Annotated in this window: 63 protein-coding genes and 1 pseudogene (2 of these 64 cut by a window edge); 46 read left to right on the top strand and 18 right to left on the bottom strand. The window is 40.6% G+C overall.

The genetic code is table 11. The features are described 5' to 3' along the window. From J2S07_RS05965 to J2S07_RS05890, 16 genes are all read left to right on the top strand, one after another. Positions 1-57, top strand: partial view of a hypothetical protein gene (locus tag J2S07_RS05965; RefSeq protein ID WP_307149494.1) — the 3' end only. Its footprint begins 387 nt before the window's first position; the window shows 57 of its 444 coding nt (coding positions 388-444); its start codon lies off the left edge, out of view; its stop codon occupies positions 55-57. Positions 58-74: 17 nt separating this feature from the next. Next, positions 75-1,124: a phage tail sheath subtilisin-like domain-containing protein gene (locus J2S07_RS05960; protein WP_307149493.1), complete on the top strand. Its 1,050-nt coding sequence runs from the start codon at positions 75-77 to the stop codon at positions 1,122-1,124. A 17-nt stretch (positions 1,125-1,141) separates the two neighbouring features. After that, positions 1,142-1,567 (top strand): phage tail tube protein, encoded by a 426-nt coding sequence (locus J2S07_RS05955; protein ID WP_307149492.1) that lies wholly within the window; start codon positions 1,142-1,144, stop codon positions 1,565-1,567. 60 nt (positions 1,568-1,627) lie between these two features. Then, on the top strand, positions 1,628-2,026 hold the full coding sequence (locus J2S07_RS05950; protein ID WP_307149491.1) for a phage tail assembly chaperone: 399 nt from the start codon (positions 1,628-1,630) through the stop codon (positions 2,024-2,026). 155 nt (positions 2,027-2,181) lie between these two features. Further along, positions 2,182-3,843: a hypothetical protein gene (locus J2S07_RS05945; protein WP_307149490.1), complete on the top strand. Its 1,662-nt coding sequence runs from the start codon at positions 2,182-2,184 to the stop codon at positions 3,841-3,843. Next, the gene (locus J2S07_RS05940) at positions 3,843-4,502 is read left to right on the top strand and encodes a LysM peptidoglycan-binding domain-containing protein (RefSeq protein ID WP_307149489.1); all 660 of its coding nucleotides are present in this window, start codon (positions 3,843-3,845) and stop codon (positions 4,500-4,502) included. Before J2S07_RS05945 ends, J2S07_RS05940 begins: the two co-directional genes overlap by 1 nt. Next, positions 4,495-5,511 carry an XkdQ/YqbQ family protein gene (locus tag J2S07_RS05935; protein ID WP_307149488.1) on the top strand — a complete coding sequence of 339 codons (1,017 nt, stop codon included), beginning with the start codon at positions 4,495-4,497 and terminating at the stop codon, positions 5,509-5,511. Before J2S07_RS05940 ends, J2S07_RS05935 begins: the two co-directional genes overlap by 8 nt. Next, positions 5,504-5,836 (top strand): DUF2577 domain-containing protein, encoded by a 333-nt coding sequence (locus J2S07_RS05930; RefSeq protein WP_307149487.1) that lies wholly within the window; start codon positions 5,504-5,506, stop codon positions 5,834-5,836. The genes J2S07_RS05935 and J2S07_RS05930 overlap by 8 nt, the downstream gene beginning before the upstream one ends. Further along, complete coding sequence (locus J2S07_RS05925) at positions 5,836-6,249, top strand: DUF2634 domain-containing protein (protein ID WP_307149486.1); 414 nt, start codon at positions 5,836-5,838, stop codon at positions 6,247-6,249. The genes J2S07_RS05930 and J2S07_RS05925 overlap by 1 nt, the downstream gene beginning before the upstream one ends. Before the next feature lie 206 nt (positions 6,250-6,455). After that, the gene (locus tag J2S07_RS05920) at positions 6,456-7,310 is read left to right on the top strand and encodes a baseplate J/gp47 family protein (protein WP_307149485.1); all 855 of its coding nucleotides are present in this window, start codon (positions 6,456-6,458) and stop codon (positions 7,308-7,310) included. Beyond that, complete coding sequence (locus tag J2S07_RS05915) at positions 7,307-7,900, top strand: putative phage tail protein (protein ID WP_307149484.1); 594 nt, start codon at positions 7,307-7,309, stop codon at positions 7,898-7,900. The genes J2S07_RS05920 and J2S07_RS05915 overlap by 4 nt, the downstream gene beginning before the upstream one ends. A 17-nt stretch (positions 7,901-7,917) precedes the next feature. Continuing rightward, entirely contained in the window at positions 7,918-9,717 is a 1,800-nt protein-coding gene (locus tag J2S07_RS05910) for a glycoside hydrolase family protein (protein ID WP_307149483.1), read from the top strand. A gap of 93 nt (positions 9,718-9,810) precedes the next feature. Further along, positions 9,811-10,011 (top strand): BhlA/UviB family holin-like peptide, encoded by a 201-nt coding sequence (locus J2S07_RS05905; RefSeq protein WP_307149482.1) that lies wholly within the window; start codon positions 9,811-9,813, stop codon positions 10,009-10,011. Beyond that, positions 10,011-10,703, top strand: coding sequence for an N-acetylmuramoyl-L-alanine amidase (locus tag J2S07_RS05900; RefSeq protein ID WP_307149481.1), 693 nt, complete (start codon positions 10,011-10,013; stop codon positions 10,701-10,703). Before J2S07_RS05905 ends, J2S07_RS05900 begins: the two co-directional genes overlap by 1 nt. Further along, positions 10,703-10,927: a phage holin gene (locus tag J2S07_RS05895; protein ID WP_307149480.1), complete on the top strand. Its 225-nt coding sequence runs from the start codon at positions 10,703-10,705 to the stop codon at positions 10,925-10,927. Before J2S07_RS05900 ends, J2S07_RS05895 begins: the two co-directional genes overlap by 1 nt. Positions 10,928-11,019: 92 nt before the next feature. Then, positions 11,020-11,424 carry a hypothetical protein gene (locus tag J2S07_RS05890; protein WP_307149479.1) on the top strand — a complete coding sequence of 135 codons (405 nt, stop codon included), beginning with the start codon at positions 11,020-11,022 and terminating at the stop codon, positions 11,422-11,424. Here the strand turns inward: J2S07_RS05890 and J2S07_RS05885 are convergent. Continuing rightward, complete coding sequence (locus tag J2S07_RS05885) at positions 11,401-11,643, bottom strand: hypothetical protein (RefSeq protein ID WP_307149478.1); 243 nt, start codon at positions 11,641-11,643, stop codon at positions 11,401-11,403. The genes J2S07_RS05890 and J2S07_RS05885 overlap by 24 nt on opposite strands. Positions 11,644-11,790: 147 nt before the next feature. Between J2S07_RS05885 and J2S07_RS05880 the strand changes: the two genes are divergently transcribed. The 10 genes from J2S07_RS05880 to J2S07_RS05835 all read left to right on the top strand — a co-directional run bounded on the left by J2S07_RS05880 (position 11,791) and on the right by J2S07_RS05835 (position 23,051). Further along, the gene (locus tag J2S07_RS05880; RefSeq protein WP_307149477.1) at positions 11,791-12,144 is read left to right on the top strand and encodes a YolD-like family protein; all 354 of its coding nucleotides are present in this window, start codon (positions 11,791-11,793) and stop codon (positions 12,142-12,144) included. A 582-nt stretch (positions 12,145-12,726) separates the two neighbouring features. Further along, positions 12,727-14,088: an acyclic terpene utilization AtuA family protein gene (locus tag J2S07_RS05875; RefSeq protein ID WP_307149476.1), complete on the top strand. Its 1,362-nt coding sequence runs from the start codon at positions 12,727-12,729 to the stop codon at positions 14,086-14,088. After that, positions 14,088-14,408 carry a DUF4387 domain-containing protein gene (locus J2S07_RS05870; protein ID WP_307149475.1) on the top strand — a complete coding sequence of 107 codons (321 nt, stop codon included), beginning with the start codon at positions 14,088-14,090 and terminating at the stop codon, positions 14,406-14,408. Before J2S07_RS05875 ends, J2S07_RS05870 begins: the two co-directional genes overlap by 1 nt. Before the next feature lie 2 nt (positions 14,409-14,410). Next, a complete protein-coding gene (gene rbsK, locus J2S07_RS05865; RefSeq protein WP_307149474.1) occupies positions 14,411-15,301 on the top strand; it encodes a ribokinase in 891 nt (296 codons plus the stop codon). A gap of 54 nt (positions 15,302-15,355) precedes the next feature. Further along, complete coding sequence (locus J2S07_RS05860; protein ID WP_307149585.1) at positions 15,356-16,201, top strand: ABC transporter permease; 846 nt, start codon at positions 15,356-15,358, stop codon at positions 16,199-16,201. Positions 16,202-16,213: 12 nt separating this feature from the next. Further along, positions 16,214-17,089 (top strand): carbohydrate ABC transporter permease, encoded by an 876-nt coding sequence (locus J2S07_RS05855; protein WP_307149473.1) that lies wholly within the window; start codon positions 16,214-16,216, stop codon positions 17,087-17,089. A gap of 155 nt (positions 17,090-17,244) precedes the next feature. Continuing rightward, on the top strand, positions 17,245-18,705 hold the full coding sequence (locus J2S07_RS05850; protein WP_307149472.1) for an extracellular solute-binding protein: 1,461 nt from the start codon (positions 17,245-17,247) through the stop codon (positions 18,703-18,705). Positions 18,706-18,717: 12 nt separating this feature from the next. After that, positions 18,718-19,869 (top strand): ADP-ribosylglycohydrolase family protein, encoded by a 1,152-nt coding sequence (locus J2S07_RS05845; protein ID WP_307149471.1) that lies wholly within the window; start codon positions 18,718-18,720, stop codon positions 19,867-19,869. A 17-nt stretch (positions 19,870-19,886) separates the two neighbouring features. Continuing rightward, positions 19,887-21,986, top strand: coding sequence for an ADP-ribosylglycohydrolase family protein (locus J2S07_RS05840; RefSeq protein WP_307149470.1), 2,100 nt, complete (start codon positions 19,887-19,889; stop codon positions 21,984-21,986). Positions 21,987-22,049: 63 nt separating this feature from the next. Then, positions 22,050-23,051, top strand: a complete 1,002-nt coding sequence (locus J2S07_RS05835; RefSeq protein ID WP_307149469.1) for a LacI family DNA-binding transcriptional regulator — start codon at positions 22,050-22,052, stop codon at positions 23,049-23,051. Between the two features lie 102 nt (positions 23,052-23,153). Here the strand turns inward: J2S07_RS05835 and msmX are convergent, their stop codons facing one another. The 3 genes from msmX to J2S07_RS05820 all read right to left on the bottom strand — a co-directional run bounded on the left by msmX (position 23,154) and on the right by J2S07_RS05820 (position 26,117). Next, a complete protein-coding gene (gene msmX, locus J2S07_RS05830; RefSeq protein ID WP_307149468.1) occupies positions 23,154-24,254 on the bottom strand; it encodes an oligosaccharide ABC transporter ATP-binding protein MsmX in 1,101 nt (366 codons plus the stop codon). A 117-nt stretch (positions 24,255-24,371) separates the two neighbouring features. Continuing rightward, on the bottom strand, positions 24,372-25,277 hold the full coding sequence (locus J2S07_RS05825) for a PucR family transcriptional regulator (RefSeq protein WP_307149467.1): 906 nt from the start codon (positions 25,275-25,277) through the stop codon (positions 24,372-24,374). 150 nt (positions 25,278-25,427) lie between these two features. After that, on the bottom strand, positions 25,428-26,117 hold the full coding sequence (locus tag J2S07_RS05820; protein WP_307149466.1) for a YetF domain-containing protein: 690 nt from the start codon (positions 26,115-26,117) through the stop codon (positions 25,428-25,430). 231 nt (positions 26,118-26,348) lie between these two features. On the opposite strand from J2S07_RS05820, the gene J2S07_RS05815 reads away from it, so the two are divergent. The 5 genes from J2S07_RS05815 (at position 26,349) to J2S07_RS05795 (ending at position 32,178) form a co-directional block, all read left to right on the top strand. Then, the gene (locus tag J2S07_RS05815; protein WP_307149465.1) at positions 26,349-26,897 is read left to right on the top strand and encodes an NADPH-dependent FMN reductase; all 549 of its coding nucleotides are present in this window, start codon (positions 26,349-26,351) and stop codon (positions 26,895-26,897) included. A gap of 425 nt (positions 26,898-27,322) precedes the next feature. After that, positions 27,323-28,507, top strand: coding sequence for an acyl-CoA dehydrogenase family protein (locus tag J2S07_RS05810; RefSeq protein ID WP_307149464.1), 1,185 nt, complete (start codon positions 27,323-27,325; stop codon positions 28,505-28,507). A gap of 11 nt (positions 28,508-28,518) precedes the next feature. Then, positions 28,519-29,676 carry an acyl-CoA dehydrogenase family protein gene (locus J2S07_RS05805; protein ID WP_307149463.1) on the top strand — a complete coding sequence of 386 codons (1,158 nt, stop codon included), beginning with the start codon at positions 28,519-28,521 and terminating at the stop codon, positions 29,674-29,676. 61 nt (positions 29,677-29,737) lie between these two features. Continuing rightward, positions 29,738-30,628 carry a R2-like ligand-binding oxidase gene (locus J2S07_RS05800; RefSeq protein WP_307149462.1) on the top strand — a complete coding sequence of 297 codons (891 nt, stop codon included), beginning with the start codon at positions 29,738-29,740 and terminating at the stop codon, positions 30,626-30,628. 179 nt (positions 30,629-30,807) lie between these two features. Then, entirely contained in the window at positions 30,808-32,178 is a 1,371-nt protein-coding gene (locus tag J2S07_RS05795; RefSeq protein WP_307149461.1) for an MFS transporter, read from the top strand. A 159-nt stretch (positions 32,179-32,337) separates the two neighbouring features. Here J2S07_RS05795 and J2S07_RS05790 read toward each other — a convergent pair whose 3' ends face one another. Further along, positions 32,338-33,099, bottom strand: coding sequence for an acyl-[acyl-carrier-protein] thioesterase (locus tag J2S07_RS05790; RefSeq protein WP_307149460.1), 762 nt, complete (start codon positions 33,097-33,099; stop codon positions 32,338-32,340). Between the two features lie 222 nt (positions 33,100-33,321). Here J2S07_RS05790 and J2S07_RS05785 point away from each other — a divergent pair, with 222 nt between their 5' ends. Beyond that, entirely contained in the window at positions 33,322-35,127 is a 1,806-nt protein-coding gene (locus tag J2S07_RS05785) for a M3 family oligoendopeptidase (protein WP_307149459.1), read from the top strand. Positions 35,128-35,215: 88 nt separating this feature from the next. On the opposite strand, the gene J2S07_RS05780 is transcribed toward J2S07_RS05785, so the two are convergent. Continuing rightward, positions 35,216-35,467, bottom strand: coding sequence for a hypothetical protein (locus J2S07_RS05780; protein ID WP_307149458.1), 252 nt, complete (start codon positions 35,465-35,467; stop codon positions 35,216-35,218). A 207-nt stretch (positions 35,468-35,674) separates the two neighbouring features. Between J2S07_RS05780 and J2S07_RS05775 the strand changes: the two genes are divergently transcribed. The 5 genes from J2S07_RS05775 (at position 35,675) to J2S07_RS05755 (ending at position 38,877) form a co-directional block, all read left to right on the top strand. Beyond that, complete coding sequence (locus J2S07_RS05775) at positions 35,675-35,830, top strand: hypothetical protein (protein WP_307149457.1); 156 nt, start codon at positions 35,675-35,677, stop codon at positions 35,828-35,830. A gap of 25 nt (positions 35,831-35,855) precedes the next feature. Beyond that, positions 35,856-36,122 carry a hypothetical protein gene (locus tag J2S07_RS05770; protein ID WP_307149456.1) on the top strand — a complete coding sequence of 89 codons (267 nt, stop codon included), beginning with the start codon at positions 35,856-35,858 and terminating at the stop codon, positions 36,120-36,122. Positions 36,123-36,129: 7 nt separating this feature from the next. Continuing rightward, the gene (locus J2S07_RS05765) at positions 36,130-37,158 is read left to right on the top strand and encodes an alpha/beta fold hydrolase (protein WP_307149455.1); all 1,029 of its coding nucleotides are present in this window, start codon (positions 36,130-36,132) and stop codon (positions 37,156-37,158) included. 238 nt (positions 37,159-37,396) lie between these two features. Further along, positions 37,397-38,626, top strand: a complete 1,230-nt coding sequence (yedE, locus tag J2S07_RS05760) for a selenium metabolism membrane protein YedE/FdhT (RefSeq protein ID WP_307149454.1) — start codon at positions 37,397-37,399, stop codon at positions 38,624-38,626. Between the two features lie 71 nt (positions 38,627-38,697). Continuing rightward, positions 38,698-38,877 carry a sulfurtransferase TusA family protein gene (locus tag J2S07_RS05755; protein ID WP_307149584.1) on the top strand — a complete coding sequence of 60 codons (180 nt, stop codon included), beginning with the start codon at positions 38,698-38,700 and terminating at the stop codon, positions 38,875-38,877. Between the two features lie 169 nt (positions 38,878-39,046). Here the strand turns inward: J2S07_RS05755 and J2S07_RS05750 are convergent, their stop codons facing one another. Beyond that, complete coding sequence (locus tag J2S07_RS05750; RefSeq protein ID WP_307149453.1) at positions 39,047-39,238, bottom strand: hypothetical protein; 192 nt, start codon at positions 39,236-39,238, stop codon at positions 39,047-39,049. Positions 39,239-39,359: 121 nt separating this feature from the next. Next, positions 39,360-39,845: a PaaI family thioesterase gene (locus J2S07_RS05745; RefSeq protein WP_307149452.1), complete on the bottom strand. Its 486-nt coding sequence runs from the start codon at positions 39,843-39,845 to the stop codon at positions 39,360-39,362. A 297-nt stretch (positions 39,846-40,142) separates the two neighbouring features. On the opposite strand from J2S07_RS05745, the gene J2S07_RS05740 reads away from it, so the two are divergent. Continuing rightward, the gene (locus tag J2S07_RS05740) at positions 40,143-40,766 is read left to right on the top strand and encodes a nitrous oxide reductase accessory protein NosL (RefSeq protein WP_307149451.1); all 624 of its coding nucleotides are present in this window, start codon (positions 40,143-40,145) and stop codon (positions 40,764-40,766) included. Positions 40,767-40,827: 61 nt separating this feature from the next. Here J2S07_RS05740 and J2S07_RS05735 read toward each other — a convergent pair whose 3' ends face one another. From J2S07_RS05735 to nosD, 4 genes are read right to left on the bottom strand one after another with little or no spacing between them, the layout of a single operon-like run. Further along, positions 40,828-41,577: an ABC transporter ATP-binding protein gene (locus J2S07_RS05735; protein ID WP_307149450.1), complete on the bottom strand. Its 750-nt coding sequence runs from the start codon at positions 41,575-41,577 to the stop codon at positions 40,828-40,830. Next, positions 41,567-42,394: an ABC transporter permease gene (locus J2S07_RS05730; protein WP_307149449.1), complete on the bottom strand. Its 828-nt coding sequence runs from the start codon at positions 42,392-42,394 to the stop codon at positions 41,567-41,569. Before J2S07_RS05730 ends, J2S07_RS05735 begins: the two co-directional genes overlap by 11 nt. Beyond that, on the bottom strand, positions 42,391-42,846 hold the full coding sequence (locus J2S07_RS05725) for a nitrous oxide reductase accessory protein NosL (RefSeq protein WP_307149448.1): 456 nt from the start codon (positions 42,844-42,846) through the stop codon (positions 42,391-42,393). Before J2S07_RS05725 ends, J2S07_RS05730 begins: the two co-directional genes overlap by 4 nt. Continuing rightward, on the bottom strand, positions 42,843-44,177 hold the full coding sequence (nosD, locus tag J2S07_RS05720) for a nitrous oxide reductase family maturation protein NosD (RefSeq protein WP_307149447.1): 1,335 nt from the start codon (positions 44,175-44,177) through the stop codon (positions 42,843-42,845). The genes J2S07_RS05725 and nosD overlap by 4 nt, the downstream gene beginning before the upstream one ends. 179 nt (positions 44,178-44,356) lie before the next feature. Between nosD and J2S07_RS21915 the strand changes: the two are divergent. Beyond that, a pseudogene (locus tag J2S07_RS21915) lies at positions 44,357-44,635 on the top strand (histidine kinase dimerization/phospho-acceptor domain-containing protein); the annotation flags it as partial. Here J2S07_RS21915 and J2S07_RS05705 read toward each other — a convergent pair. Continuing rightward, positions 44,609-45,628, bottom strand: coding sequence for a serine hydrolase domain-containing protein (locus J2S07_RS05705; RefSeq protein ID WP_307149445.1), 1,020 nt, complete (start codon positions 45,626-45,628; stop codon positions 44,609-44,611). The pseudogene J2S07_RS21915 and the gene J2S07_RS05705 sit on opposite strands and share 27 nt — an antisense overlap. A 451-nt stretch (positions 45,629-46,079) precedes the next feature. On the opposite strand from J2S07_RS05705, the gene J2S07_RS05700 reads away from it, so the two are divergent. Further along, a complete protein-coding gene (locus tag J2S07_RS05700; protein ID WP_307149444.1) occupies positions 46,080-47,012 on the top strand; it encodes an aldo/keto reductase in 933 nt (310 codons plus the stop codon). Positions 47,013-47,231: 219 nt separating this feature from the next. On the opposite strand, the gene J2S07_RS05695 is transcribed toward J2S07_RS05700, so the two are convergent. The 5 genes from J2S07_RS05695 to J2S07_RS05675 form a co-directional block, all read right to left on the bottom strand. After that, on the bottom strand, positions 47,232-49,181 hold the full coding sequence (locus J2S07_RS05695) for an ABC transporter permease (protein WP_307149443.1): 1,950 nt from the start codon (positions 49,179-49,181) through the stop codon (positions 47,232-47,234). Continuing rightward, the gene (locus J2S07_RS05690) at positions 49,171-49,932 is read right to left on the bottom strand and encodes an ABC transporter ATP-binding protein (RefSeq protein ID WP_307149442.1); all 762 of its coding nucleotides are present in this window, start codon (positions 49,930-49,932) and stop codon (positions 49,171-49,173) included. The genes J2S07_RS05695 and J2S07_RS05690 overlap by 11 nt, the downstream gene beginning before the upstream one ends. 116 nt (positions 49,933-50,048) lie before the next feature. Further along, entirely contained in the window at positions 50,049-51,053 is a 1,005-nt protein-coding gene (locus tag J2S07_RS05685; RefSeq protein WP_307149441.1) for a sensor histidine kinase, read from the bottom strand. After that, positions 51,046-51,741: a response regulator transcription factor gene (locus J2S07_RS05680; protein ID WP_307149440.1), complete on the bottom strand. Its 696-nt coding sequence runs from the start codon at positions 51,739-51,741 to the stop codon at positions 51,046-51,048. Before J2S07_RS05680 ends, J2S07_RS05685 begins: the two co-directional genes overlap by 8 nt. A 283-nt stretch (positions 51,742-52,024) precedes the next feature. Beyond that, the gene (locus J2S07_RS05675) at positions 52,025-52,438 is read right to left on the bottom strand and encodes an SRPBCC family protein (protein WP_307149439.1); all 414 of its coding nucleotides are present in this window, start codon (positions 52,436-52,438) and stop codon (positions 52,025-52,027) included. A gap of 279 nt (positions 52,439-52,717) precedes the next feature. Here J2S07_RS05675 and J2S07_RS05670 point away from each other — a divergent pair, with 279 nt between their 5' ends. From J2S07_RS05670 to J2S07_RS05645, 6 genes are all read left to right on the top strand, one after another. Then, positions 52,718-53,161 carry a MarR family winged helix-turn-helix transcriptional regulator gene (locus J2S07_RS05670; RefSeq protein WP_307149438.1) on the top strand — a complete coding sequence of 148 codons (444 nt, stop codon included), beginning with the start codon at positions 52,718-52,720 and terminating at the stop codon, positions 53,159-53,161. Then, a complete protein-coding gene (locus tag J2S07_RS05665) occupies positions 53,161-54,714 on the top strand; it encodes an ABC transporter substrate-binding protein (RefSeq protein WP_307149437.1) in 1,554 nt (517 codons plus the stop codon). The genes J2S07_RS05670 and J2S07_RS05665 overlap by 1 nt, the downstream gene beginning before the upstream one ends. Before the next feature lie 75 nt (positions 54,715-54,789). Next, complete coding sequence (locus J2S07_RS05660) at positions 54,790-55,707, top strand: ABC transporter permease (protein ID WP_307149436.1); 918 nt, start codon at positions 54,790-54,792, stop codon at positions 55,705-55,707. A gap of 8 nt (positions 55,708-55,715) precedes the next feature. After that, the gene (locus J2S07_RS05655) at positions 55,716-56,618 is read left to right on the top strand and encodes an ABC transporter permease (RefSeq protein WP_307149435.1); all 903 of its coding nucleotides are present in this window, start codon (positions 55,716-55,718) and stop codon (positions 56,616-56,618) included. A 16-nt stretch (positions 56,619-56,634) separates the two neighbouring features. Continuing rightward, complete coding sequence (locus J2S07_RS05650; protein WP_307149434.1) at positions 56,635-57,624, top strand: ABC transporter ATP-binding protein; 990 nt, start codon at positions 56,635-56,637, stop codon at positions 57,622-57,624. Beyond that, on the top strand, positions 57,621-57,671 hold the beginning of the coding sequence (locus J2S07_RS05645; RefSeq protein WP_307149433.1) for an ABC transporter ATP-binding protein. The gene runs 957 nt beyond the window's last position; 51 of the gene's 1,008 nt are visible here — the first part of the coding sequence; the start codon lies at positions 57,621-57,623; the stop codon falls past the right edge of the window. Before J2S07_RS05650 ends, J2S07_RS05645 begins: the two co-directional genes overlap by 4 nt.

The following is a 57,671-nucleotide window of genomic DNA, read 5'->3' as shown; positions in this document are numbered from 1 at the left end:
GCTCGGACGCAACAGCAATACGAAAAAATCGCGGTCGTAAATCCGCGAATTAACTAACGAAAGGGGACGAATAAATGGCGATTGAACAGTGGGACCCAACGGCGCTGCCGATACGGCCCGGAATATATACGAATTTTAAAGACGCAGCAATTGCGCAGATTACGGGCGGCGCACGAGGCACGGTGGCCATTCCGTTAAAGGCATTCGCCGGGCAGGCGAAAGAGAAATCGTTCTACACGATTGAGCGCGAAGGCGACGCACTTCTTTTATTCGGGCAAGAGAACATTCAATCGGTCAAATTTGCACTAGCCGGAGGCGCGAAAGAAGTGCTCGTTTACACGATGCCAGCCGACGCGACAGCACCGGACTACATCGAAATGCGTGAGGCTTTCGAGGCGCGTCCGTTTAACGTATTTGTATACGACGGCGAGGTAACCGCCGACGAGCAGGACGCAACGGTGGCGTGGCGTAAACGTAATGAGACGGAGAAAAAGCATTTCTTTTTCGTAACTGGCGGAGATTCGGCGGCTGACCAAGACGTAGCGGTAGGTAACGCTCGCTCAACGAAATTCGCCGATGATGCAACGGTCAATCTAATCACAGGCGTCACGATTAACGGAAAAGACTACACAAGCGCCGAATATGCGGCGTACATTGCTGGACTCATCGCAGGGACTCCGATTAATCGCTCGATTACTTATGCGACCGTGCCAGTAGACGATGTGACGAAACGATTACGTAATAGCGAAATCGTGACAGCGCTCGAAAAAGGCTCGCTCGTACTCGTACATGATGGCGATAAGGTAAAAGTCGAGCAAGGACTGACGACAAGTAAGGCTAAAATTCGCAAAGTGCGAGCACGTCAAGCGGTTGCGACCGATATTGAGAAAACGGCTCGTGATAACTATATCGGCAAAATCGACAACAACGAGGACGGTCAAATGGCTTTAATTAACGCCATAAAGGCGTACCTGGAAACGCTCGAAGTGAACAACGTGCTTACGGACATTTCTGTAACGCTTGACCCCGAGCGCGAATCAAAAGGCGACATGGTTTTCCTTGCGATTGCATTTACGGAAATCGACTCGATGGAACGTATATTCTTAACCATTACAACGCAATAAGGACGGTGAGATAAACGATGTTAGACGCTACAAAAACGATTAACGGGTCGTTTGGAAAAATGATTGATGCCGACGGCGACTGGCTGACAAACGTCACACAAGCCGAAGCAACTGGTGAAATCAACAAAGAAGAAGTACTCCGCGCGGGCACTCGTGTTGTCGGACATAAAGTCACAACGATTACGTATAGCGGAAATATGACGGGCTATAAAATTACGAACAAACTCGCAAAGAAAATCGCACAGGTTGCCGACGATAGTCAAGGCGCATTTGTGACTGAACTCGTTATGAAAATTGACGACCCCGAAAACCACGAAGGTAAGACGTGGGTACGCTTAAAAGGCGTGCAGTTCGATTCGATTCCGATTCTATCTTACGAGGTTGGAAGCCTCGTTACTGAGGAGACGCCTTTTACATTTACGGGCTTCGAATACCTCGAATAGTGCGGCGGGCATTCGCTCGCCCTTTTTAATCTCGAAAATAACCGAAAAGGATGATGATAGATGAGTAATTTACTAGATGCGTTTCTTAGCGCTGATATGAACGTTGAAAAGGACGTATACATTAAACGTTTCGACGATCACATACGAATTAAGGCGCTATTAGAAGAAGAAATCAACGAATTACGAGAGCAAGCAACCCATTATGTGGGAAAAGGAAAGAGCCGAAAGCAAGAGTTTGATGCGGATGTTTTTAACGGTCTATTAATCGCGAGGGCTTGCGTAAATATCGACTTTGGACATGCGAAAATGCTTGCGAAATATAAGGCGGTGGACGCGGGTGATTGTGTGCGAAAAGCGCTGTTTGCCGGCGAAATTATCATGCTTCAAGAAGCAGTTTTGCGCTTAAGCGGATTTGATGACACGGACGACGAGGAGCTTATCGAAGAAGCAAAAAACTAATTAAGGCGGGTGGTGAAGCGGGTTATTTACACCGCGTTTACCAAATGCACCATATCCCGCCGGACGAGGTACGGAAAAAGCCGAAAAAGGTGCGTATTCTTATGTATGCATCGGATGACATCGAAATGGAACTACGGGAGAAAGGAGGAAAATAGATGGCGTTTGATTTACGAGCGGTGTTGCGATTAGATGGGTCGCAGTTCACTCGAGCTCTAAACAGTATCACTCGCGCCACTCAAAACGCCAATAGACAAACGGATATTTGGCGAGACAATCAAGGGCGTTTACGAGATAGCATGGGCCGTTTTGTTAGACAAACGGGAAATGCATCAAACTCAGTATCACGTCTAGGTAGGGCGTTTACTTCTCCGATACGTGCGGTTGGCAGTCTTACGACTGGTTTAAACGGACTTGTTGGAGCATATGCGGCTGTCACCGGAGCAAAGAAGATTTTTGAGGAAACGATTGGCGCCGCGGCTAAGTACGAGCAAAGCTCCATTACTATCTCGGCGATTCTTGATGATAAAGTTCTCGGGAAGCAGTACATGGATATGGTCGACAGGTTTGCTGTGGATAGCCCGATTATGAACTCTCAAGACATGTTAGCGAATAGTAAATCGTTTTTAACCTCGATTGGCAAGGACATGAAGCAACTAGAAAAAGCTTGGTCGCTAGCGGAGAGGATGGCGGCGATTGACCCGTATCAAGGGGTTGAAGGAGCTGTTTTCGCCTTGCGTGAAATGTTTTCCGGAGATGCGATTTCAATGGTTCGTCGTTTCGAATTTCCGCGGAAGGTCATGAACGAAATTAAGAAACTAGACGTGCCCGACCAGTTGGATGCGTTAGATAAATACTTCAATAAAATCGGTATGACGCAAAAGTTAATCGACGATATGGGCGGAACGACCCTCGGTTTGTGGGCGCAAATTAAAGAATACGTTCAGGTTGCTTTGCGCGACATTGGGATGCCTGCTTTGCAACGCATTCGAACAGTCCTCAAGGATATCGTAGGTATACAGATGTCTAAAGATGAACTAGACAAATGGCGTCAGTTGTTGCCGAAAGACGATTTTGAGCAGACGTTCGCCAAGCAAATTCGCTTCGAAAACTTCAAAAAGACGGGCGCTAAGATACTCGAGAACATTGCGCAAGGATTTATTTCGGCGGCAAAAGGGATCGGAAAGTGGATTGAGTCCATCCAAAACAACCCGGAGTTCCAAGCGCAAACAACGCTCGCCGGAAAGGTCGAATGGGTAATCGGCGATGTCTACGCTAAATTCCTCGAATGGTTGGACGGAGGCGGACGTGAGAAAATCCAAAATACGGCGTCAGACCTAATCGAAATACTGATTGGCGCTATCGAAGCGTCGATAGAAGTGATCGTGCCTGTGGCAGTAAGCGTCGGGTCGGCTATCGGTAAAGGAATTATAAGCGGTGTAAAAAATTCGATTGAGAGTTCATGGCTTGCGCAGTTAATTAGTGACCCTGTCGGCTACGCGTTGAAGTGGGTATCGGGCGGAAAAATCGATTTGCCTGGGCATACGAAAGAAACGAAAAAGAAAATTAAAGAAAAAGGCAAAGGAAAGTCGTTCGCAAGCGGGCTATCAAACGTACCTTACAACGGATTTCAAGCGACACTACACAAGGGTGAGCGTGTGCTAACGCCGGAGGAAAATCGCGAGTACACGAAAGGTATGGGCGGTCTGCAAATCGCAAAACTAGCGGACACCATCATCGTGCGCGAGGACGCCGACATTGACGCAATCGGCGACGCATTGGTACGAAAATGGCAAGCGGCATGGGAGGCGGGTGCGTAATGTCAATCGAATTTTGGCTTTCGTTTAACAACGGCGCAGAGCGGTTACGCCTGCCTGTCAATCCCGAATCTATTAACGTCAGTAGTCCGTTTGGTCACTCCGACATAAACATCGCACAACTCGGAGAATACGCCATCGTTGGCGAACGAGGGCTTAAAGAGTATTCGTTCACATCTTTTTTTCCGCGTGATTATAATCCGGTCTATTGCGAGTATAACGGATTCCCTGCGCCGTGGACCTTCGTAGAAACGCTCGAGCGGTGGCGAGACACGCGTCGACCAATGCGCTTGACAATTACTGGCACGCCAATAAACGAGGCGGTAACGATTCGTGAGTTTACGTACACGCCCGACAAAGCAGGAGGGCCTGGCGATATATATTACGAGTTGCGGTTTAAAGAGTTTCGTTTTATCGAGCTGCCTAAGTCGGTTACTGTGTCGAATGCAAGCACACAGAAACAGCGCCCGTCGTCGCCAGCATCCCCGCCAAAAACTTATACCGTCGTTAAAGGCGATTCTCTGTGGAAGATTGCCGCAAAGCCCACTATCTACGGAAATGGAGCGAAATGGCCGACGATATACAACGCAAACAAAAGCGTCATCGGCAAGAATCCGAATCTAATTTATCCCGGGCAAAAGTTGGTGATACCGAATGCGTAACGTTGTTAAGTACCCGGGCTTTACGAATATCCAAGTCTATTACGATAATCGCGAGATTACCGATTTAGTAGAGTCGGTAACGTGGAGCGGCGATGTGGCGCAAGCTTATCGCACACTTAGCGTAAATATGTCGAATACGATTAACGGGCGGACACGGATGATTATCATCGAAAAAGGAAAGGAAATGCGTTTCTATCATAATGGTGAGTTTTTGTTTCGCGGGTTAGTTTACGCCGACACAATCGACTCTGACGGCAAGCAATCAATTACCGCCTATGATGAAAACGTCTATTTAACGAAGTCGAACGACGAGCGTAAGTTTACTAACGTTAAAGCATCCGATATTGCAAAGCGTTTGTGTAGCGATTTCGGTATTCCAGTCGGCGCCATTAGCGACACGGGCTACGTCATACCGAAGTTACACATGACAGGCGACACTCTATACGACTTTATTATTAAAGCGTTGACCCTAACGAAAAAGCAAAACGGGCGGCGCTTTTTTATTTACAATCATCTCGGAAAACTCTACTTGAAAGAGCGAAAGGAGCACATTATCGAAGGGCAGATTCTCGTCGGTAGTAACTTGATTTCGGCATCATACTCGCAATCAATCGAGGACTTGAAAACGCAAGTAAAGGTTGTCGGCGGAAATGAAAAATCGCCGATTATTATCACGGTTAAAGACGACACACTGCGTAAGAAATTCGGTGTCATGCAACACATCGAAAGTGTTGACGAAAAATTATCGAAGTCGCAGGTTGAGCAACGTGCGCGTGAATTACTAAAGCAACTCGGTACGATAAACGATGATGCACAGGTAACTTGTATCGGTAACACTAAGGCGGTCGCAGGGGCGTCGATGCGTGTGCGAGAACCAATGACAGGCATCATCGGAGATTACTATATAACGCAAGACACGCACACATTCGGCACGGATGGCTACCAAACCACGCTCACGTTGTCCGCAACGGATGATTTGCCGGAAATGGAGGCGAGCATTGATGATTGACGAACGACTAGAAGGCGGTCACGACAGTAAAGCCATTCAACTTTTTCGGAAAGTCGGCTACAACCAAGACGTCCAAATTAAACTCGGCACGGTTAAATCTGCGCCCCCAAATATGCGAATAAACGTGGACGGAATGAAATATGATTTAGACCCCGATGATTACGCAATCGCCGAGCACCTGACGGCACACACGCGTCAAGTCAAGATTAACGGCACAACTAGCACTATTGAGTACTCGCACGCACTCAAAGCGGGCGACCGTGTGATTATTGCGTCGGCAAACAAAGGACAACGATATTACGTATTAGACAAGGCGGTGACTTAATGGCGCTATCACCTTTGCATCCAATCGACGAGCGATCGGAGGAAGTCACAGTACGACCAGCGCCGTCGAAAACGTATCAACTAAACGCAAACACAAACGAAATCGGCAGTCTGATTGACGGCGAGCAGGCGATAAGGCAGTTCATCGTCAAAGCGGTCAAGACGGCGCGGTTTCGTTTTTTAATTTATGACGACCAGTACGGCTCGGAACTCGATGACTTAATCGGCGCCGACGTGTCGGACGCGTTATTACAAGTCGAGATTCCGCGCGTCATTCGTGAGGCGCTCATTTACGACGACCGTGTGGACGACGTTGTTAATTTCGATATTACTCGCGAGGGCGACCGGCTATACGTCGAATTTACCGTCGTACTCGCCGACGGCACAACATTAACGGAAGGGGTGACGATTTAATGGCGCAATTTGAAAACCAAACGGACGAGGCGATTCACGAGCGAATGCTTGCTACGGTCAGCGAAGACATCGACAAACGGCAAGGCTCTGTTGTTTGGGACTTAACACGGCCAGCAGCGATTGAAATAGCAGAAGTTTTTAGACAGTTAGACAATGTACTTACTTTCGGATTTGCTACAGCAGACACACCACGTGAATATCTCGAATTGCGATGCTCAGAATTAGGGGTAATACCAAAAGAGGCAGTAAAAGCAGTCGGGACACTGACATTTATGGGAGCGGATGGTACGGTTGTTCCAGTTGGCACACGTGTAAGCACTGACTCAGTTACGCCTATTTATTTTACTACTGTCACTGAAGGTGTTATTACAGACGGAGTTTGTGATGTCGAGGCAGAAGCAGAAAACGCAGGATTTATCGGGAATGTGGCAGCGAAAAAGATAACGTTAGTACTAGGTGATTTATCGGGGGTCGTTACTGTTATAAATAATGCGAATTTTGACGGCGGTACCGACGTTGAGTCTGACGAAAGTCTACTAGCTAGATATTATGAGAAAGCCCAAAAACCCGCAACAAGCGGAAATGCAAATCATTATTTACAGTGGGCTAAATCAGTCGCTGGAGTAGGAGACGCGCGTGTTCATCCACTGTGGAACGGGCCAGGAACAGTAAAAGTTGTTTTGCTTGATACGGACAAGACTGCGCCGCCACAAACGACAATAGACGATGTCGAGACTTTTATCGAAAACGTTCGTCCGATAGGAGCCACTGTCACTGTTGTCGGAGCGGAAGAGGTATCTATCAACGTGTCAGCCACACTGACTCTAGCAACGGACGTAACTCTCGAAGAGGTAACAGCTCAATTTACTGAGGCGTTGCGCCAATACCTAAAAAGTATTGCGTTTACAGGCGAACTAATTCGATACACTCGTATAGCGAATCTACTCCTTGATATACCGCCAATCATCGACTACCAAGACCTAACCGTTAATGGAGCGATTGCAAATATTGAATTAACTGGCGACCAAGTTGGAGTAATAGGAACGGTGGAATTCTCATGAAACTCCTAGGAACAGAGATTACGCGGAATATTCAACGTGATATGTTCGAATATATGCCTAAAGAATACGAGGATTATATTCAGTCAAGAGCTATTGTTGAAGTAGAATCTGAAGAATTTGAAAGATTAAATGAAATTGTTGCGGATGTTCTTGCGCAGTTTTTCGTCGACACAGCTACCTGGGGGTTAGCCTATTGGGAGCGGCTGGTCGGCATTATTACCGACGAAAATGTCCCGATAAATGAGCGAAGGTCAGTTGTGAAGGTGAAATTACGAGGATATAACACGATAAATGCCGTCGAACTAAAATCAATTATTAGTGCATACGAGTATGGCGAAATTGATGTAACTGAAATACCGGCCCAACACACAATTGAAATTGACTTTAAGAGTGAATACGGGGTCCCTGCAAATCTTGAAGAATTGGAGCGATTACTCTGCCAAATAATGCCTGCGCATTTACGTACTAAACTATTTGCTAAGCATAACTGGCACAGAAAACTGCGTAAGTACACACATGCAGAACTTTCGCTGCATTCACACATCGATATTAGAACCCAAAAGGCTCTTCGCGATGATTACAAACGATAAAATAGGACGGTGACATTATGCCAAATCAAACTACAAATTATGGGTTTAAAAAACCGTTAGAAAATGAGTATTACGACATTACAATTCAAAACGAAAATGCTGATAAAATTGATAGCGCAATTAAGGCACGTAAAGACGAGATTGACGCCCATAAAGTGTCAACAAGCGCCCATGCAGCTCAACATATTACGTATAACGGTAATGCCAGTAATAACACAAACAGCAGTGTAAAGAAAGCGCTAGATGATATAGATGACCGTATAGACAACTTGGTAGCAACAGTCGGAGATTCAAACACTGAAATTGTGGACGCTCGAGACAATCTACAGGGTCAGACATACCCGACTTTAAAAGACCGTTTGGACACTGAGTATAATCGCCTTAACGAACAGTTGGCAGAAACTGTTCAATTACAAAAGTTTCAGAGAAACGCTGAAAGATCATTAGTAATACCTACCTATGATGGTAGTGGTCAAACCGTCCATCCATCGGTTAAATATTTTGATTCATTAGCAACAGCACCTAGTGGTTATAAATATTGGATGGCTCACACACCTTATCCAAACTCAGATGATGATTATGAGAATCCATGTATAGCAGTTTCTAATGACGGTATACAATGGTCTGTGCCTAATGGTTTAACAAATCCCATAGATCAGCCGACAGCACAGGAAATTTCAGACGGTTACCATATGAGTGACACGCATTTAGTAGTGGTCAATGGGGTTTTAGAATGTTGGTATAGGTTTAATAAAAACGGTGTCGTAGATAAAATCTTTAGAAAAACATCTATAGATGGTATAAGTTGGAGTGCAAGGGAAGTTGTATTGGATGCAACTGACAAAGTGTTTTTATCCCCTGCTATACTCTTTGAAAACGGAAAATATAGATTATGGTATATGAACGGATATAACATTTATTATATAGAATCACAGACAGGACAATTAGGAACTTGGACTAATCCTGTTTTAGTTCCTATTAGTTATAGAACGGGAGAACCTTCAGTTAGACCATGGCATTTAGATGTTTTTAAGGACACCGACGGTAAGTATTATCTAATTTTAAATGCTATTACAAACTTCGGACTACCGAATCGAACTCAAGTTCTGATGTTTGGAAAATCAAATGATGGTATGAGTTTTAATGACACATATACTTTCTTATATCCTACCCCGAAAGACAGTGTTACTAATTGGGATAACAATGAATTGTATCGTGCTTCTATGGTTCGTGTTGGTTCCATGTATCGTTTATATTATTCAGCTATCAGTTCAAGAAATACGTGGGGTATTGGATTACTTGAAGGTGATTCTGTAGAAAATGTCAACAGGGTGGATATTACCAAGAACTCCAATGGAGATACCATAAATCTAAAAAATTTAATTTTAAAACAAGGTCAACAACTTAATTTGGATGAAGGTTTACGCTCATATTTAAAAAATGACCGGTTAAAATTGGTTAAGCCTGGTGTTGCAGGAGCTGGGTTACTAGTATTAGATAATAATACTTTAAAAGTAATAAGCGATAGCGGAGATTTACCAGCGATACTAGAAATAAAAGGGTTATCTTTTCAAGAGGGAATTGTATTATCTAACAAGGAAGGATACTTCTACTATAATCGGACTAAAAAAAGATACGAATATTATAACGGTTCTGCGTGGAAGTCGTTACAAATGATTGAAAAGGATATTACAAATAATAGACCAACTACAGGCACAGAAACAGGTCAAATGTTTTTTGATGCGACTCTAAACAAACCAATTTGGAGAAATAAAACAAATGATGGATGGGTAGACGCAACAGGCGCGACTGTCTAACACTGTAGGAAGATACTGTTCGGTAGCTACAACAAAATGTATCGGTCACGCCACGCGCGTGGCCTTTTATTTTTAAACGCGGAGGTGTAATCGGTGGATGCGGAAACAATTAAATATTTCTTAACGCAGGGGCCATTCGCGATTCTTTTCGTATGGCTCCTTATTTACGTCATGCGGGCGAACAAAGACCGCGAAGGTCGCCTACACGATTTACTCGATAAGTTTAGCGACAAATACGACGTGGTCATCGACGAGCTACGCGACATTAAAAATAAAATGGGAGGCGGTCAATAATGACGTATTCAGTCGTCACAGTCAACGCAGGCCACAGCGCAAAGGCACCGGGCGCAAGCGGTAACGGCTACCGCGAGCACGAAGTCGCCCGTACGCTCAAGGATAAGCTAATCAAGGCGCTCAACGCGGTTGGTCAAAAGACCGCCGACACGACGAGCGACGCAGGCGACAAAAACGCAGTCCTCGCCGAGCAAGTGCGCAAGTGTAACGCGGTCATCAAAAACGGTCGGCTCGACGTTGCGATTCATCTTAACGCGGGCGGGGGTACCGGCACGGAAGTCTTGCATTTCGGCGCTAGCACGAAGGCGCTCGCGGCAAAAGTATCGGCAGCCATCGCAAAGGCGGGCGGTTATCGCGACCGTGGCGCAAAGCAACGCCAAGACCTTTATTTTCTCCGTAACACTAACGCACCTTCAATCCTTATCGAAGTTTGCTTTATCGACAACGCAGATGACATGCGTAAGTTAATGGCGCAAATGGACGCTATCGTCAACGCAATTGTTAAGGCGATTACTGGCAAAGTGGCACCTGCGCCAGCCAAGCCGAAGTCTGCATACGAAATCGAACTAGAACAGGCGGTAGATTGGGCGAAGGCGGCTGGCGTATCGGACGGCACACGACTAAATGACGCTTGCACACGTGGGCAAGTGATTATGATGCTATATCGACTATCGAAAGGGGCGGTTAAATAATGAACGAAGTTAAACGAATCACAGCAGGCACAGTGACGCGGTTTGTATTACTATTACTTGCGTTAATCAACAGCGGGCTCGAAATGTCCGGCGTAAGCGTGTTGCCAGTCGACGAGGAAGGCGTTTCGACGTTTATATCGCTTGCCTTTTTAGGCGGGACGTCGCTATGGGCGTATTGGAAAAACAACGACGTAAGTCGGAAGGCGCGTAGCAAAGGCAAATAATTTTCGGCAGGGTGAGCGAAACCTTTACGCTTGCCCTTGCGTATACATAGTAATTTACGGTAAAATAGGAATAATTATACGGAGTTGGGAGCGTGGGCAATGTGAAGCGACAGAATATCGTATTAGTAGCCGTTATTATACTACTAGCGGGCGTTGGGCTTGCATCTATGTTTTTCGGCAATGCGGGCGAGGTCAAGCCGATAGCCGCAGAAAGCATGTCGGATCAAGAACGCGCTGAATTAGACGTCGCTGTGCTCACGGAAGAACTCTCCGCCTTTGACATATCGAAAATTAACGTTAACTACTCCGGCGACATTATCTCCGTTTACATCGACAAAAAGACGAGCGAGCAATACGTTGAGGACTACGCAAAAGACGTAGTGGATGCGGTTAAGTCTGCGCTTGTTACTCGCAAGTCCGATATGACCCTCGAAAAAGACCGCTACAACGTGACCGTTTACGGCACGGACGGACTAATTAAAATCGCCTCGACCTAATCCGCATGGGCCGGGGTTTTTTAGTCTAAAAATCGCCAGCTCCTTCGCTAGTTCCGGCGTTGTCGCATAGCAGTTCCAAACGTAATCAATTCCGTTTGTTGCGGTCGCCATATATCTACCATCGTGACAATCCCACACTCTGACGTATATTTTTCCGTGCCTAATACACTCCTGTTCACGCCTATTTTCGTATGCCTCACGTAAATGATATATCAACATTAGTATTCACCTCGCTTTCTACTCTATCAATTCGTTAATTACCTTTTGTTTCCTATCGGCAAATATGTCTAAATTCCGAAATACGGTTGCACAACGAACGTTTGTTCGTGTATAATAACGGTAAAACAACCGAGAGGACTGACGAGTATGCAGGACGAAAACAATCCGAAACTGCGTGACCGCGGGAAACTAAAATGGCAAGGGTTCTTTATGCCGGAGCAAGTCGCGCTATTACGCAGATTTAACGATGAATACTACCACTTCGAAAAGCCGGAGGTCGACGAGTATCAGCTCGCAGAATTTGACGAGCGCATTAACTACGCAATGGAATACCATTTGCCGGTAAAGTTTACGTTATGGGAGGCGGGTAGGTTTTCGGAGTTAATTGGCCGTGTGCATTACGTCGACCCGATAACGTCGCAACTTCGCGTAAAATCGGCGGAAGGCTTCGTTCGAATAAACCTGTCGGACATTACTGCGGTGGAAGTGGTCGAAGATTGACCGCCGCGCCACCTTTCGTTTATAATGAAACCGTAAGAGACGAACGGAAACAGTGCGGATGATTGACCGAAAACCGTACGGGTGATTGGACGGAAGTTGATTTTACGCTGATTGAGCGGATTGATTGGACGGATTCATGCCGAAGGGTCTTCAAAACCGTACGTGAGGCGCGTGCCGTCTCAGCTGGGTTCGATTCCCAGGCGGTCCCGCCATAGAATTAATAATAATATCGCTAAACCTCTTGAAGTATTGGTATATCAAGGTTTAGCGATTTTTTATTTTTTGTCGAATCTTAACGAACACTAATTTTCACAACAAGCGACAATATTTATTAATAAACAAGATAATGCAACTAAGAAATAATCAGTGAGGATATTGCTAAAGCTAAGTTGAGCGGGATATCCTCCCCAAAAAAATATTGACACAATCTAGACGGTTGATTATTCTATATGTAACCGATTTCATATTTTTTTGACAGTTTGCGTAACCGGTTACACATATGATTTTTTTATTTCATTAATGTGTAACCGGTTACCTAATAGATTGCTAGAAGCAAATAGTACATAAGTGGGGGAGACATACATGAAGTCAGCTATTAGAATTGTTTCACCTTGTGGAATGCTTGGTTATGGCTTTCCGAAAGAATCATTTGAACGAGCCTTTGATCAAGAAATTCATGGAATTGTTGTGGATGCAGGCTCAACAGATGCAGGCCCGCATAAGCTTGGTGCTGGCGTATCTATTGTCAGTAAGCATGCGGTGAAAAAGGATTTGAAGATCATGCTTGAAAAAGGCATTCCTCATAAAATTCCAATTATCATTGGCTCCGCTGGGGGGGCTGGTGCTAGGCCCCATGTCGAAAGCACATTAGAAATCATGAAAGAAATATTAACTGAAGAGGGCTACCAGGCCAAAATAGCTGTTATCTGGGCAGACTTTGAGCATGAATATATCGTAAAAATGCAGAAAAACGGGAAGATTAAGCCATTATCTGAAAACATCCCACAGCTTACAGAGCAAACCATTCGAGAGACAACCTCTATTGTTGCCCAGATGGGACATGAACCGATATTGGAAGCGCTAGAGGGAGGAGCGGATATTATCGTTTGTGGCCGAGCATATGACCCATCCCCATTTGCAGCTATTGGGATCTACCATGGAATGGACAAGGGCCTTTCTTATCATTTGGGGAAAATTCTGGAATGCGGTGCGTTATGTGCGGAGCCAGGAACGACAAAGGACAGTATTCTAGGTACGCTTTACGCTGATTCTTTTACGATTGAATCCTTAAACCCGAACAGAACATGTACAACGACAAGTGTGGCGGCGCATACTTTCTATGAAAAGGAACATCCTTATTTATTGCATGGACCTGGCTTTATGCTGGATTTATCAGAATGTACCTTTACGGAAATATCTGCTGGCGTAATCAAGGTTGAGAACAGCCAGTATGTTCCAAGTGAATCCTTTTGTCTAAAGCTAGAGGGTGCGAGAAAGAGGTCCTATCGTACATTTGTTATCGCTGGGATACGCGATCCACTTTTATTGGCACAACTAGAGGATGTAGAAAAGAAAGTACTGGAGCAGGTAACCGACTATTTTGCAGAGATTCCTCAAGAGGATTACGAGATTCATTTTTATCATTATGGAAAAAATGCAGTACTTGGTGAAAATGAACCAGAACCCTTTCGTGGACATGAAATAGGTGTCATGTTTGAAGTATTGGCAAAAAGCCAGGAACTAGCCGACACGATTTGTGCAAATCTCCGTTCGACATACCTTCATTATGGCTACGACGGAAGAAAATCAACGGCAGGGAATTTAGCTTTTCCTTTCGCTCCGAGTGATGTTTCTTTCGGGCCAGTCTATGAATTTTCGATTTATCATTTAATGGAAGTGGATGAAAATCCATTTAAAGTTGAATTTTTGGGGGCAGATGACTGATGGCAAAATTATTCGAGCTTGCAAAAGTGTTGCGAAGCAAAAATTCTGGTCCTTTTGAATTCACGATGGACATCTTATTTGACGAGAAGGAAGTATATGAACGAGTAAAACAGTCTCATGTCATGACAAAGGAAAAAGTGGCGGAGGCTTATAATATTTCCGTTTCGGATATACATCACTTTGTTTTTTTTGACCCAGCATTAGGGATTAAGATTACGATGGCGAGAACGGTTTCCTCTGGCACCGCTGGAGATCGGGATGTGTATGGGGCGCAGCAGCATGCACCATTAATGAACTTGGAAATCGACGGGAGTAGATAGAATTGAAAAAAATAGCAGTGGTAGGGAGCATTAATATTGATTATTTTGTAGAAAGTAAAACCCTTCCAAACTTTGGAGAAACGGTAATTGGAGATCATTTTTTTATGTCCTTCGGAGGTAAGGGAGCAAACCAGGCAGTTGCGGCTGCCCGCTTAGGCGGGGAAGTTACTTTATTTGGTTCGATTGGAAACGATGGGCAAAAGGATGTTTTGTTATCTCATTTTAAAAATGAAAAGATCAACATCGAACATATGAATCTAGTTGAAAATATTTCGACTGGGGCGGCGGTTATTGAGCTTCATAATTGTGAAAACCGAATCATTGTCGTTCCGGGAGCGAATCAATATACCAATGTAAAATATATTGAACAAAATCTCGATGCATTATTACAGCATGATGTGTTTCTATTGCAAATGGAAATCCCAATCGAGACGCTTGAATTTCTTATTCCAATCTTACATGAGAACAAGAAGACGATCATTCTTGACCCGGCACCAGCGCAAAAACTTTCCCGGGATTTATTAAAAAAGATCACCTACTTAACACCGAATGAACACGAATACGCAATTGTAACCGATGATGACCGAGCGATGAACGATGTCTTATTGGACTATGCGAACCAGCTTCTAATCACTTGTGGCGAAAAGGGAGTTGTCTATTTCGATGGGAAAGAGATAGTCAAAATTCCAGCAAGAAAAACGGACGCAGTTGATACGACAGGAGCAGGGGATACGTTTTCAGGTGCCTTTACAGTAGCTGTATCTGAGGGGAAGCCTTTGGAAGAATGTATTCGCTATGGGACATATGCTGCCAGTTTGGCTGTGACAAAAAAAGGAGCCCAATCAGGGATGCCCTATAAACAGGATATTTTAGACATCGAAATAAAGGGGTGATATCTTGTGAAGAAAATATGGAGAAAAATTTGCGAGGACTGGATCCTCTATTTAATGCTTTTACCAGGAATCATCTTCTTTGTCATTTTCCATGTTATTCCTATTATCGGGATGAAGCTCGCCTTCCAAGATTATCGCATCATTGGGGAAAACATATGGGTTGGATTAAAGCATTTTAAAATCTTATTTAGTTCACCTGCTTTTATTGATGTCCTAAAGAATACGGTCATTATCAGCTCGATGAAAATCATTTTTATTTTTCCCATACCTATTATTCTAGCATTAATGGTGAATGAAGTACGCAATGGACCATACCGGAAATATGTACAGTCTGTATCGTATTTGCCCCATTTCCTTTCATGGGTAGTGATTGCTGGGATATGGATCAGCTTTTTGAGCCCGAATGGTGGTATAAATATCATTCGAGAGTTTTTTCAGCTTCCATCGCTTGATTTTATGACGAGCAAGGAACATATCCGCTGGGTCCTTGTATTTTCTGAAATGTGGCGAAGTGCCGGTTGGGATAGCATTCTTTATATTGCAGCGATAATGAAAATAAGCCCGCAATTATATGAAGCTGCCAAGCTTGACGGAGCTAATACATTACAGCAAATGCGCTATATTACTTTGCCTGCAATGGCAAGTACAGTCATCACCGTCTTTATTTTAAATTTGGGCTTTTTTATGAATGCAGGGTTCGACCAAGTATTTAACCTTATGAATGATTCAGTGATTAGTAAGGTAGATATACTAGATACCTATGTATATCGAATCGGTTTATTGAATGGACAGTATGCTTATGCGACTGCTGCGAGTCTATTTAAGGGAGTTATCGGACTTGTTCTAATCCTAAGTACGCATTTCTTATCCAAGCGATTTACTGGAAAAGGTGTCTGGTAAGGGGGGATATAGATGAAAAGATTAAGTTGGACACGAAGTATTATTTATTTCGTTTTATTTATTATTACTTTAGCGGTATTAATACCCGTTCTAAACCTAGTAGCAATGTCATTGTCAGACCCATCTCGAGTTAAGGAATTGACGGGATTAGGTGTTATCCCAAAAGGATTCTCCTTTATCAATTATGAAATTATTTTATCCAACCCCTTAATTCTCAAAAGTATTGCTAATTCAGTATTTATTACGATTGTGGGTACCTTTATTAATCTATTTCTAACTTCATTAATGGCGTATGTGTTAGCTCGTACGAATTTTGTCGGAAAAAAGGTTGTGCTCCTCTTTCTGATCGCAATTATGGTATTTGAGCCATCGATGATTACAGAATATCTATTAATGAAGGATTTAAATTTGTTGAATACATATGCATCATTGATTCTGTACAAAGCAATTAATGTATATTATTTGTTTATTTTGATGAGATTCTTCCAGGAAATCCCGGAAAGCTTAATTGAAGCTGCACGAATCGATGGCGCCGGACATTTTCGCATCTTTACAAGCATTGTCCTACCTTTGTCGAAACCAGCATTGGCAACGCTAACCTTGTTCTACGGTGTGTATCACTGGAATGAATATTTCCGAGCAACGATTTATATTACAGATCCTAATAAGTGGCCGTTGCAGGTCGTACTACGCCAGTTCGTTGTGAAACAAGATAATACGACGATGTTGTCTGGAATGGATATGTCGGCAGAAATGCTTGCCAGCCTCGACTTTGGCTCCCTGCAGGCGAGTACAATTATCATTGCGATCATTCCTTTGTTGCTATTGTATCCGCTTATCCTAAAGTATTTCACAAAAGGAACAATGGATGGTGGAGTAAAAGATTGATATAGGTTATACATGGCTCCCTTCATGGCTCAGTCCTCTTTTGTATTTTGTAAGAGCCTATGATATAAGTTGTCATTTTAAAGGGGGTGACAAACCTTCAGCTAGAAAATGTGTTTTCAAAGACAAAAAAACAAATATTTGGAGGGTTCAATTTTATGAAGAAATTTAGCTTATGGCTCATCGCTTTATTAGTGATTGGATTGTTAGCCGCTTGTAGTTCAGATGATGATAAGAAAGAAAAAGTAACAAAGACCGAAGATGGGAAAACAGTTATTAAAGTAGCATACAAGGATGAGGGACCATCCAACCCAGTAGCTGTTCAATATTATGAAAAATTAGCGGAAAACCTGAAGAAAGACAAAGATATCAATGTAGAATTTGAACTAGTAGAAGTAGCGCAAGGGGATTATAAAGAAAAATTAAGCCTGCTACTAAACAGCGGAGAAATCCCTGATTTAATTTATTTCCAAGGAGGCGACGAGCAAATTGCGAACCAGGATTTGCTTGAGGATCTTCGCCCATATATTGAGAAGTCAGAGCATTTGAAAAATATTCTGCATCCTCATAATGTTTCAAGATTGGAGAATTATCCATACTTGCTTTGGGTGAAGCCGATTGATTACAAGGTTCCTGTGGTGAGAAAAGATTGGCTCAATGAAATGAGTTCTTCTCAAAGTTTACTAGCTGATCCGACGACTGAGAACTACAAAGCATTTTTCAAAGAGTTAGTTGAAAGTGGCAAGGTTAAATATGCAACAACGGTTGCAGGAGATATTAGTGAATTAAACTTCATTTTTGATATGGCATTTGGCATCAACAAAACATGGTTAAATACAGATGATGGCTATGTATTCAAGAAGGTTTCCGATCAGGAGAAACAAAAACTTTCATTCTATAGTGAATTGTATAAGGAAGGACTTCTAGATCCAGAATATTTAACAAAGCAATGGGATACAAAGGAAGATGCCTTCTATAATGGAGAAACAGGTGTGATTGTCGGTACCAATGGGAAAGTAGTAGATTTCTATAATAGCAGAGTACAAGAGGTAAATGGAGAGGAAGCAGAACTGGCGATTCTTCCTCCAGCAAAAGGAGAATACCAAGGATTTGGAGCAGCGAATGTGACAAAAGAGTCCAGAGGACTTGCTATTTCCGCCTTATCTAAAAACAAAGAGCTTGTGTTTGAAATTCTAGATTATCTTGCAAGCCCAGAAGGTCAGAAGTTCGACCGTCTCGGATTTGAAGGCGAGCATTATAATGTGGTAGACAACAAAATTGAACTGACTGATAAATATTATGCTGAATGGTATGCACGTTATTGGGAGCCAAGCGAAGTCAATTTTGACACACCAATCAGTGAAAAGACTCCAATGTTAAGTACACCTGCTGTTGAATCTCAAGAACTAGCTGGTAGCTTCTTTGCTGAAGATAATTCCTTCAATATTCCTGAGGAGTATGTCGCACAATGGGATGCGATGGAAAACCTATACAAAGAGTACTCCGCTGATATTATAACAGGTAAATTGCCTCTGGATGCCTTTGATGAATTCGTAGAAAAATGGTATAAAGCTGGCGGAGAAGACCTAACAAAATATGCCAATGAGAACATTAAATAGGGAGTTAGATGAATGGTTAATTTTAAAGAGAGAGTGAAGGGAGTTTTGATGGGGGCGGCACTAGGTGATGCACTTGGTGCCCCTGTAGAAAAACTAAGCTATCAAGAAATAAAGGAAAAGTATGGTCGAGTAGAATCTCTGAAAACAAGATGGTACAAGGAAGATCTTGGGTATGATGTGAATAGAGGCAAAAAGCGAGGGAATGGAATTATTACCGACGATACGCTGATGACATTAGCTCTTTGCAATGTCTACAATATCGAAAAAAGGCATTTAGATGCCTATGACATGGCGAATGAGTTTGTTAAAGAAATAGCATTTCGTAAACGATTTATTCCTGAATTTGGTCGGGAAGAGTTAATCATTGAGAGACTCTTTTACCCGGAAAAGCATATTTTTCTTCGCCATACATTGGCCAATTGTGAGCCGCGAGAAGGCGGCTACGGAAACATGATTAACTGTGGTGCTGCGATGTATATTGCGCCGGTTGGTGTGGTCAATGCTGGTAATCCAAAAGCTGCCTACGATGAGGCGATTCTTTTTGCGATGGGTCATCAAACGAGCTATGGCTTAGAAGCCGCAGGGGTGTTGGCGGCATGTGTGGCGAAGGCATTTGAAGAAAATGTAACCGTGGAAGCAATTGTTGATACTGCCATCGAATTTGCTAAGGATGGGACGAAAGAGGCGATTAAAGCGATCACGACTTTGGCAGTGGAGCTTCGAGAAAAGAATGCAGCCATTGATGAAGTGGTGGCTGCCTTTCATGAGGCGATAAAGCCATTTTCACCAATGGGTGATGATGTGTCCCGAAAAATGGAGAAGGTAGGAATTCCTTCAAACCATTATACTCCAAGTAGATTAGGTTCTATTGAAGAGTTACCTCTTGCATTAGGATTCATTGTCTATAACAATGGAGAATTCTATCCATCCATTTATGATGGAATCAATTCAGGCAGAGATACGGACTCCATTGGTGTCATGATTGGAGTTATTCTTGGCGCTATGTACGGGGCTCCCGTAATTAAATCGGAAGACATTCATCTCCTTGAATCTGCTAATCACTTAAACTTTGAAGAAATTACCGACGCTTTTGCTGGAAATGCGAAATTGATTATTGAAAAAGATTTAGAGGCATTGGAAAAAGTAAGGAAGATTCTTTCTTAAAATGGGAGGGTTTTATAGTGATACCTAACGTTTACTTACAGAAGGTTTATGCAGGCTTTATCGGGATGAACGCTGGTATCCGCTTAGGTGCTCCCGTTGAACCAACCGAATGGACGCCTGAGATGATCCGAGATGTATATGGTGAAGTTAATGGCTACCTGAAAGATTACAAAATTTTCTCCGCCGACGATGATGCGAACGGACCTGTCTTTTTTATTCGTGCATTGTTGGATGATGCAGTGAACCGGGAAATGGAGCCGCAGGATGTGGCAAGAGCGTGGCTGAACTATACGAGAGAAGGTATAGGGATGTTCTGGTGGGGCGGTGACGGCATCAGCACGGAGCATACAGCTTACCTCAATTTATTAAGAGGAATACCCGCTCCCCAATCTGGTTCAGCAGAAACAAATGGCTTAATCATGGCCGAGCAAATTGGCGGACAAATTTTCATTGATACATGGGGCTGGCTTTTCCCAGACAATCCTAACAAAGCGGCTGACTATGCGGAAATTGCTGCTAGTGTGGCCCATGATCAAAATGGACTTTATGGTGCGAGATTCATAGCAGCTTGTATCGCTAGTGCCTTCACCGCAAAAAATATCCAAGAAGTGATCGATGAGGGTCTTGCTGAAATTCCAGCGGATTCCACCTATGCAAAGGTGATCCGGGCTGTTCAAAAAGTGTATGAACAGTATCCGGATGATTTCTGGAAATGCCGTGAATATCTTGAAAATGAGTGGGGCTATGACAAATATACAGGAGTATGTCATATTATTCCAAATGCTGGTGTGTGTGCATTAGCCCTTTATTATGGGAGAGGGGATTTAGCCCGTACGATCGAAATTGCAACCGCCTGTGGCTGGGACACCGACTGCAATGCAGGCAATGTGGGGTCAATTGTTGGCACATTCGTAGGGATTGATGGCATCCCTGAAAAATATCGGAAGCCGATTAATGATACGATTGTCACCTCTAGTGTGTCAGGCTACTTAAATATTTTAGATATTCCAACCTTTGTGAAATCAGTCGCATTATTAGGATATCGCTTAGCTGACAAGCCTGCACCAAATGTCCTCGTGGATAGTTACAAAGAGGAAGAGGTATTCTTTGATTTTTCACTTCCTGGAGCCACACATGGGTTCAAAACTAGCCTCCCTTTTAAGACGATTTTAAAGGCTAACGATACAATTGGGTATCAATCTCCGGGCAGCCTAGAAATTTTTATTGATCGATTGTATGAGGGTGAGAAAAGCACGGTTTATTATCAAACCTTTTATCGAAGGGATGAGTTTAACGACGAAAAGTATAAGCCGACTTTTGCTCCAAAAGCGTATAGTGGGCAGACGGTATCGTTGAAATTATATCTTGATAAATTTCAAGGAGCTGAGCTCTATATCACCCCTTATGTCCGAAATACCTATACAAAAGAAGTAACGGAGCTACAAAAAGAAAAGCTCAAGGAAAAGGAATGGCAAGAAATCTCCTTTGTTATTCCTGATACAAATGGTTCCTTTGTCGAGGAGGTTGGATTTGCGATTGAGAGCCCTTCCTCCCTAACAGAGCGATTCTTTGGAAAATTGTTCATGGATGAATTCCATATTTATGGGGCTCAAAGTTATGATATTGATTTTGCAAAACAAGCGGTGGAATTTTTAAGTGTAACTCCTTTTGCCCACCATCGAGGGAATTGGAGTTTGCAGAACGGGAATATGGTGGTAGAAAGCGATACGAACTGCGCTTCATTTACGGGACATTACTATATGAAGGATGCCGTCATTCGTGGAACGATTACTCCAACAGCTGGAGCGCATCATGCGATCCTGTTCCGCGCCCAAGGAACGCAAAAGTATTATCAAGTAGGGTTTGCTGGTGAGGGTAAGGTGGCGCTTCATTTACAAAATTTTGGTTTGACATGTTTGAAATCGATCGATTATGACTGGGAAATCGGAACAACCTATCAACTTGAAGTGGAAGTACGAGGTCCTCATATTTCGGCAAGAATCAATGGAGAGAATGTCCTGTCTTATACAGATTCCACTTGGGAGCATGGCATGTTCGGCTTTGCTTTATCTGAAGCAGGTGGCTGTATCATTGAAAAAGTCGAAGTGAGACCGTAATATGAATAGTAGGCTTCAAAAAATATGATAAAATAGATGATATCATAGCTTAGGAGAATCGTCGTGGATAGAAAAAAGGTAACGATTAGGGACATTGCTCGTGAATCAGGGGTGTCGGTTGCAACCGTTTCGCGATATATCAATAAAGTTAGTTACACCAGTCCTGAAACGGAGAAAAAGATCCAACAGGTATTGGACCGATTTAACTATACACCGAATGCGATGGCTCGAAGTCTCGCAACGCAAAAATCGAATACAATCGCATTTGTAACACCTGATATTACGAATCCCTTTTTCCCAGAGCTAGTCAAATCGATTGAGAATGTTGCCAAGACAAATGGTTACCGGTTATTGCTTATGAATACAAATGAAGATGAGCTGCAAAATCCTGATTTTTGGAATCAATTTAAAAGCAACTATATTGATGGCTTTATTCTTGCGGCGTCAGAGTTAAGCAGTGACGCCCAAGGTTTCTTGCAGGGCCTATCGATTCCTTTTGTATGCATTGATAGAGCCGTGCATCCCGAGCAGCAAAATTCAGTCTCCGTCAATAATTTTGAAGGAGCCTGTCTGGCTGTTAATCATTTAATTGAAATTGGTTGCAGGAAAATTGCCCATATTAGCGGACCAAATAGCTTGTTCCCTGCCCTAGAGAGAATGAATGGCTATTTGAGGTCGATGGAGGAGCATCAGCTTAAGCCATTTATCCTTGAAGGAGACTTTACGTTAGCGAGCGGTACGGTACAAACGGAAAGGCTGCTAGAGGAATATCCAGATGTAGATGGTGTTTTTTATGCGAATGATTTAATGGCCATTGGTTCTTTGAAGGCCTTTAAGAAGCAGAACCGATCGATTCCAAAGGATGTAGCCATTATTGGATTTGATGGGATTCAATTGGCGGAAATCGTTCACCCTGAAATCAGCACAATTAAACAGCCAATTGATAAAATCGGGGAGATTGCTACGAGTCATTTAATAAAAGCGGTTGAAAACCGTGAAGAGACATTCGATGTAAATATTACTTTAGAAATAGAATTAGTTAGACGTGAATCTACAAGAAGATGATGAAATGATTAAACCTATTGATTGTTTTATGTGAATATAATCGTGAAAGGGCTGTCCCAAAAGTTAAGGATAACTTACCTTTGGGACAGCCCTTTTCCTAATCTACGGACGAATTCGTAATTCAGTCTCTTTATCAAAGAAGTGAACTTTATTCATATCCAGCGCAAGTTGCAAGGAGTCACCTGTATGAATATCACTGCGAGAGTCCACACGAGCGATGATATCTTGGCCTTCAAGGGTTGAATAGATCGTTGTTTCCGCCCCTGTCAGCTCCGCTACATCTACCTTGAGCTGAATAACCGTGCCTTGCGAAGCCTGGATGAATAGTTCTTCATCATGAATGTCCTCGGGCCTAACACCAAGGATAATGTCTTTGCCTTCATATCCTTGCTCACGTAGGGTTTTCATTTTTCCTTCAGGAATTTGAAGAGTAGTGTTTCCAATGACAAATTGGTCCTTAACAATTTTTCCATTAAAAAAATTCATAGCAGGAGAACCGATAAAACCACCGACAAAAATATTTTCAGGAGATTCATAGACTTCCTTCGGTGTACCTACCTGCTGAATAATCCCATCCTTCATGACAACTAAGCGGCTTGCCATCGTCATCGCTTCAGTTTGGTCATGGGTAACATAAATGGTTGTCGTTTCTAAACGACGGTGAAGCTTAACGATTTCTGCACGCATTTGCACACGGAGCTTAGCATCGAGGTTTGATAAAGGCTCATCCATCAAGAACACTTTCGCATCACGCACAATTGCACGGCCCAATGCAACACGCTGACGTTGTCCACCGGAAAGAGCTTTAGGTTTCCGCTTTAAATATTCTTCCAGTCCGAGAATCTTTGCGGCTTCTTTGACACGCTTGTCGATTTCCGCTTTCGAAAATTTACGAAGCTTTAAACCAAATGCCATATTATCATATACGGTCATATGTGGGTAAAGAGCGTAGTTTTGAAACACCATTGCGATATCTCGGTCCTTAGGTGGGACATCATTGACGCGTTTGTCATCGATGTAAAAATCACCCTTAGAAATTTCCTCTAAGCCAGCAATCATTCTTAGAGTTGTAGATTTTCCACAACCAGATGGCCCAACGAAAACAATAAACTCCTTATCCTTGATATGTAGATTGAAATCCTGTACGGCTGTAACCTTGTTATCGTAAACTTTGTAAATATGTTCTAATTTTAATTCTGCCATTGATAGTAAGCCCCATTTCCATGAAAGTGTTTACATTCATAGTTTATCTTGAAGAGGGTTCATAAACAATGACAGGGTGCACAAAAAAATGAATCATATTTTTGGGCAGATTGTCTATTAATCCTGTGTCGCAGCCATTTTGCAGGCTAAGTAAATAGTGATCGCATTTTCGATCCCTTTAAGGGGAATACCTGTTTTTTCAGTGAATTTATCTAAGCGATATTGTAATGTATTTCTATGAATATATAGTTTTTTGGCTGTAACAGATGCGTTGGAATTCTGTTCAAGAAAGACTTCTAGTGTTCGTAAGAGTTCGCGATCTTCCGTTAGAATTTTGACGACATCATTGCGAAGAAGTGTAAGGGTTGTCTCTGGTAGGTTTTTTGCAACGATGATCGGGAGGCTCTTTTCGAAGGTGAATATTCTTTCCTTCTTTAAAATCTCCTTGGCCTCATGAAAGAGCTGTTGTTCGTGAAAGAATGACTCACGAAGTTCAAGAGAGGGAGTTCTAAATTTTCCAATGAAAAGGGAAGACTTCATATAAAAATCATTTTCGAGCGTGATAGAAATGGAGTGAAAGTCTTCTTCAGCATAGACAATCTTGGATTTCTCTTCAATAATAAGGGCAGAGTAGTCATTTAACCACAAAAATGCGGAACAGTTATGGAAATACTCACGGACAGCATCCTTCATTTCAATATGATTTTGTTTCGTTTCGTCAAATTGAATTTGTATGAATCGGATAGGATTCGCTGATTCCGTTGGTGGCAGGGATGCTTCATGAAATAAATAGGAGTACCACAAGCTCCCGCTTCCATAATTTTGGTTTTGATCCGGGAGATAGCTTTCAAATAACGTGTTTAATAATCGAAGCTGCTCCCCGTTCACCTCTGTACTTGGGATTCCCAGCCACATGGGATCCGCTCTGTTTTCCTTTAACCAAATATATTCATTACCAGAATAAGTGGCCGGGTTTTCTGTCATAACCGTATTTTGAAAAAGAACTTGTAATTTCTTCAGCACCGTAAAATTTCTCCTTCTAATAAATATCCTAGTTATCATATCAAAATATGTTAATAAAGTCCTCTAATACAAATGTATTTCTCTTCTGTAATCGTGCATCTTTTTCTAAAAGGCAGTTAATGGATTAACTATTTTCTATTTCTAGTTCAATCATTTATCTTTACTATCTATAAAGAGGGAGCCATCCTCTTGAACTTCAGCATAGAACACATCTTCAACAGACTTTACACCTGCTTGAAGGAGTTGTTGATGAAGCCAATTTACATCAAGATTTAATTTTGTTAAATTTTCAGAGATGATTTTTCCATCGGAGACAACCTCGGTCGTAAGTGGAAACATATTTTTAGGCATATTTGAAAGCTCCAAGTCGCTTTTTGTGATGGGTTGCTTCTGCTCCTTTGGGAGGACAGAAAGCTTTCCATTCGTTTCAAAAATCGCATAATCGACATCGGAAAAATTAAAAATATTTTTGTCTCTAAGCAGTGCTTTTAATGTATCAACGTCTAGTCGATTTTTTCGAAGTGCCTTCTCAATGATTTTGCCTTCCTTGATAACAATAACTGGTTCTCCTGAAGTAATTTTCTTAATCAACATTGACTTAAAATCGATGATATCTATAAGTAGTGTGAATATGGTCCATCCGATTAGGGAAATTAATCCATGTTTAATAGAAATACTGGGGCCGAGGACAAAGTTTGCGGCAATAGAGCCAATGGCAATAGCAGAGACAAAATGAAAGGAGGTCATTTTACTAATCTCCTTTCTCCCCATGATCCTTGTCAATATAAGTAATCCAATAAACCCGATCACAATTCGAATGATTAATTCAGATGTTTGCATCCCGCTCACTTCCCTTCTGGAAAGATATATACATTATTTGCGAGTCTAGTTATTTTATGCGAATTACACGTTGCACCTTTTATTTGAGGAGGGGAGATTTCTGTCGGGAAATGATAACGAGGGCTGTTTTTTTCTAAATTTGAAAATGGTTGGTATAATTAGATGGTGGTTCTAATCAAGGAGATTTTTATCCAAAGCAAAATCACAAATACATAAAATGGAGTGATAACAATGAAAATAGTCGCATTAGTAGGTAGCATTAGGGATGAATCTTATAATTTGGCACTTATGAAGACACTTCAAAAAAGATATCGGGAAAAAATGGAAATTACGATAGCCAATATTAAAGAGCTTCCATTTTATAATGAAGATATGGAAAACAATCCAAATGAAATGGTGCAGCAATTCAAAAAAGAAATTGCAGAGGCTGATGGGATTATTATTGCCACTCCTGAATATAATTGGTCAATACCAGGGGTGTTAAAGAATGCATTGGATTGGCTATCACGTGTAGACAAAGTATTGCAGAAGAAACCAGCGATGATTGTTGGGGTTTCAACAGGTCAGGTGGGGACGCTACGGGCTCAATTACACTTACGTCAAATTTTAGCAAGTCCAGGTTTGTCTGCGCGTGTTCTTCCTCCAGCTGGCAATGAAGTACTAGTGAATCATGCAGGGGCTAAATTTGAAAATGGAATGCTTACAGATGAATCGACATTAAGTTTTATTGATGGGGTAATTGAGCGCTTCATCACTTGGGTGAATATTGGGAAAAAATAAGGCTGCTTAAAATCCACTTTTCTTTATGAGAAGTGGATTTTTTTAAAACTAAAGTGCCTCTTCAAAAATTGAAGAAATCACGACTGAATTTCCAAATGGAATACTAGAATTCATCATCGTAAAGCCAAATGTATGTGCTTTCGGACAAATTAATTATTAGGGGAATGATCTAGGAATTATCTGATAAAAAAGATAGTAAAATTATATTGAATAGTCAAAATTTTTGTAATATTATTATAATTAGCCGACAAAGCTTCCTATATGTTTCCCAAAAGCTTCTCCAGTTTTAATGTTTTAGCATTAGAAGGATAAAACTGAATAAGATTTATATGTACTGGAAACCTACATCATTGATTCTAACAGGCAAAAGATCTTTACCAAAATAATTTAGAACATGAAATGAATACGCAAAAGAGGTGGAATGAATGGATCTTTCTTTTAATGAAAAACAGGAAGAATATCGACAGCATGCCAGGGAATGGCTCATTAACAACATCCCGGAAGGCTGGGGAACACCGGAGTTCGAGTGGCCAGATGATGAAGTGGAACGAGGGAGGATATTAAGGGATTGGGACCGTAAGCTTTATGAGGGTGGCTTTGCAGGAATTGCCTGGCCGAAGGAATACGGAGGTCAAGGACTTACACATGTGGAAGATATCATTTTTAATGAAGAAGCAGGAAAGCTAAATGCACCCGGAGGAATTAATGTATTAGGGAAGCTTCTCCTTGGTCCAACCCTACTATTATTTGGGACAGAGGATCAGAAACAACGCTTTCTTCCTCCGCTATTGCGGGGAGATGAGGTGTGGTGCCAAGGCTTTTCGGAGCCAAATGCTGGGTCTGATTTAGCTGCGATCCAGACTCGGGCAGAGCTAGTTGATGACAAATGGGTGATTAACGGGCAAAAGGTTTGGACTAGTTTCGCCCATCATGCTGATTGGTGCTTTGTGTTAGCTAGGACGGATCAAGAACTCCCACCCCACAAGGGTATTACCTTCTTTCTCGTGCCGATGGACAGCGAAGGGATCACCGTACGACCATTGGTTCAAATTAATGGAAATAGAGATTTCAATGAAGTGTTTTTTGATCATGTCTCCATTCCGAAAGAAAATGTGGTCGGTGGTGTGAACAACGGTTGGAAGGTAGCGATGGGAACGCTCGGCTTCGAAAGGGGAACACTAGCTCTTGGACGACAAGTCCGCTTCCAAAATGAGTTCAATACGATGGTCAAAATCAGTGAATCATTGAAAAAGAACGGCGAAAGCATTAGTCAGAACAGCTATTATCGTCAAAAGATGGCAGAGTTATTTGCGGAAATCCGAATTCTACGGTATCACGGCTTAAAAACGATCAGTCAGCTTCTAAATGAAGGGAAATTAGGGCCTGAAGCGTCTTTACAAAAGTTATTTTGGTCAACGATGCATGTGAATATGGGAAAGATTGGGTTGGAAATATTAGGGGAAGAAGGCCCCTATATTGGAAAAGAAAGTGTAGGACGTGGAGTCCTACAGGAGATAGATTTTGGTTCTCGCGGGGAAACGATTTATGCTGGAACGACGCAGATTCAGAAAAATATCATAGCCGAGAGAGTTCTTGGCATGCCAAGGTAAGGGGTGATTGGATGTTTTTTGGATTTAATGATGAAGAGAAGATGCTGAGAAGAAGTGTAAGAGACATGTTCAAAAATAAGAATACTCCTGAACATGTTCGTGCATTTATGAAGGAGCAGACCATCCCACCAGGTCTGCATAAGCTCTTAGCTGATCAGGGCCTACTGGGAATCATCGATTTGAATGGATCACAGGATAGGAAGGGAATGGTCAATGCCATTCTAGTTGCCCAGGAAGCAGGGAGGTTTTTATTAACATACCCCCTCCTTGAATCGATGGTAGGATTAGCTGCATTAAAGACTTGTAGCAAACAGGCAGAAGTAGCTTCTGAGATTGAGAGTGGGGAAAAGGTCCTTACGGTTGCCTGGACCAGCGTCGATGCCAAGGCAAGAAGGTCAGAAAATGGCTATGTGATCGATGGAACACTGCGAGAAGTCCCATTTGCAAAGGATGCGGATGTTATCTTAGCCAATGTACGAATTCTAGGGATGGGCCAAACTCCAAACGAGGAAGAAACATTGGTATTAATTGACCCGAAAAATCCAAACCTAGTCATTCGAGACGCAAATTCGATGGATTTAACCTATCCACTCTATGAGGTCAGTCTACTAAACTATCCATTAAATGAAAGCGCTGTCGTAAATAGGATGGGAATGGGTGCTGGTCATCAATTAATGGAGCAGATGCTCAAAATTGGGGCGTTGCTGTTGTCAGCAGAGATCGTTGGCTGCGCAGAACGCACACTCTATGACACCGTTGAATATACGAAACAGCGAAAACAATTCGGGAAATTAATTGGTAGCTTCCAGGCTTTAAAGCATATGGCCGCTGATATGTATTTGAAGGTCGAAAGTGGAAAATCAGCCATCGAATATGCAGCCTGGGCAGTGGATACTGACAATGAGGATGCAGATCTTGCGATTTCGATTGCAAAATCTTATACCTCAAGTAACGGAGTTCAAGTCTGTGGAGATGCAATTCAAATGCATGGAGGAATTGGCTATACCTGGGAGAATGATATGCATTTATTTTTTAAACGGGCAAGGAGAAGTGCTGCGGTTCTAGGTGACAGTTATTATCACCGTGAAAATATTGCCAAAGTGGCTATTGATGGGATAGAGGGTAAAAGAGAGGTAGGCTCAAAGAAACCGATAGTTGTGGAAGTTTAATCGAGTAGCTTATTGTTTTGCCAATCCAAAATATAAAGAATTCATTTGAGGAGGATGTAAGATGAGTGAAAGAGTTATTTTGACGACGAGCAGTAGAGGTTTAAAGGAGGATTCCTTGCCATATCGTCTTTATCAAAAGGCAAAGAAGTTTGGTATATGGAATCCGATGGACATTGACTTTTCCCAGGATGTGGAGGACTGGAAGAAAATGAATGATGAGCAGCGGGAGGGGATCCTCCGTCTAATCTCGATGTTCCAGGCGGGGGAGGAAGCTGTTACCCTTGACTTACTGCCACTAATGATGGCCATCGCAAAGGAAGGCAGATTAGAGGAGGAAATGTTCCTAACAACCTTCTTATTTGAGGAGGCAAAACATACGGAATTCTTTAGATTAGTTCTTAACGCAATTGGTGAACGAGGGGATTTAGCTCATTTTCATTCTGACTCCTATAAAAAGGTATTTTATGAGATTTTACCAACCTCAATGGAGCGGATTACAACAGACCAATCACCTGAAGCCATTGCGGAAGCTTCGACTGTTTATAATATGTTTGTTGAGGGAGTCCTTGCCGAAACCGGTTATTATTCCTTTTATAATTCACTAGAAGATATTGGGTATATGCCTGGTCTTCTTAAAGGGATTGGCTATCTGAAGAAGGATGAGTCAAGACATATCGGATATGGCACCTTCCTTTTACAAAGATTAATTTGTGAGCATCCTCATATTTATGATGTGGTTATGAAAAAAATGGAAGAATTGACTCCCCTTGCAGTTCAAATTAATACCGAGGGGAATGATGGTCGAGAGGTATCGGCTTTTGGTAAGCCAATTGACTCATTGGAATTTTCGATGAAGCAGCTTCAAGTAAGGATGGAAGTGCTTGCTCGCGCAAGAGGCAAGAAGATTGAAGAGATTTACAAGATGTCTGAGAGTGAAGCAGGCGTTTTATAGAGAGAAATAGGGTACTGTCTTAAAGCAGTACCCTTCTATTGACTCGTTAAAGGGGGAATTATCCAAAATTAATACTATTTTTATAGTGGCTAAAATATTAATTATGCTCTGTGAGATGCTCTATTGATTCTGCAAGGTATTAGGTTCTATAGTTCCGCTTTATTGAAAGGGGAGTTTTTATGCTTGAATCAAAGCAAGATGATATTCTATTAAATGATTCAATTGAAATGGAACAGCCAAAGCGTAAAGAATTATGGTCCTATGGATTGGGCAGCTTTGGGGTTTATGCAGTATCAACGTGGATTGGAGCATTTTTGACCTTTTACTATACAGATAGTGTCGGTTTAGCTGCAGCGACCGTAGGGACGTTAATGCTTTTGGCTCGTTTATTTGATGGCATTACAGATGTTGGAATGGGATATGTTGTTGATCGAACGAAATCAAAACATGGGAAAGCGAAGCCCTGGCTGCTGTGGACGTCCGTACCTTTTGCCTTAACAACTGTTCTACTTTTCTCTGTACCAGATTTAAGCTACACCGGAAAACTAATCTATGTATATACCACATACTTTCTCTTCATTATATTCTTTACTATGATTGCTATTCCCTACAAAACATTAATGGGTGTCATGACTTTGCACCAGCATAGTCGCTCTCTAGCCAATATTTATTCAGCGATTTTTACGATGATCGGAAATTTAATGGTTATGACATTAACTCAACCATTAGTTGCTTCGATTGGGTGGACCAATCTCTCGATTCTATATGGAATTCTAACGATCATTACATTATTCTTGACATTCCGTGTTGTCAAAGAAAGGGTTGGGATAGAAAAAGAACAAAAGGAAAGCGTCCCGTTTAAAGTTGGGTTAAAAGGGTTATTTAATAATAAATATTGGGTCATTGTCACGATTTATAGTGTCAGCTTTAATATCACAATCGCGCTTACGCAAGGGGCCGTTCTATACCATTCACAGTATATTTTAGGGAATATTAACTACTACCCGTTAGTTGGTTTAGCTCTATCAGCACCGATGTTGATTGGACTCTTTTTTGTAGGTCCATTTGTTGAGAAATTTGGAAAAAGAAATGTGGTTCTGGCTGGCTGCTTTCTCTTTTTAACAGGTTTCTTTATTCGAATGATTGACCCAACAAGTTTAATCCCATTTCTAGTTGGGTCCGCGATTGGTGGGCTTGGGGCGATGCCAGGCTTAGCTCTTACTGTGGCCATGGTCAATGATACCGTCGAATACGGGGACTGGCGCTTCAAGACACGGACAGAAGGCCTGATTAATAGTGCCGCAAGCTTTGGGATGAAGGTCGGATCGGGTCTTGGCTTGGCCCTTATCGGTTGGCTCTTAGCTTTCGGTGGATATGTAGGAGGACTTTCGGAGCAAACACCACTTGCTAATCAAATGATCATCGCATTAAATATTTATGTACCAATGACCTTTGTGATCATCCAAATGATTCTCCTATTTTTCTTTAAGATTGACAAGCTATATCCTACCATTCTAGCCGAGCTTCAAGAGAGAAAGGATATGAGCTAAGGGGTTTCATCGCATTTAGGAAGAGAAAGACCTAATAAGCAACCCGTACAAAATGTGTGGGCTGCTTATTTACTTTGTGGCTATATAACAAATTCTTTCACATCAAGGACTAATCTCCAAAAAACAGTTATCCATTAGGACGAACGATTTCAAATCATGCTAGTTATCTCTCTTAATTGTCACCTGTGATTTAAAAACGACATTCCCATTGGTTTGATTGACGCCATCGATGTAGATCTCATGATCATTCAACTTGGTAGTGTCCTTGTTTAGTTTGATGGAATCACCAGGTAAAGCCTCTTGTAAAAAGTTGATATCAATCACTTGAATGGAATAGTTCTTGTGGTCTTCAACAGGAAAACAATCCATGATGTAGTCAACATATTTGGAATTATTCAAATGTCCGTTGAAGTCGATATCACTATAGCCAATGACTTTGTCATAAGCTGCTTCTAACTGTCCAAAATCCTTCAGCTTGCCCAATCGTCCTTCAATGGCTCGTTCAGTTCTGCTTTCTGGATATTGAATCCCGATCAGCTCACTTCGCTTAAGCTTTCTTTCTTTAATGTCCATGATTACCCATTTTGAGACTGCTCTAATGATGACATTCCCATTCGCATCTTTGACGAGATAATCACGATCAAATTCTACCTTCCCAGGGTCAAGTGGCCATGTTTCAATCGTGATTTCTTCATCCCAAACTGGAAGTCTAATAATTTCAACTCGAATTCGCGTTACGACCCAAGCAACTCCAAATTTTTCCTCCAATGTTTCAATACCATAGCCTAGCACTTCAGCGGCCTGACTTGCAATATCTTGAAAATAGCTGAACAAATTACTCAATTTCAGTTTTTTGGTAAAATCAACATCTCTTAAATCGATGTGATAGGTTTTTGAAAATAGGGATGTTAATGTATTCATTTCTCTTACTCCTTTTGAATCAAGTTCGATTATTTTGTTATTCATTTTTTTTTACAAAGCAGAATTATGCTTTAGAATTCTAACTATTATCATAAACCTCCCATCAACATCTTTCAATTCTCCCCTCTTTAACAACGTATTCAAAATAATTGTCGAATATTAAATTTTCCGATATATTTAATTAAGTAGAAATAAAAACTAACACAGAATGGGGATTATGTTATGAAGTATGTAGACACATGGGATTTAGATTCGATTTTTCCTGGGGGAACGAAATCTCCACAGCTACAAGAAAAGTTAACTAGTTTGAAAGCGGAAATCGAAGAATATCGTAGCCACATTCAAAATTGGCATTTTGAAGATAACAAGAGTGCTGAACCAGTGAAGGAAATCTTGAAAAAACAGGAAAAGATTTTAAATGGTTTAGGCCAAGCAGGGACTTTTGTACATATGTTTCATGATGCCTATACCAATGATGAATACGCGAATGTGGTGATGGGGCAGGTGATTGACTTATCCAGTGAGGTGGAAAATATCACGACCACATTAACCAAAAAGTACGTTGCCATCGCAGATACAGAGTGGCAAAGTCTATTAGCAGATCCAGAACTTGCGACTGTTTCATTCAGATTAAATGAAATTCGCGATCAGGGGAAGCGTCTTTTATCAGAGGAAGTTGAAAATATTATCACCGAGTTAAATAAGGATGGGCTTTCAGCATGGAACCGTTTGTATGGAACGACTGTTTCCATTATGACGATTCCATTTACAGACAACGAAGGAAAAACAACGGAGTATTCCGTAGGTCAGGCGATGAATCGGATGTATTCCGATCCAGATCCAAGCGTGAGAAAGCAGTTATTTGAAAACTGGGAAGCGGCATGGACGAAATTTGCGCCTGTGTTTGCAGAAAACCTAAATCACTTAGCAGGCTATCGTCTTACCTTGCAAAAGGTTCATAACCGCGACCACTTCCTTGATGAGCCATTAGAGTACAACCGTATGGAAAAGGAAACACTGGATGCGATGTGGACAGCGGTTGCCAATCAAAAACAGCCTTTCATCGATTTCTTGAATCAGAAAGCAAAAGTGTTAGGGATGGAAAAGCTAGGCTGGCAGGACGTGGATGCTCCGGTAGCTATCGGGGATGTAGAACCACCGCGATTTACATATGATGATGCATGCGATTTTATCATTGAGAATTTTGCTAGCTTTGGTCCAAAGCTTACAGAGTTTGCTAAGCACGCTCTCGAAAATCGCTGGATCGAAGCAGAGGACCGTCCGAACAAGCGTCCGGGTGGGTATTGTACGAGTCTCCCAGAATGGAAGGAATCCCGCATTTTTATGACCTTTACTGGATCTCCTTCCGATACGAGCACACTTGCTCACGAATTGGGCCATGCTTTCCATAGCTATGTCATGAAGGATCTCCCAGCTTTGAATCGCCGATATGCGATGAATGTTGCGGAGACAGCTAGTACTTTTGCGGAAACAATTATTAATAATGCCACAGTAGCAAATGCGAAATCGAAGGAAGAAAAAGTTACCCTGTTAAATACGAAAATGGAGAATGCAACAGCGATGTTCTTAAATATCCATGCTCGTTTCCTTTTCGAACAATCCTTCTACGAGGAGCGCAATCAAGGAATCGTGTCGGAGCAAAGATTAAATGAACTCATGCTGAATGCTCAGAAGGAGGCGTATGGAGATTGCCTATCCGAGTACCATCCTCATTTCTGGTGCAGTAAATTGCATTTCTTTATCGATGATGTACCGTTCTATAACTTCCCTTATACCTTTGGTTTCTTATTCAGTCTCGGAATTTATGCTGAATATTTGAAGAATCCAAATGGATTTGAGGACAAATATATCGCTTTATTGAGTGACACTGGTTCGATGAAGGTAGAAGAGTTAGCGATGAAGCATCTTGGTGTAGACTTAGGCAGCCCTGACTTCTGGGAGGCAGGAGTTCAATTAATGGCTAAGGATGCAGAGGAATTTATTCGCTTAACGAATGAATTGATGTAATCACCGCTTTTCACTGAGCTATCTAAGAAAAGGTCATCCAAAAGTTGATAATACGACTTTTGGATGACCCTTCTTAATATGATCTAGCCTATAGATAAATCAAAGCAGCACGTAAATCTTCATTTCGTACCACGACGCGGAAAATTTGTAGGTGGTACTGAAATTCATCCGCTAGCATCCCGCAATCATCACGTAAATCATAGGATAGGAGAAAGTCCTCTAGGCTCTGTTCATCGTACTCCTCTCCTATTCCCTTTATCCATAGTTTATAGGATAGTTTTTCTCCTAGTTTTCCGAGACCACATCTATTAAATACGTCCTGAATTTGTTCCTTGTTCATCCACTCATCCCTTTAATGATTTGTCTATCTAGGATTCCATTATATTCTCGACTCTATACTTCCGCTTAAGCTCTTCCATCAAAAGGGCAAAGGCGAATCTATCATTTTTTGCACTCTTTCTTGATGCTTGTCTATTATATAGTAAGCTCTGCTCAAGGAGCGGTTTCACTAATAATCAGATAAGTTTAAAGAAAGGAGCGGTATCGAGTGGAAAAGCAACTGCAAGAACTTTACAACATTTTAAAAAAGCTCGGTTTTCAAATGGAGTTCAAGCTAAATGAAAATATTCAAGACAGCTTGAATAAAAAAGAAATTCTAAAGTATCTGCACCGACATGCTCATTTGTTAGCCCCCCCTCATTAAAGGACTAAAAGAATGGGCTGAGACCATGTCTATTCCATTAAATATCCCTACAAAAAATGATGTTGCTAATGTAGCAAAGCTAACTAAACAAAATGAGGAAAAATTGGACTCCGTGGATGAACAGCTGAAAATTTTGAATGGGTACCTAAAAGAGTTGATTTCAGAAGATGTTCCTACCTACACACCACCTTCTAAAAAGGATTTGGACAAGGAGCTCAAAAAATATAAGAGACTTTTACTCCTCCAACTGCTCATGCAAAATAGGACCAACCCTGGAACCGGAAAGGATTGATTCCTCAATGGTTTTGGAAGATGAATTGGAAAGATGGCGAGGTTTTTTCAGTATATGGTGTACAGAAGAACCTGAGTTTGCACAAACTGAACGAATCCCAATTTGGAAAAAGAATAAAGCGACTCTTTGGTATTATCCAGCCAAAGAAAGACGCTATAAAACTCCATTATATCTTATTTACTCGCTCATTAATCAGCCATTTATTCTTGACCTCCTTCCAGGAAATAGTTTAATAGAAGCATTTGTTCATGAGGGCTTTGATGTATATTTAATCGATTTCGGTATTCCTGGCTTTGAAGATAAAGATTTAACCATGGATGATTACATTAAAGACTATATCCAAAAGGGAGCAAAAAAGGTACTAGATCATTCGAATGCCACTGAACTCTCAGTGATGGGATTTTGCCTTGGAGGAACACTTGCAGCAATGTATGCGAGCATTGCCACAGAACCTATTAAAAACCTAATCCTTGATGTAGCGCCGATTGATTTCTCGAATGCTCATATTTTTGATCAATGGGCAGAGGTTGTTAAAGAAGAGGAGCTAGACTTTGATGACTTTATTGATTCGATTGGGCTCATCCCTCCAAAATTCGTGGAAGCCGGTGTAAGACTCATTACTTCACCAATCTACTTTAGTCCTTATCTCTCACTATTAAATAAAGCGAATGATGAGGAATATGTTGAAAGGTGGAGGGTTTTCAATAAATGGACGAGAGGGCATATCCCTTTGCCTGGTGGTGTGTTGAAGCAGATGTTTCATGATTTTGGTAAGCATAACAAACTTGTAAAAGGAACACTCAAAGTCCGAGATGAAAAGATGGATTTATCGAATATTCATTCAAATCTTTTAGTCATAGCTTCAGAATTTGACCGACTTGTACCGAAGGAAACGACCTATAAAATTATGGACCTCGTTTCTAGCAACGACAAAAAGTATATTATGCTTCAAGGTGGACATACAGGTCTAACAAAGGATGGAAAACTTCCTCATCATTTCAGGGATTGGCTGCCAACTAGGTCGAATCCTATATAGCCTTGTGTGAAAATGGTTAAAGGGAGCTATGCTCTCTTTTTTTGTCTGGACTTTTCATATTGATTATATAGATGGATTTAAATCTAACTTATCGATAAAATGAATTGCTCGACTTACAAATATCCATTACATTAATAAACGTAGAATGCCTAGAGATCTTCTTGGCATTTTTTTCTTTGTTAATATTAACGGACTCTATATTAGAGTTGAAGTCGATATAAAGGGGAGAATAAGCTTCATGAATTTGTATCAAAAAATCTTCAAAGAATATTGGAATCCCTATATAGCTATAAGCATTGCTGGTGTTGTTAGTGCACTTTACTTTGGAATCACTGGTACAGTGTGGGCAGTGACCGGGGAATTTACAAGGTTAGGTGGGCATCTATTAGAATGGTTTGGAGTAGATGTATCAAATTGGGCATATTTTGGGCTGGTGGGCTTAGAAGGAACTCCAATGACCCGAACAGATGGCTGGATCGTTATAGGAATGCTCGTTGGTGCACTAATCACAATTTTATTAAGCAATAGTTTTAAAATTCGTATACCGAAACAAAAGCGACGTCTTGTTCAGGGATTTATCGGGGGCATTATTGCTGGATTTGGTGCGCGTCTTGCGTTAGGATGTAACTTAGCGGCATTTTTTACAGGGGTGCCACAATTCTCATTCCATTCCTGGATATTTATGGTGACCACTGCCATCGGAACGTACTTCGGTGTTAAACTCGTCAATACGAAATGGTGGCGGGGAAAACCTGCTTTGATTAAAGGTGGAGTAAACCCAGCTGTGAACCAAAAGGTTAAGAAAAAGAATATTCAACCAGTGCTTGGTCTCATTTTTGCATGTTTGTATTTAGCGCTTATTCTTTACTTTTTTGTAATAGGCAAAAACCTTCTTGCTGTTGCTTGTATTGCTGGAGCTTTATTTGGAATTTTAATTGAACGTGGACAGATTTGTTTCACATCTGCTTTCCGTGATTTATGGATTAGTGGTCGTGCGGTGATGTCCAAAGCCATTTCAGTTGGAATGATGATAAGCGTAATAATTACATTTTTCTATCTCCAGAATGGCTCTGTTGCGCTCATCAAAGTTGCTGCACCAAGTACGGCAATCGGTGGGCTTCTCTTCGGCTTTGGCATTGTGCTAGCCGGTGGTTGTGAAACAGGGATGATGTATCGTGCAATGGAAGGCCAATTGTTGTATTGGGTAGTAGGTGCAGGAAATATTATTGGTGCAACGGTCCTTGCTTATGGTTGGGATCATCTAGGGATTTATTATGCTCTTGTTGAGAATTGGCCGAAAGTTAATCTAATCGAACAATGGGGTCCGATGGGAGCGCTAATTGGAACTCTTGCTATGCTTACGATTTGGTTCTTATTATCGAATTGGTGGGAAAAGCGGTTCCGCTATGGAAAAGGAATCCAACACGGTGCTAAAAGAAGGATTTCACCAGTTACAGAGGAGGTATAATCGAAATGTCGCAAGTGATGGACGTTAACTACACATTAGACATTCGGGGTGAGCCTTGACCATACCCAGTCATTTATGCACTGGATGTGCTAAAAGATATGAGAATAGGGGAAGTTCTCCTCGTTATTGCAGACTGTCCGCAATCCTTTCGAAGTGTTCCTGAAGAAACAACCAAACATGGCTACCAGCTTCTAGGAGAACCAGAAAGAATCGGCCAGGATATATATTTTTACATCAAAGTCGTTCAATAGGAATGGAAAAGGAATTAATACCATTATGATAAAAATTAGAAGAGCAGGGTAACTCCGTTAAATCGGCGTTACCCTGCTCTTTTGCATAAAAATATGAACCGTTATCAGAAACGGGGTTCTTTACGTTCAATTTCTTTTGCTTTGAACCCTTCAAAAATAATCGTAGCTCTTACTTGTGTTTACCGAGGATGGCCATAATTCCCTTATAGATAAGGACTAGGGAGAAAATCAAAACGGCCAGAACTCCGATAAAGTGGATTATAGGATGCAGGCTTGCAAAGAAACTCCACGATAATGGAACTTTTATTAAGGCGAAACCAGCTAGAATACAAGCAAGCATAAGAAATATAAATCGATCCATAACATTCCCTCCTTTCCGTATATAATATGTACAAGAAGGGAATTTGTTGAATCTTTAGAATATACATGATTTTTGAACAAAAATGAGGCGATGCTCTTGATGTGAGCATCGCTTTGTGATTTTAATCCTCTTTTGATCCAAATGATTTTGGCATTACTACAGCAATGACTTCGCCGCTCGCAACGATGTCTTCATCTGCATAGACATTCGTTTCTACCTTAAATTTCTTTGGATGAATTTCTGTCACCATTCCAACTGCTTTTAAAGGGATTCCATGTGGAGTTGGTTTTAGAAAATCCACTTTCAATGAAGCTGTGACGAAGCGAGGTGGCTCAGCACCGTCGCCGATGACATGGCCATTTTTTTTATGTAAAAACAATGATGCCGAACCTGTTCCATGGCAGTCAATTAAGGAAGCAAGCATCCCTCCGTAGACAAACCCAGGAATCGCTGTATGTTCCGGTTTAGGTGTAAAAAAGGTTACTGTGTTCTCCCCGTCCCAACCTGTTCGAAAATGATGACCACTCTCATTCAGTCTTCCACATCCATAACACATCGCAACATCGTCTGCATAAATATCTTGAATGGCTTGTTCGATTTTTTCCATATGTTCTCCTCTCTGAAGCTTTTTCTATTAAACTATTTAAATCATAACATATTTTGAAAGCGTTCACATAATTCTGAAGAAATCTTTTCTATAAAATTGGTAAGAATCCAGGCATTGAACCGTAACACCTAAGAATAGCTTCCTTAGCTTCATAGAAACCAAGAATAAAACTTCATAAAATATTCAAAAAAAAGAAGTAAATAAGGCAGCTTCTCATTCTTTTCTCAATCAATCTTTATACTTATTACACATTTGACTGTTACAATGACCCTTGAGAAAACCATTGGAGGGAACTACATGAAAAGAAACTTTTTGTTAGGATTATTGCTTTGCTTAGCTTTTCTAGTAACAGCCTGTAATACAGATGAGGAGCAAACTGATAAAAGCAAGGATAGTAATAATTCAGAAGAATTAGCAACAAAAAAAGTGGGGAAAGACGGGAAGAACGAGGACACATATGTCCCACAGGAGCCAACAGAAGATACTGTTTGTGCTTTCTGTAATATGGTTGTTTACGAGAAGGATCACGAAATGGGTGTATTTTCAGCACAAGGAGTAACGAAGGATGGAGAGTATGTCTTTTTTGATGATTCAGGCTGTATGTTAAATTACGAACGTCAACAAGAGGAGAAGCTTGCCAAGAAATGGGTTCGTGATTACGTAACATCCAATTGGGTGGAGGCTGACAAAGCTGTTGTTGTAAAGGCCGATATTACTACACCGATGAAATACGGCTATGCCTTCTTCGAAACAGAGGGGGCAGCAGATGGTTTCATTTCTGAAAGTTCGAACCTTAATCCAATAGAAGCCAACTGGGAAACGATTGATACCGTTGCAAACGAAAGATACCAAAAGAAAATGCAAATGAAGAAACAAGAGCAAAGTGAGGAAGAAACCTCACAGGAAGGTCATGATCATTAGGATTGGGAGAGAAACAGTGTTTCCTCTCCTCGAAAGAATAGTTAAAACCCGCTGTACAAAGCTACAGCGGGTTTTTTTTAAGCATTTCTCTGGAAAGGGCTTCCTGAAAAAAGACTTCCTCTAGCGTCATGACCTTCCCAGCTTGAACCGTTAAATTTTTGATCGTATCATTCATCATCATTTTTCCATTTTCCATAAAGGCAACTCGATCAGCCAGTTCTTCCACTAATGATAAAACATGAGTGGTCATAAGAATGGTTGTCCCTTTCTCTTTTTCTGCTCGAATGATTGCCTTGAATTGAAATAACCAATAAGGATCTAAGCCATTTGTAGGTTCATCGAGAATCAGAAAGGGAGAATTTGGCATGAGCGCTTGGGCGAAGGATAGACGTTGCTGCATTCCTTTGGAATAATGCTTGATGAGACGATTACGCACATCGTCAAGACCAACAAGAAGCAATACTTCCTTTACTCGTTCAATCGGAATTCCTCTCAAACGAGCAAAAAAAGTCAACACTTCCTCCCCTGTTAATTGAGGAGCAAACATCATATGATCTGGCATATACGAGAATAAAGCTTTATATGGCAGGCTTTGAGGCTTCATAACGACATCATCCACCATAATTTCGCCACTCGTTGCCCGGATTACTCCTGTTATCGCTTTAATAAGGGTGCTTTTTCCTGCGCCATTTCCTCCGCACAACGCAAATATTTCCCCTTTTCTTAACGCCAAATCGATTTCTCCAACCATACTATGTTCATTGAAGCGCTTTGTGAATTGCTTGAAATGTATCCATTCTTTATCCGTCATTTTTGATTCCCCTTTTTATGGAATGCCCGGTGATGATCAGCGGCACAGCGATCCAAAGGCAGGATGATGCAATAAATAAGAGGGTTCCCAATCCTCCGCTCGCCCAAACAGTTAGATCATAAAGGCCTGGCCCAAAAACTGAAGCCCCATCCAATGATAGAATAGACCACACCCGAATTAATTCCGCTGGGTTTAAAAAAATAGCAACAGAAAGCATTAAAAGAATCGACTGTTTAGGCAGGAATAAGCTGATGCCCATGAGCATAAATTCATAAAAAAGAGTAAAAATCGCCCAGACTACTAAGCTGAGCCCAAGTGCTTGAATTCTAGATTTTGAGAGAATTCCAATTAAGATCGATAGCGCTACGAACATACCAGATAACAAAAGTGAAAGAAGATAAAACTTAAGGATGACAATAAGTGAAACATGACTATTGATTAAATACATAGAGAGCAGGGCGATTCCATATCCACCTGTTAGGACCACGGATAATGCAACGAACAACCCTGCATATTTCCCTATTAGAACACTTTTTACATATATAGGATAGGTTAATAAAAGCTGCAAACCGCTATCTTCTTTCTCACCCGCTAAGAACATACTTCCCATTAATAGTGAGATTAACGGAATCATTAATAGATTCAAGTTTAGTAGACTTGCAGTCATGCGGTTGAAACCGTCAAAGCCAGTATTTCCTGTTTGTGAAAAGTAGGTGACGAAAAATGCTAGAAACATGAAGAGGAGTCCAAATCCGAGCAGCCATTTGCTTCTTAGGATGAGGGTCAGCTGCTGTCTTCCAATATGATAGGCGTTCATGGCTGTGAACTCCAGTTATGCTCTAGAAGTGCTTGATAATCATATACCTCACCAATTCTATTTTCGTATTCTTGCGCAGATTGCTTGTCTTTGAAGGTAACGACACCATTCGCCATCGGTGTCCAATGATCAGGATGATAGCTATGGAATGCTTTTTCTAATTCAATCCATTCTCCGGTATTCACGTCACGGACATATTTTTTCGCTACATCCTCTTCCTTGATTGTCTGTTCATCCTGCAAAAATTCCATCATACACCCAATATCATCAAATTTATAAACATCCCCATTTTTCGCAATAACCTGAGTCGCATAATTTTCATGAACAATTCCCATATTACAAATCTCGCAAACATCTATTTCTGGATTAATCTCATCAGGTTCAAATGATTGCTCCTGACTACAACCTGCAAGCAGTAAAATGCACAAAATTAGCCATCGAAAACGGTTCATCTATATTTTCTCCCCTTATAAATAATAAGTAGTGCTGAACCAATTAGAGTTAAGGAAAGCAAAAGGAGTGAAAAGCTTCTATTATTCTCCTTAATTTCGCCGTTCCTCTTTAAATCTAAAGGTTCAACAAGTGGTTTGTTATCGTATACTTCTGCTACACCAAATGAAGGAAACATGGTTTCGGCCCTGCTCCATATTTGAATCGCAGGGCTTTCAAAGAAAAATTGCCACAATGGCTGTCTTTGAAGTAAATGATCATAAATGGAGCCGGCCTTGTAGGGAATTTCTCCGATCAAATCACCCGTAATATCAAAGCTCCTATAGTCATCCCAGTAATTCCCTTTTTCTCCGTTATCAAGGCTTAAGGATGTATTCCCGACGTTAGCGGAGAGAATATTCGCAACAAAATTGTTTTCAAAGAACAGATTATTTTTGTTTTCTCGTCGAAATTCTAACCCAACCTGATTGGCTGCTATAATATTTCTAGAGACCTCCGTATTTTCTGCTTTTTCAAAGGAAACAGCAACACTGTTGCGAATGATTTCATTTTGCTTTAATAGAATATTCTTAGATTGATAAATCAAAACGCCAAAGCCTCGAAAATGAAATTGTTCAGAGATAGCATTATCCAAAAAGGTTATATTGCTTGAATCCATAACCATAAGGCCAGTAATATTCCTTTTTATTACATTATTGGTTGCGGTTATATGATTACTATACATGAAATGCATACCATATCTGGAATCAACGATGACGTTATGAGTGACCTCTACCTCAGTAGAAAAATCAAAATAGATTCCGTCTTGAACTTGTCGGATTTCATTATTAGCGATACGATTATCCTTCCCCTTAAAAATATGGATGCCGTTGCCTCTCGCTGAAAAATGATCATCATAACTCTTAATCACGTTTCCAACGACTTCATTATTTGTTCCATTTTTGATATATATGCCAAAATGGACATTTTCCAAATGGTTATTTACTAAATGAACATGGTTGGCTTTATTTAAGAAAATCCCGCTAACTTCATTCCCTTTTCCACTATGGAGGATCGTTAAATCAGATAATGTTACATGGTCGGTGGAAATGGTGATGACATTCCCTCGTTGCCCACCATCAATTACGACCCCTGGTTCTCCCCGAATGGTAATCGGCTTTGTAATTGTAATAGGACCTTTATAAACTCCCTGTTTTAATTGAATGGTTGCACCTTCTTGGGCCCTATCGATATGGTCTTGAAGATCCAACGTATTCGCCTGTGCATTATGCACAAAACCAAGAGAGAAATAGGCACAGATTCCCCATATCCAAAAGATTATTTGTTTTCTCATTTTCACCATCCTTTACTAGCTCCTAGATTAACAAACAGATGTGAGGAAAATTTGAGAAAACAATGGTACTTACATGAATTTTTAAGGGTAGATGGTTACCGATTGTCGTTTGAGTGACAAGAGGATACGACGCATGAAACACAGGCCGAAAAGCCTGCTGCTGAGTTAAACAATTTTCCAGTGATTTAGCTCATGAATTCAGGACACCGATTGCTACACTGAGAAGTCAGCTGGAAGCCTTTATCGATGGAGTATGGGAACCATCGAAGGACCGCTTGATGCAATGTCACGGAGAGTTAATGCGATTGGTAGGTCTTGTCAATGATTTAGAGAAGCTAATGGCCGTAGAAAACCCCAATCTTCAACTAACCTTGGCACCTCAATCAGTGAAAGAACAATTATACTATGTGTTTAATCATTTTCAGCTGGAGTTAATTGTCCGCAGCCAATTTATCTAAAAAATCAAATCCGATTTGATCAACTGAATCGTTTTTTGAGAAGCTAGGCTGGTAGTTTGAGAGGATCACAACACCTATTTGTTTTTCCTTATTAAATCCCAAAAAGCTAGAGTAACCGCCTGTTCCGCCATTATGCCAAATCACATTCCTTTTTTTATCGATGACCCAATTCATTCCAATAGCAATATCTTTCTCTTCAAATAAAATATCATGGGTTAAAGAGAAATAGGGAGGTACTCCATTCATATGGGCCCCTAAGAAGGATAATAGATCGGATACCGTAGAGCGAATTGCGCCAGCTCCTTCTAAGGATGCGAAGTCCCAGTTGTTCACAGGCTTATGCTTTTGATTATGTCCCTGCACGAGATATTGTTGCTGTTCTTCGTTCAACTGAATCTTTGTATTTATGAGACTTAGGGGCTGGCAAATTTCCTGTTGAATGACTGTTTCATAATCACTTTCGTAAAGCTGTGTCAATATAAATCCAAGAATTCCTGTTCCAGTATTAGAGTAGCTAAATCCTCTTTTTGCCTTCTGAAAGTTGTAATCCTCTAAGTACTTCAAGATTTCCCCGTATGTCAAAAACTTGTATGGGTTCGTTCTCTTACCCTTGGAAAATAGTACCTTGATGTAATATTTCATAGGGATGGAGGGGATTCCTGCTGTATGGGTAGTCAAATGACGGATTGTTACAGGTTTCTCGTTCAGTGATTTGTTATTAACCAATGATGGAATGAATTTTGTGATTGGGTCATCGAGGTGAATTTGGTTTTCCAAGATTGCTTTAGCTAAAAGGGTTGATGTAAATACTTTTGTTATAGAGCCGATTTCATAGATGAGATTTGCAGGATCATGGATATCCATCGTTGCGTTATTTGTCTTGGTAAAGAATTCTTTCTTGTTATTCTTTATGATTCCAACAGTTAGCACTAGGTTGGGACGTTTCTCTACATAAGGCTGTATGAGATCGTTCCATTCGTTTTCGTAGTTCATGACTTTTTACTCCTATTCTATTAACACTGGATGAATCTAGTTAAGAATACGTTTTCATTTGATAAAGGTTTCGTTGTATAGAAATATGCTATAATGGATTTACATTCCTTAAATTCCTTTTTATGGTATCATAATATTAATAATTCTAATTCTAGTGTGAACATTAAGGGGGGTGTTGCATTGTATCAAGATCTATATGGTAGTGTTGGTTCATTCTTATTTGCTTTAATAAATCTATGGATTGTCTTTCTTTTTTTTCAAAGACTTATGAATCGCTACCCTGTGAGGAACAGCTGGAAGAAAGATATAATCTTAACTTTAATCCAAAGTCTATTCGTATTATTAATTGTATTCCCCTTATTGGTATACCTAACTTGAATTTTTCTATCATTCTATTCTTGATGTATAATTTTACAAGAAAGTAATATTAAGAAATGAAGGGGGACCAGAAATGACAACAACCCGTCTAGGTAGAACAGATTTATTTGTTCATCCCATCGGTCTTGGGGCAAATGCGATTGGAGGCCATAATATTTACGCAAATATTGATGAAGAGGTTTCGAAAAAACAAATTCATACGGCAATCGATCATGGAATGAACTTTATTGATACCGCTTATTTTTATGGTCTTGGCCGCTCCGAAGAACTGATTGGAGAGGTGATGAAGGAGCACGGCAAGCGTGATGATTTTGTGATTGCTTCAAAAGCATCCTATACCTTTGTCGATGGAAAGGTCGTCCATGTGAACGATCCAGAATTCTTGGTTCAAAGTGTTGATGAATCGTTAAGAAGACTTCAAACCGATTATATCGATTTATTCTATGTCCATTTTCCTGATGAGCATACGCCTAAATATGAGGCAGTTGGTGCATTGCAGAACTTAAGGGAAGCTGGAAAGATAAGAGCGATCGGAGTGTCCAATTTTTCGCTTGAACAGTTGAAGGAAGCGAATCGAGATGGCTATGTTGATGTGATCCAAGGTCATTACAATTTGTTTCATCGTGAGGCGGAAAAAGAGATTTTTCCATATGTTACTGAGCATGAGATCTCATTTGTCCCATATTTTCCATTAGCGAAGGGGCTATTAACAGGAAAATATCATAAGGATACACCTCTTACAGAACAACAAAGGAAGCATCCGCTGTTTAAGGAAGAAACATATTTGACGAATGTAGAGAAGGTCGACGGTTTGCGACGAATTGCAGAAGAAAAGAATACGGAGATTGGACATTTGGTGCTTGCATGGTACTTAACACGAGGTCCAATAGATGCGGTCATCCCTGGGGCGAAGACACCTGAACAAATACTAAAAAATATGCGTGCAGCAGAAGTGAAATTAACAGAGGAAGAAATTGAAGAAATCAATAAAATCTTTCAAAATTAATACTCATTTTATGAGTAAGCAAAATAAGGCTTGCCACTGAGAGAATGATGCCCGTTTGAGCGGAAAAAGGGTGGTGGAGGTCATCCAATTGGGAGAATGATGCCTGTTGGAACAATAAAATCATAGCAGTGGTCACCAAACCTGCAATATGATGTCTGCAATAGCAAAAAAATCACAACAACGGGTATCAAACTAAGTGAATGATACCCGTTGAATTTTTCATAGTGCTTCCTTAATTACTTTTTTATAATACACCAAGGAAAGGAAGCCAAAGATGGAATAAAGGGCTGTATAGAGAACCATCACCACAATCATCGGAGTCCAAACCTCAGTCCCGAATAAGAACCAGCCTGACTGAACAGCAAAGTAGCTATGAAGCAAGCCTATACTTAATGGAATTCCAAAGTTAAAAATTTGCTTTGAACGGATTCCTCTTAATAGATCAGCTTGTGTAAAGCCGAGCTTGCGCAAAATCGTATAGTGCGGCTTTTCCTCTTCACTTTCACCCATTTGATTGAAATAGAGAATGCAGCCAGATGTAATTAAGAATGTTAAACCTAAGAAGGCTACGATAAACATGATGAGCCCTACGTTTGCTTTCTCTTGATTACTCATTGAAAGACGAGAATCATGCATTCTATTTTCACTAAAGCCAAGCTCCTGAAAAATCTCGTTTGCTTTTTCCATTTGTGTGTCGTCCCGTAAATTAAATCCGATAAAGATCGATGATTCTTTTTGAATTTCTGGATCCTGATCGTCCTTTAAACGCTTGAATATGCTATCATCGACAATCGCAACCGGAATCCCACCACTAGTGAAATACCATGAAATAAGATAATCTTTTTCAAGACCCAAATAGATTTGAGGAATGATTTCAGTCTTTCCTTTAAGCTCAACCTGACCTGAATCCTTTAAAGACATGAATTTCTGCAATAGATCATTATACCCTGTAAAAATGGTTTCATCTGGTGAAACGTCGAAATCATGAAGGTCTTTATCGCTAACGGCAGGGAGAATCATTGCGGATGGATCAACGTATAGGCCACTGCCGTCTGTACCTAAAATGTCTTTCATATTGACCTTAATTTGGATAACCTCATGCTCTATTGTGGTGTAGGCTATTTTCTGTTCGTCTAAAGCTTGTTTGAATTTTTGAGCATCCTTTGGAACAGTGAATGCGAAGTCTCCAGCCACATTATTTTCCGCCTTTTTTTCTGCTGAATAGTAAGAGATATAGCTCAGTGACAAGAGCCCGATTGCAAGTGCTGAAACGGTTGTAATGATTGTCAATAGCATCGCATTTGACTTCATTCTAAACATAATCGATGACAAGGAAAGTACTTCATTAATATTTAAATAACCTTTTTTCCCTTTACGTATTAGATGAAAGATAAAGCTTACAGATCCTTTATAAAGAAGGTATGTGCCGAGAATGACAGTTCCCAGAATAAAAGCCATTGCGAGAAATAATTCGTTCATTTCGGTAAAATCTCCGCTAAAGAGTCTCGAAGACACGTAATAACCGACAATAATCAGTGCGATTCCAGCTATTCCAATGATCATCTGCCAGACGGAAAGACCTTTGATTTTTCCTTCTGTAGAGGAAGTGACTCGAAACAATGATAAAATGCTTTGCCGTCTAATAAAAAGATGGTTCATTAGCATAATGAACAAATAGATAATACTAAAAACAATTAAGGTTTGAGTAAAGGCTTCTGTTGAAAACCTTAGTGTTGTTTCAATATCATCAACACCGATAATTTTGAATAAGATCATGAGAATCAATCTTGAACTGGCAAATCCAACAAAGATTCCAAGAGATAAGGAAACAAAGTATAGAATAAAGTTTTCCGCACTTAAAAGGCGAAAAATTTTTCCTTTCGTCATCCCAATTAATTGAAATAATCCAATTTCCTTACTGCGACGCTTAATAAAAATATTGTTTGCATAAAGAAGAAATATGGAAACAATCACCACTAATAAAACCGATGCTGCACGAATAGATGCAGCTCCTTTGACCGTATCCTTTACCTCTTCAAGAGATGGGTCATACTGCAGAGTGACAAAGGCAAAATAGAGGGCTGCGCTAAAAATTAACGCAAAAACATAGAGATAGTAGTTTTTAAAATTCTTTTTCAGGTTGCGTAAGACAAGCTCATTAACCCTCATATTGCACACCACCTAGTACACCTTGGGTCTTCATAATATCCTGGAAAAAATCATTGCGTGATTGCTCTCCCTTATGAAGCTGGCTATGAATACGACCGTCTTTAATGAAGATGACTCTGTGGGAGTAACTAGCTGCAATCGGATCATGGGTGACCATAGCAATGGTTGCGTTCCGTTTTTCATTTAATTCACTTAGTTTACTTAATAGGTCTGAGGCTGATTTTGAATCAAGGGCCCCTGTAGGTTCATCGGCGAAAATAATGCTTGGCTCATGGATGAAAGCACGTGCAGCTGATGTCCTCTGCTTTTGTCCACCAGAAATTTCATTGGGGTACTTATCTCTTACCTCGTAAATACCAAGTTCTGTCGCCAAATCTTTGAACATTTGCTCGGCTGCATGTCTTGAAATTTTGGCAATTGAGAGAGGGAGGAGAATATTTTCTTTGACCGTCAAGGTATCGAGAAGATTATACTCCTGAAAAATGAACCCCAATTGCTGTTTTCTGAATTCAGCCAGTTCCTTCTCTTTTAATCTGGTGATTTCTTTTCCATTAATTTTAATCGATCCATCACTGACCTTGTCGATCGAGGACAGTACATTAAGGAGAGTTGTTTTCCCAGACCCGGATGGTCCCATAATACTAACAAACTCACCCTTCACAATGTGAATGTCGAGTCCCTTTAATACTTCTTGTCTGTTGAATTTATTGCCATAGCTTTTATGAATTTTCGTTGCTTCTAAAATATGCATATCTATACACTCCTTCAATACGTTCGTTGTTTTCTTCTATGCCTTTATTATAAAGGGGAGAGAAGAGCGAATCCTGTGATTCCACGAACAAACAACAAAAGCATGTGACATTATTGTCACACGCCTGTGATATGGTGAAAATCATTTCTTTTTGGAAAGATGAGGGAAAAAGTCGTTCCTACATTCAACTTAGATTGGACTTCAATATGAATTAACAGCGATTGGGCGGCTTTTCTTGCAAGATACAAGCCCATCCCAGTTGCAACGTGGTCGCTGTGATAGGTAGTGGATGTAAATCCTTTATCAAAAATTCGGGGAAGATCCTGTATTGCGATGCCTCTACCAAAATCCTTGATTTCAAGCACGATTCTCCCATTTCGGACATAGCTTTTAAACAAGATATCCGATGAAGAACTATATTTGACTGCATTTGTTAATATCTGTCTCAAAATAAAAGCTAGCCACTTGGCATCAGATAAGACCTGCGTTACCTGCAACTCCAAATCAAAGCCAATCCCTTTTTGCATGCACCATGATTGAAGTGATTTGATCTCTTGTACTAAAATCTCTTTTACATTTGTTTCTTCAATAAATAGATCATTTTCAATAAAAGGGATCCGTCGTTGATGCAGCTGTTGATCAAGGAGATGATGGATTCGCAACCATTCATAGGAAATTTCCTCTTTCAATTTTTCGTCTTCGATACGATCAATCATTAAGTGCATCGTCGTCAACGGGGTTTTTACCTCATGAATCCATGAGAGCAGGTCATCCTTTTCCTGTTCTAATGCAGTGAGGTGTTCAGATGCCATCTGCTTTAAATTTTCTGTTTGCCGGATAAGCGATTCAGTGACGATTTTTTCAAAGGGACTATTTGGCTCTATCATCTGGGTTAAGTCAAGAGTTTCCTCCCATTCTAGTAAGGAGCGATAGAACCCGCTTTCCTTATGGTATCTCACGATTAGAAAAATCATACAAGCGACTCCTGACAATAGAAGCATATAGAGAACAGGCCAGATGGGGATCGCTGGATCCAAGAAAGCAACAAAGACGAAAAGTACATGTAAAGATAGGATAAATAAAATCCAGCTCAGTCTCTCACATAAAAAGGTTTTAATCATATGATGATTCCTCTTCTAAGGCGATATATCCTTGCCCAACCTTCGTTTCAATAAAATGTCCGAGGCCAATTTCATCAAGCCTCTTCCGCAGCCGATTGACATTAACGGTAAGTGTATTATCGCTAACAAAGCGCTCGTCCTCCCACAGGCTCTTGATCAAGTCTTCGCGACTAACAATTTTATTCTTCTGTTCAATCAATTTTTTTAGGATGAAAATTTCATTTTTGGACAATTCAATTGTTCCTGCTTCATTCGTAACAAGATTCCGTTCAAAATCAATCGTAGCACCACACCAAGTTCTCAGCTGAATCGCTTCGGTATTATAGTTATAGACACGACGAAGAATTGCTTGAATTTTTGCAACGAGAACATCGAAATGAAAAGGCTTCTGAACAAAATCATCAGCTCCTAGCTGCATGGCCATCACCATATCCATTGGATGATCCCGTGAGGACAAGAAGAGGATTGGAACAATCGAATGGGAGCGAATCATACGACACCAGTGGAATCCATCATATTTTGGCAACTGGATATCAATCAAAACAAGATCAGGTTTAACAGCAGTAAATTGCTGCATGACCTGATCGAAATTTGGGGTTCCATATACTTCGTAGGACCAGCCTGATAACCGCTCCTTTATTTCCTGAAATAAGGCTCTATCATCTTCGATTAAAAGAATCTTAAACATTCCATCACCACAATTTAATAGATTATATTCCCAATTTTATCGAAATGAGGAGAGGGTAACAATGAATTTCTTCTTAAAGAGAATCTAATAATGAAATTAAAATATTTTGAAAAATGAAGAGAAGGTCAGAAGGGGGATATTGGCTTAAAAGTAGAAGCTGCTCTATGTGAAGAGCAGCTTCATCTATGAAAAACAAATGTTTTTGTAATGCTTTCTTACAGACAAGAAACAAAATGAATGATCTATTCAGATCGTCCGATTATTACTAGAAAAGGATCTTTTGTTAATCCTCGACAACCTTTTTTAGTTTCCCTACTATTCCAGCCCAGCCGCCATTCATACGTTCACGAATCACTGCTGCATCTTCTCCAGCTTTTGGAACGACTTCATCAGAAGCCTTCCAGCCCCCGTGAATGACAGTGAATTCTGTTTGTTCTCCTACTTCTTTCAAAATAAAAGAGACCACCCAGCCGTCAGTATCCCACAGAAATTTGATGAGATGGGGTTGATCTACTTCAAGTACCTTACAGGGAGATGGGCCGAAAGGGGATTGAATATGAAATTCATGACCAACCTCCAACTCAAAATCGCTTGGCATGAACCATGAACCAATTCCTTCAGCAGTCGATACATGCTCCCATACCTTCTCTATTGGCTTGTCAATAAGAACGGATTGCTCAATGTCTTTTACGATCAAAACTAATACTTCCTTTCCGCATTAATGAGATAAAAACATTTTAATCATACTACACGGAAAAGCTTTTTTCACTATTCCACACTTCCTCATAATATGATTTCTTTCATATTTTCTCCAATGATCGCCATTTTATCTAAATGGATGATACAGAAATATTTTAATAAAATAATTAATAAAAACTTTCAGAAAAATTGTTGACAAAAGCAACTAATCAAATTTACTATAATAACAAGTTGTTATTGGCAACTAAATAGTTTGTTTGGCGAGAAGGACTGAAACATGATGGAAGAAAGTATTGCGAAAATCAAAAAGTTTAACCGTTTTTATCTCAATGTCGTTGGTTTGTATGCACAGTACACGGATGGTAGTCCATATTCTATGTCAGAAGCAATGATTTTGTTTGAAATCGATCAAAGAGGTGGTTGTACAGCTTCTGAATTATCTGAATTCTTTGATTTTGACAAAGGATATATCAGTAGGATTATCAACAAATTAAATGAAAAACACCTTATTAGAAGAGTATCCTCTAATGAAGACAAACGAAAAAAATACCTACATATCACTGAACTAGGGGAGAAGGTTCTAAAAGAGTTAGCCAACAATGCTAGTAATAATGTGAGGAGGATGATTGGGAAACTGAAACCAGAAGAAATTGATTCATTAATTAAGGCAATGGAAGAAATTGAAAGTATTTTAACGCAGTCAAAAAGGGGGAAAAGCTAGTGTTTAAGAAAAATGTTGTTGCTTCATTTCTGTTAATTCTAGTTATGTTGTTAGCAGCTTGTACTGAAGGGACGAATGTAGATGGACCAAGTAAAAAAACAGAAGGTTCATCAGATTCAGATGGGGGAGATAAGGGAGCTCTAATTATCGGGTTTGAGGCAGATGCTACCACACTAATGGCTAACCACGATGTAAACTATACGACCGATACATTGATTCGAAATATTTATGACCCACTCATTGACAGAGAAGGGAAAACAGGAGATTTTGTACCTGTCCTTGCAGAAGAATGGAAAAATATCGATGAAAAAACATGGTACTTAAAATTAAAAGAAGGAGTCAAATTTCATAATGGTGCAGACTTCAATGCAGAATCTGTAAAGTACAGTATTGATTATATTTTGAACGAAGAGAACGGTTCCTTTTACCGCTCAAGGTGGGCTAATGTGTCAGAGGTTGTTGTGTTATCAGACTATGAAGTGGAAATTCATACATCTGTTCCGTTTCCTAGCTTAATTCAACGTATTGCAGAAGATTTGTTAATTATGGAGCCCGGATATGTTGAAGAGGTTGGAATAGAAAAAGCTTCCCGTGAGCCAGTTGGAACAGGCGCCTATACCTTTGTTGAATGGTCTAGGGATAATCATTTGAAATTAAAGGCTTTTGAGGGCTATTGGCAGGGAAAGCCTCAAATTAATGAAATTGAATTTAGAATTATTCCAGAGTTCAGTGCAAGAATGTCTGCTTTTATGAGTGGGGAAATTCATATGTTCAAGAACATTCCTGTTGACTCTGTCGAACAATTTGACAGTGATGAAGTTAAGCAGGTTTCTTCATCCCGTATTAATTACTTAGCGCTTTCGAATCTTGTTGATGGTCCGCTAAAGGATGTCAAGGTTAGACAAGCAATCAACTACGCAATCGATGCTGATGAACTTCTAGAAACAGTGCTAAATGGTTATGGAACAAGAATTACCGGACCTCTTTCTAAAATCAATGCTGATTATGCAGAAACCAAAGACTATGGTTATGATCCAGATTTAGCTGTTCAATTAATTAAAGAGGCTGGCTATTCTCCTGAGGAAATTTCATTAACACTTGACACGCCAAGTGGCCGCTATCCAATGGACTCCCACATCGCCCAAGCAATTGCATCTCAGCTACAAAGTATCGGACTAAATGTGAAGGTTCAAGTCAATGAATGGGGTCAGCATTTAGAGAAAATTCAAAAGAGAGAAACTGGTGATATGTACATTCTTGGCTGGGGACCAGCGTTTGATGGTCAGTCAACAATAGAAAATCTCTTCACACAAAATGCTCCGTACAGTAGTTTTTATCATGAAGATATTGAAAAAGAAATAATGGAAGTCAATCAGTTGTTTAACCAAGATGAAAGACATGCTGGTTATGCAAAGATTCAAGAAAAATTAGTAGAGCAGGCAGCATGGGTTCCATTATGGCAACAAGCTGATTTATATGCTGTTAGCAAATCCTTAAATTTCTCTCCACGTGTAGATGAGAAGATGAATGTATTTGAAATGTCGTGGAACTAGGCTTATAGATTCCTAGAAAGAAGAGGGGTATCACCTCTCTTCTTTTATAAAAAGGTTTAAGGGAGGAGGGCTACAATGTTAGATTTTATCGTTAAAAGAGTGGTCCAGGTTATCATCGTTGTATTTCTTGCTCTAACTGCTGTTTTCTTTTTGATTCGTCTCTCAGGCGATCCAACAACTCTTTTCCTTCCACCTGATGCACCAAGAGAACAAATTGAGGAGTATCGCGAGTTACTAGGATTTAACCGTCCTTTATACGAACAATATGCTGAATTCATGCTGAATGCAATTCAAGGAGACTTCGGGGAGTCACTTAGAAGTGGTGAAAATGCACTTGGACTTGTTTTAGAAAGGATGCCTGCCACATTTCAATTAGCCTTATCAGCATTGACCTTATCATTACTTATTGCTATCCCTCTTGGGGTCCTTTCAGCGTATAAACGAAACATGCTTTTTGATAAAGCAAGTGTGGGGATTACTGTTATTGGACAAGCTATCCCAAACTTTTGGTTTGGTCTAATTCTCATTTTTATTTTTGCAGCTCAGCTCAAGCTGCTGCCATCCAGTGGGGGAGGAACGATGCTACATATGATTCTCCCAGTTATTACATTAGCCCTTTACAGTATTTCTCGGTTTGTACGTTTTACCCGATCAGCCATGCTAGATGTATTGAGTAAGGACTATATCCGAACCTCCAAAGCAGCAGGTTCACCTACATCTACTCTGATCATGAAATATGCTTTAAAAAACTCTTTAATTCCCATCATTACATTGGTCGCCCTCGATCTAGGTGTTCTATTGGGAGGAGCAATTATCACGGAGGCTGTGTTTTCATGGCCAGGTGTAGGTAGACTTTTACATCAATCATTAATGAATCGGGATTTCCCAATCGTATTGGCAGGGGTATTTATCATAGCCATCATTTATGCAGTGATCAATTTTATCGCGGATATTCTATATGCATATGTGAACCCTCAAATTAGAGTGAAGTAGGTGAGGATGTGGAAACGAATACGGTTACGACAACGAATCAACAGATAGATTTGCTAGTTAAAAAGAAATCCGGATTCAAGGACTTTTTTCGTAAATTATCACGCAGTTGGACAGGAATGCTCGGTTTTTCTCTCATAATCTTATTGCTTTTGTTAAGTGTATTTGGTGGGTTGATTGCTCCATTTGATCCAATGGATGCCCCGCTGAGAGAACGCTTGTTGCCACCATTGACGGATGGCCACATCCTCGGTACTGATCAGCTAGGAAGGGACATATTGTCGCGAATTATTGCTGGGACCAAGGTGTCCGTTATTATTGGGTTGGCCACGGCATTGTTAGCGGGATTAATCGGAACCGTTGTCGGTGTCATTGCGGGGTATTTTAGAGGCTGGATAGATGTTGTACTAATGAGAATTGTTGATGTTCAATTAAGTTTTCCATTTATTCTGTTAGTGTTAGTTATCAGTGCTGTACTAGGTGCGGGTCTTACAAATATTGTGATTTCCCTTGCGTTAGCTGGATGGGTCGTATTTGCAAGAGTCATCCGAAGTGAAGTGCTCGCTATAAGGGAAAAGGAATTCATTACTGCCGCGATTGCAACGGGTGTTCCTAAATTTGAGATATTATTTAGACATATCCTTCCAAATATTTTTACACCCATCATCATTTTGGTGTCTTTACAAATGGGTACATATATTATCGCCGAGGCATCTGTGAGTTTCTTAGGTTTTGGGGTACAACCTCCAACTCCGGCATGGGGAAATATGCTTAATGAAGGAAAGGATTATATCTTCGGTTCTTGGTGGTTAATAACCTTCCCTGGAATAGCTATTATCATTACAACACTTGGGGTCAATTTGTTTGGAGACTGGTTGAGGGACACACTCGATCCGGAACTCAAAGGTGAATGATTGGAGGGGAAGACGAATGACTGAGGTACTTCTTGAAATCAAAAATCTAGGTATTCAATTCAAAACAGGGGAAGGTGCTATACAACCTATTCGAGGGGTGAATTTTTCCCTAAGAAAAGGGGAAACCCTCGGTGTTGTTGGAGAGTCAGGGAGTGGAAAAAGCGTAACTTCGTTAGCCGTAATGGGACTACTGCCTGAGAAGAAAAGCAAGATTGTTTCTGGAAGTATTCTATTTAACAATGAAGACATTACACATTTGAATGAGCGTCAGTACAGAAAACTTCGTGGGAACGAAATGTCAATGATATTTCAAGAACCTATGACCTCACTAAATCCTGTTTTTACCATAGGTGAACAATTAGGTGAACCACTAAAACAACATAAGAAAATGTCAAAAAAAGAGAGAAAAGCAGCGATTATAAAAATTCTTAAACAAGTTGGAATTCCCCGGGCAGATCAAATCATTAACGAATATCCCCATCAATTATCTGGTGGTATGAGACAGCGGGTCATGATTTCCCTAGCTCTTTTATGCGAGCCTAAGTTACTTATTTGTGATGAACCTACAACAGCTTTAGACGTGACCATACAGGCACAAATCTTGGAGCTCATGAAGCAAATTAAAGCGGAGAAGGATATGAGTCTATTGTTTATTACACATGATTTAGGTGTTGTGGCAGAAATGTGTGATCGGGTGGTCGTCATGTATGCAGGTGAAATAGTGGAAGTAGCGGAAATTAATGAACTATTTGATAACCCTTTACATCCTTACACAAAAGGACTAATCGATTCTCTTCCAACAAATAATGCTAGAAAAAGCAAGCTATATTCTATAAAAGGACAAGTTCCTAGACCAGATGAAATTGGAAAGGGATGTGCCTTTGCGAATCGTTGCCCATATGCTTTCAATAAGTGTGTGGAGAGTGCACCACCAACTTTTTCAAAGGGAGAACATTTAAGTAAATGCTGGCTACAAGAGTCCGATCGGCAGGTGAACATACAATGACTGAAAGCTCTTTAATAGAAGTCAAAAATCTAAAGAAATACTATGAA

Origin of the sequence: Anoxybacillus andreesenii (genome assembly GCF_030813005.1) — a bacterium.
Classification (GTDB): domain Bacteria; phylum Bacillota; class Bacilli; order Bacillales; family Cytobacillaceae; genus Robertmurraya; species Robertmurraya andreesenii.
This window is presented reverse-complemented; position numbering and strand designations above follow the sequence as displayed.

Bases quoted from the DNA above. Each gene is read 5' to 3' on its own strand.
- J2S07_RS05705 (WP_307149445.1), bottom strand. From the start codon at position 45,628: ATGAACTACGAAAACGAATGGAACGATCTCATACAGCCTTATGTAGAG.
- J2S07_RS05940 (WP_307149489.1), top strand. From the start codon at position 3,843: ATGTCAATCGAATTTTGGCTTTCGTTTAACAACGGCGCAGAGCGGTTA.
- J2S07_RS05685 (WP_307149441.1), bottom strand. From the start codon at position 51,053: ATGATTAAAACCTTTTTATGTGAGAGACTGAGCTGGATTTTATTTATC.
- J2S07_RS05780 (WP_307149458.1), bottom strand. From the start codon at position 35,467: ATGAACAAGGAACAAATTCAGGACGTATTTAATAGATGTGGTCTCGGA.
- J2S07_RS05765 (WP_307149455.1), top strand. From the start codon at position 36,130: ATGGTTTTGGAAGATGAATTGGAAAGATGGCGAGGTTTTTTCAGTATA.
- J2S07_RS05815 (WP_307149465.1), top strand. From the start codon at position 26,349: ATGAAAATAGTCGCATTAGTAGGTAGCATTAGGGATGAATCTTATAAT.
- J2S07_RS05870 (WP_307149475.1), top strand. From the start codon at position 14,088: ATGGCAAAATTATTCGAGCTTGCAAAAGTGTTGCGAAGCAAAAATTCT.
- J2S07_RS05790 (WP_307149460.1), bottom strand. From the start codon at position 33,099: ATGAATACATTAACATCCCTATTTTCAAAAACCTATCACATCGATTTA.
- nosD (WP_307149447.1), bottom strand. From the start codon at position 44,177: ATGAGAAAACAAATAATCTTTTGGATATGGGGAATCTGTGCCTATTTC.
- msmX (WP_307149468.1), bottom strand. From the start codon at position 24,254: ATGGCAGAATTAAAATTAGAACATATTTACAAAGTTTACGATAACAAG.
- J2S07_RS05945 (WP_307149490.1), top strand. From the start codon at position 2,182: ATGGCGTTTGATTTACGAGCGGTGTTGCGATTAGATGGGTCGCAGTTC.
- J2S07_RS05785 (WP_307149459.1), top strand. From the start codon at position 33,322: ATGAAGTATGTAGACACATGGGATTTAGATTCGATTTTTCCTGGGGGA.
- J2S07_RS05670 (WP_307149438.1), top strand. From the start codon at position 52,718: ATGATGGAAGAAAGTATTGCGAAAATCAAAAAGTTTAACCGTTTTTAT.
- J2S07_RS05650 (WP_307149434.1), top strand. From the start codon at position 56,635: ATGACTGAGGTACTTCTTGAAATCAAAAATCTAGGTATTCAATTCAAA.
- J2S07_RS05690 (WP_307149442.1), bottom strand. From the start codon at position 49,932: ATGCATATTTTAGAAGCAACGAAAATTCATAAAAGCTATGGCAATAAA.
- J2S07_RS05925 (WP_307149486.1), top strand. From the start codon at position 5,836: ATGGCGCTATCACCTTTGCATCCAATCGACGAGCGATCGGAGGAAGTC.
- J2S07_RS05860 (WP_307149585.1), top strand. From the start codon at position 15,356: ATGCTTTTACCAGGAATCATCTTCTTTGTCATTTTCCATGTTATTCCT.
- J2S07_RS05960 (WP_307149493.1), top strand. From the start codon at position 75: ATGGCGATTGAACAGTGGGACCCAACGGCGCTGCCGATACGGCCCGGA.
- J2S07_RS05735 (WP_307149450.1), bottom strand. From the start codon at position 41,577: ATGACGGATAAAGAATGGATACATTTCAAGCAATTCACAAAGCGCTTC.
- J2S07_RS05745 (WP_307149452.1), bottom strand. From the start codon at position 39,845: ATGGAAAAAATCGAACAAGCCATTCAAGATATTTATGCAGACGATGTT.
- J2S07_RS05915 (WP_307149484.1), top strand. From the start codon at position 7,307: ATGAAACTCCTAGGAACAGAGATTACGCGGAATATTCAACGTGATATG.
- J2S07_RS05855 (WP_307149473.1), top strand. From the start codon at position 16,214: ATGAAAAGATTAAGTTGGACACGAAGTATTATTTATTTCGTTTTATTT.
- J2S07_RS05950 (WP_307149491.1), top strand. From the start codon at position 1,628: ATGAGTAATTTACTAGATGCGTTTCTTAGCGCTGATATGAACGTTGAA.
- J2S07_RS05845 (WP_307149471.1), top strand. From the start codon at position 18,718: ATGGTTAATTTTAAAGAGAGAGTGAAGGGAGTTTTGATGGGGGCGGCA.
- J2S07_RS05935 (WP_307149488.1), top strand. From the start codon at position 4,495: ATGCGTAACGTTGTTAAGTACCCGGGCTTTACGAATATCCAAGTCTAT.
- J2S07_RS05730 (WP_307149449.1), bottom strand. From the start codon at position 42,394: ATGAACGCCTATCATATTGGAAGACAGCAGCTGACCCTCATCCTAAGA.
- J2S07_RS05910 (WP_307149483.1), top strand. From the start codon at position 7,918: ATGCCAAATCAAACTACAAATTATGGGTTTAAAAAACCGTTAGAAAAT.
- J2S07_RS05875 (WP_307149476.1), top strand. From the start codon at position 12,727: ATGAAGTCAGCTATTAGAATTGTTTCACCTTGTGGAATGCTTGGTTAT.
- J2S07_RS05900 (WP_307149481.1), top strand. From the start codon at position 10,011: ATGACGTATTCAGTCGTCACAGTCAACGCAGGCCACAGCGCAAAGGCA.
- J2S07_RS05750 (WP_307149453.1), bottom strand. From the start codon at position 39,238: ATGGATCGATTTATATTTCTTATGCTTGCTTGTATTCTAGCTGGTTTC.
- J2S07_RS05880 (WP_307149477.1), top strand. From the start codon at position 11,791: ATGCAGGACGAAAACAATCCGAAACTGCGTGACCGCGGGAAACTAAAA.
- J2S07_RS05810 (WP_307149464.1), top strand. From the start codon at position 27,323: ATGGATCTTTCTTTTAATGAAAAACAGGAAGAATATCGACAGCATGCC.
- yedE (WP_307149454.1), top strand. From the start codon at position 37,397: ATGAATTTGTATCAAAAAATCTTCAAAGAATATTGGAATCCCTATATA.
- J2S07_RS05680 (WP_307149440.1), bottom strand. From the start codon at position 51,741: ATGTTTAAGATTCTTTTAATCGAAGATGATAGAGCCTTATTTCAGGAA.
- J2S07_RS05740 (WP_307149451.1), top strand. From the start codon at position 40,143: ATGAAAAGAAACTTTTTGTTAGGATTATTGCTTTGCTTAGCTTTTCTA.
- J2S07_RS05725 (WP_307149448.1), bottom strand. From the start codon at position 42,846: ATGAACCGTTTTCGATGGCTAATTTTGTGCATTTTACTGCTTGCAGGT.
- J2S07_RS05895 (WP_307149480.1), top strand. From the start codon at position 10,703: ATGAACGAAGTTAAACGAATCACAGCAGGCACAGTGACGCGGTTTGTA.
- J2S07_RS05930 (WP_307149487.1), top strand. From the start codon at position 5,504: ATGATTGACGAACGACTAGAAGGCGGTCACGACAGTAAAGCCATTCAA.
- J2S07_RS05795 (WP_307149461.1), top strand. From the start codon at position 30,808: ATGCTTGAATCAAAGCAAGATGATATTCTATTAAATGATTCAATTGAA.
- J2S07_RS05695 (WP_307149443.1), bottom strand. From the start codon at position 49,181: ATGAGGGTTAATGAGCTTGTCTTACGCAACCTGAAAAAGAATTTTAAA.
- J2S07_RS05955 (WP_307149492.1), top strand. From the start codon at position 1,142: ATGTTAGACGCTACAAAAACGATTAACGGGTCGTTTGGAAAAATGATT.
- J2S07_RS05805 (WP_307149463.1), top strand. From the start codon at position 28,519: ATGTTTTTTGGATTTAATGATGAAGAGAAGATGCTGAGAAGAAGTGTA.
- J2S07_RS05800 (WP_307149462.1), top strand. From the start codon at position 29,738: ATGAGTGAAAGAGTTATTTTGACGACGAGCAGTAGAGGTTTAAAGGAG.
- J2S07_RS05770 (WP_307149456.1), top strand. From the start codon at position 35,856: ATGTCTATTCCATTAAATATCCCTACAAAAAATGATGTTGCTAATGTA.
- J2S07_RS05700 (WP_307149444.1), top strand. From the start codon at position 46,080: ATGACAACAACCCGTCTAGGTAGAACAGATTTATTTGTTCATCCCATC.
- J2S07_RS05660 (WP_307149436.1), top strand. From the start codon at position 54,790: ATGTTAGATTTTATCGTTAAAAGAGTGGTCCAGGTTATCATCGTTGTA.
- J2S07_RS05820 (WP_307149466.1), bottom strand. From the start codon at position 26,117: ATGCAAACATCTGAATTAATCATTCGAATTGTGATCGGGTTTATTGGA.
- J2S07_RS05850 (WP_307149472.1), top strand. From the start codon at position 17,245: ATGAAGAAATTTAGCTTATGGCTCATCGCTTTATTAGTGATTGGATTG.
- J2S07_RS05885 (WP_307149478.1), bottom strand. From the start codon at position 11,643: ATGTTGATATATCATTTACGTGAGGCATACGAAAATAGGCGTGAACAG.